Origin of the sequence: Paenibacillus sp. RC84 (assembly GCF_041260495.1) — a bacterium.
Classification (GTDB): Bacteria; Bacillota; Bacilli; order Paenibacillales; family NBRC-103111; genus Paenibacillus_F.
Genome location: NZ_JBGBYL010000018.1, coordinates 1 through 55,009, shown reverse-complemented (window position 1 = coordinate 55,009; position 55,009 = coordinate 1). Strand labels below are relative to the sequence as shown.

Annotated in this window: 72 protein-coding genes and 1 other annotated feature (1 of these 73 cut by a window edge); of the genes, 69 read left to right on the top strand and 3 right to left on the bottom strand. The window is 49.2% G+C overall.

Going from position 1 to position 55,009, the window contains the following annotated elements; translation table 11 throughout:
- From clpC to pssA, 4 genes are all read left to right on the top strand, one after another.
- Positions 1-21 carry the end of an ATP-dependent protease ATP-binding subunit ClpC gene (gene clpC / locus ABH899_RS28075; RefSeq protein WP_009674508.1) on the top strand. 2,427 nt of this gene lie to the left of the window's left edge, so only the last 21 of its 2,448 coding nucleotides appear in the window; its start codon lies off the left edge, out of view; it ends in the stop codon at positions 19-21.
- Positions 22-178: 157 nt separating this feature from the next.
- Complete coding sequence (gene radA, locus ABH899_RS28070; protein WP_370002113.1) at positions 179-1,546, top strand: DNA repair protein RadA; 1,368 nt, start codon at positions 179-181, stop codon at positions 1,544-1,546.
- Between the two features lie 113 nt (positions 1,547-1,659).
- Entirely contained in the window at positions 1,660-2,739 is a 1,080-nt protein-coding gene (gene disA, locus ABH899_RS28065) for a DNA integrity scanning diadenylate cyclase DisA (RefSeq protein ID WP_009674485.1), read from the top strand.
- Positions 2,740-2,825: 86 nt separating this feature from the next.
- The gene (pssA, locus tag ABH899_RS28060; RefSeq protein WP_218231799.1) at positions 2,826-3,572 is read left to right on the top strand and encodes a CDP-diacylglycerol--serine O-phosphatidyltransferase; all 747 of its coding nucleotides are present in this window, start codon (positions 2,826-2,828) and stop codon (positions 3,570-3,572) included.
- Between the two features lie 126 nt (positions 3,573-3,698).
- Here the strand turns inward: pssA and ABH899_RS28055 are convergent, their stop codons facing one another.
- Entirely contained in the window at positions 3,699-4,094 is a 396-nt protein-coding gene (locus tag ABH899_RS28055; protein ID WP_009674494.1) for a hypothetical protein, read from the bottom strand.
- Between the two features lie 162 nt (positions 4,095-4,256).
- Here ABH899_RS28055 and ABH899_RS28050 point away from each other — a divergent pair, with 162 nt between their 5' ends.
- From ABH899_RS28050 to ABH899_RS27740, 63 genes are all read left to right on the top strand, one after another.
- Complete coding sequence (locus tag ABH899_RS28050) at positions 4,257-5,303, top strand: PIN/TRAM domain-containing protein (RefSeq protein ID WP_370002110.1); 1,047 nt, start codon at positions 4,257-4,259, stop codon at positions 5,301-5,303.
- Positions 5,304-5,402: 99 nt separating this feature from the next.
- On the top strand, positions 5,403-6,104 hold the full coding sequence (gene ispD / locus ABH899_RS28045) for a 2-C-methyl-D-erythritol 4-phosphate cytidylyltransferase (RefSeq protein ID WP_370002107.1): 702 nt from the start codon (positions 5,403-5,405) through the stop codon (positions 6,102-6,104).
- Positions 6,105-6,108: 4 nt separating this feature from the next.
- Positions 6,109-6,594, top strand: a complete 486-nt coding sequence (gene ispF / locus ABH899_RS28040) for a 2-C-methyl-D-erythritol 2,4-cyclodiphosphate synthase (protein WP_103998026.1) — start codon at positions 6,109-6,111, stop codon at positions 6,592-6,594.
- 51 nt (positions 6,595-6,645) lie between these two features.
- Complete coding sequence (gene gltX, locus ABH899_RS28035; RefSeq protein WP_370002104.1) at positions 6,646-8,100, top strand: glutamate--tRNA ligase; 1,455 nt, start codon at positions 6,646-6,648, stop codon at positions 8,098-8,100.
- A 373-nt stretch (positions 8,101-8,473) separates the two neighbouring features.
- Complete coding sequence (cysE, locus tag ABH899_RS28030; RefSeq protein WP_009674501.1) at positions 8,474-9,145, top strand: serine O-acetyltransferase; 672 nt, start codon at positions 8,474-8,476, stop codon at positions 9,143-9,145.
- Positions 9,126-10,523 (top strand): cysteine--tRNA ligase, encoded by a 1,398-nt coding sequence (cysS, locus tag ABH899_RS28025; protein WP_009674497.1) that lies wholly within the window; start codon positions 9,126-9,128, stop codon positions 10,521-10,523. Before cysE ends, cysS begins: the two co-directional genes overlap by 20 nt.
- On the top strand, positions 10,520-11,101 hold the full coding sequence (locus tag ABH899_RS28020; protein WP_370002101.1) for a Mini-ribonuclease 3: 582 nt from the start codon (positions 10,520-10,522) through the stop codon (positions 11,099-11,101). The genes cysS and ABH899_RS28020 overlap by 4 nt, the downstream gene beginning before the upstream one ends.
- Positions 11,102-11,127: 26 nt before the next feature.
- Entirely contained in the window at positions 11,128-11,865 is a 738-nt protein-coding gene (gene rlmB, locus ABH899_RS28015; protein WP_009674512.1) for a 23S rRNA (guanosine(2251)-2'-O)-methyltransferase RlmB, read from the top strand.
- Positions 11,866-11,871: 6 nt separating this feature from the next.
- Positions 11,872-12,384 (top strand): NYN domain-containing protein, encoded by a 513-nt coding sequence (locus ABH899_RS28010; protein ID WP_009674489.1) that lies wholly within the window; start codon positions 11,872-11,874, stop codon positions 12,382-12,384.
- Between the two features lie 129 nt (positions 12,385-12,513).
- Positions 12,514-13,158, top strand: coding sequence for an RNA polymerase sporulation sigma factor SigH (gene sigH / locus ABH899_RS28005; RefSeq protein WP_009674492.1), 645 nt, complete (start codon positions 12,514-12,516; stop codon positions 13,156-13,158).
- Between the two features lie 256 nt (positions 13,159-13,414).
- Positions 13,415-13,564, top strand: a complete 150-nt coding sequence (gene rpmG / locus ABH899_RS28000; protein ID WP_082211310.1) for a 50S ribosomal protein L33 — start codon at positions 13,415-13,417, stop codon at positions 13,562-13,564.
- A gap of 18 nt (positions 13,565-13,582) precedes the next feature.
- Positions 13,583-13,795: a preprotein translocase subunit SecE gene (secE, locus tag ABH899_RS27995; RefSeq protein ID WP_009674493.1), complete on the top strand. Its 213-nt coding sequence runs from the start codon at positions 13,583-13,585 to the stop codon at positions 13,793-13,795.
- A 22-nt stretch (positions 13,796-13,817) separates the two neighbouring features.
- Entirely contained in the window at positions 13,818-14,351 is a 534-nt protein-coding gene (gene nusG / locus ABH899_RS27990; RefSeq protein WP_009674510.1) for a transcription termination/antitermination protein NusG, read from the top strand.
- A 179-nt stretch (positions 14,352-14,530) separates the two neighbouring features.
- The gene (gene rplK, locus ABH899_RS27985) at positions 14,531-14,956 is read left to right on the top strand and encodes a 50S ribosomal protein L11 (RefSeq protein WP_009674499.1); all 426 of its coding nucleotides are present in this window, start codon (positions 14,531-14,533) and stop codon (positions 14,954-14,956) included.
- A gap of 77 nt (positions 14,957-15,033) precedes the next feature.
- Positions 15,034-15,726: a 50S ribosomal protein L1 gene (gene rplA, locus ABH899_RS27980; RefSeq protein ID WP_009674490.1), complete on the top strand. Its 693-nt coding sequence runs from the start codon at positions 15,034-15,036 to the stop codon at positions 15,724-15,726.
- A gap of 58 nt (positions 15,727-15,784) precedes the next feature.
- Positions 15,785-15,934: a sequence feature (ribosomal protein L10 leader region), on the top strand.
- A 62-nt stretch (positions 15,935-15,996) separates the two neighbouring features.
- A complete protein-coding gene (gene rplJ, locus ABH899_RS27975; protein WP_009674491.1) occupies positions 15,997-16,506 on the top strand; it encodes a 50S ribosomal protein L10 in 510 nt (169 codons plus the stop codon).
- A gap of 45 nt (positions 16,507-16,551) precedes the next feature.
- On the top strand, positions 16,552-16,917 hold the full coding sequence (gene rplL / locus ABH899_RS27970) for a 50S ribosomal protein L7/L12 (RefSeq protein WP_009674515.1): 366 nt from the start codon (positions 16,552-16,554) through the stop codon (positions 16,915-16,917).
- 150 nt (positions 16,918-17,067) lie between these two features.
- Positions 17,068-17,667: a class I SAM-dependent methyltransferase gene (locus ABH899_RS27965; protein WP_370002094.1), complete on the top strand. Its 600-nt coding sequence runs from the start codon at positions 17,068-17,070 to the stop codon at positions 17,665-17,667.
- A 419-nt stretch (positions 17,668-18,086) separates the two neighbouring features.
- The gene (gene rpoB / locus ABH899_RS27960) at positions 18,087-21,623 is read left to right on the top strand and encodes a DNA-directed RNA polymerase subunit beta (protein WP_082211309.1); all 3,537 of its coding nucleotides are present in this window, start codon (positions 18,087-18,089) and stop codon (positions 21,621-21,623) included.
- Between the two features lie 78 nt (positions 21,624-21,701).
- Positions 21,702-25,322, top strand: a complete 3,621-nt coding sequence (rpoC, locus tag ABH899_RS27955) for a DNA-directed RNA polymerase subunit beta' (RefSeq protein WP_370002091.1) — start codon at positions 21,702-21,704, stop codon at positions 25,320-25,322.
- 158 nt (positions 25,323-25,480) lie between these two features.
- Positions 25,481-25,732: a ribosomal L7Ae/L30e/S12e/Gadd45 family protein gene (locus ABH899_RS27950; protein WP_009674511.1), complete on the top strand. Its 252-nt coding sequence runs from the start codon at positions 25,481-25,483 to the stop codon at positions 25,730-25,732.
- Positions 25,733-25,890: 158 nt separating this feature from the next.
- Entirely contained in the window at positions 25,891-26,310 is a 420-nt protein-coding gene (gene rpsL, locus ABH899_RS27945) for a 30S ribosomal protein S12 (RefSeq protein ID WP_009674503.1), read from the top strand.
- A gap of 42 nt (positions 26,311-26,352) precedes the next feature.
- Complete coding sequence (gene rpsG / locus ABH899_RS27940; RefSeq protein WP_042235507.1) at positions 26,353-26,823, top strand: 30S ribosomal protein S7; 471 nt, start codon at positions 26,353-26,355, stop codon at positions 26,821-26,823.
- A 35-nt stretch (positions 26,824-26,858) separates the two neighbouring features.
- A complete protein-coding gene (fusA, locus tag ABH899_RS27935; RefSeq protein WP_016423664.1) occupies positions 26,859-28,934 on the top strand; it encodes an elongation factor G in 2,076 nt (691 codons plus the stop codon).
- A gap of 45 nt (positions 28,935-28,979) precedes the next feature.
- On the top strand, positions 28,980-30,170 hold the full coding sequence (gene tuf / locus ABH899_RS27930) for an elongation factor Tu (protein WP_370002087.1): 1,191 nt from the start codon (positions 28,980-28,982) through the stop codon (positions 30,168-30,170).
- A gap of 432 nt (positions 30,171-30,602) precedes the next feature.
- Positions 30,603-30,911: a 30S ribosomal protein S10 gene (rpsJ, locus tag ABH899_RS27925; RefSeq protein ID WP_009676797.1), complete on the top strand. Its 309-nt coding sequence runs from the start codon at positions 30,603-30,605 to the stop codon at positions 30,909-30,911.
- Positions 30,912-30,956: 45 nt separating this feature from the next.
- On the top strand, positions 30,957-31,580 hold the full coding sequence (gene rplC, locus ABH899_RS27920) for a 50S ribosomal protein L3 (protein WP_009676828.1): 624 nt from the start codon (positions 30,957-30,959) through the stop codon (positions 31,578-31,580).
- Positions 31,581-31,596: 16 nt separating this feature from the next.
- Complete coding sequence (gene rplD / locus ABH899_RS27915; protein WP_009676814.1) at positions 31,597-32,223, top strand: 50S ribosomal protein L4; 627 nt, start codon at positions 31,597-31,599, stop codon at positions 32,221-32,223.
- Positions 32,220-32,510: a 50S ribosomal protein L23 gene (gene rplW, locus ABH899_RS27910; RefSeq protein ID WP_009676809.1), complete on the top strand. Its 291-nt coding sequence runs from the start codon at positions 32,220-32,222 to the stop codon at positions 32,508-32,510. The genes rplD and rplW overlap by 4 nt, the downstream gene beginning before the upstream one ends.
- A gap of 30 nt (positions 32,511-32,540) precedes the next feature.
- On the top strand, positions 32,541-33,371 hold the full coding sequence (gene rplB / locus ABH899_RS27905; protein WP_009676817.1) for a 50S ribosomal protein L2: 831 nt from the start codon (positions 32,541-32,543) through the stop codon (positions 33,369-33,371).
- Between the two features lie 48 nt (positions 33,372-33,419).
- On the top strand, positions 33,420-33,698 hold the full coding sequence (gene rpsS, locus ABH899_RS27900) for a 30S ribosomal protein S19 (RefSeq protein WP_009676795.1): 279 nt from the start codon (positions 33,420-33,422) through the stop codon (positions 33,696-33,698).
- A gap of 30 nt (positions 33,699-33,728) precedes the next feature.
- Positions 33,729-34,061, top strand: a complete 333-nt coding sequence (gene rplV / locus ABH899_RS27895) for a 50S ribosomal protein L22 (RefSeq protein WP_016423663.1) — start codon at positions 33,729-33,731, stop codon at positions 34,059-34,061.
- A 13-nt stretch (positions 34,062-34,074) separates the two neighbouring features.
- Positions 34,075-34,737 (top strand): 30S ribosomal protein S3, encoded by a 663-nt coding sequence (gene rpsC, locus ABH899_RS27890; protein WP_009676810.1) that lies wholly within the window; start codon positions 34,075-34,077, stop codon positions 34,735-34,737.
- Between the two features lie 2 nt (positions 34,738-34,739).
- Positions 34,740-35,174 (top strand): 50S ribosomal protein L16, encoded by a 435-nt coding sequence (gene rplP / locus ABH899_RS27885; protein WP_009676823.1) that lies wholly within the window; start codon positions 34,740-34,742, stop codon positions 35,172-35,174.
- Positions 35,164-35,361, top strand: coding sequence for a 50S ribosomal protein L29 (gene rpmC, locus ABH899_RS27880; RefSeq protein ID WP_009676819.1), 198 nt, complete (start codon positions 35,164-35,166; stop codon positions 35,359-35,361). Before rplP ends, rpmC begins: the two co-directional genes overlap by 11 nt.
- A 26-nt stretch (positions 35,362-35,387) precedes the next feature.
- Positions 35,388-35,651, top strand: coding sequence for a 30S ribosomal protein S17 (rpsQ, locus tag ABH899_RS27875; RefSeq protein WP_009676813.1), 264 nt, complete (start codon positions 35,388-35,390; stop codon positions 35,649-35,651).
- A gap of 32 nt (positions 35,652-35,683) precedes the next feature.
- The gene (gene rplN, locus ABH899_RS27870; RefSeq protein ID WP_103998005.1) at positions 35,684-36,052 is read left to right on the top strand and encodes a 50S ribosomal protein L14; all 369 of its coding nucleotides are present in this window, start codon (positions 35,684-35,686) and stop codon (positions 36,050-36,052) included.
- A 101-nt stretch (positions 36,053-36,153) separates the two neighbouring features.
- Complete coding sequence (gene rplX, locus ABH899_RS27865; protein ID WP_009676802.1) at positions 36,154-36,507, top strand: 50S ribosomal protein L24; 354 nt, start codon at positions 36,154-36,156, stop codon at positions 36,505-36,507.
- Between the two features lie 29 nt (positions 36,508-36,536).
- Positions 36,537-37,079 carry a 50S ribosomal protein L5 gene (gene rplE / locus ABH899_RS27860; RefSeq protein ID WP_042235534.1) on the top strand — a complete coding sequence of 181 codons (543 nt, stop codon included), beginning with the start codon at positions 36,537-36,539 and terminating at the stop codon, positions 37,077-37,079.
- Between the two features lie 93 nt (positions 37,080-37,172).
- Positions 37,173-37,358 carry a type Z 30S ribosomal protein S14 gene (locus tag ABH899_RS27855; RefSeq protein ID WP_040953112.1) on the top strand — a complete coding sequence of 62 codons (186 nt, stop codon included), beginning with the start codon at positions 37,173-37,175 and terminating at the stop codon, positions 37,356-37,358.
- Positions 37,359-37,390: 32 nt separating this feature from the next.
- Positions 37,391-37,789: a 30S ribosomal protein S8 gene (rpsH, locus tag ABH899_RS27850; protein ID WP_009676818.1), complete on the top strand. Its 399-nt coding sequence runs from the start codon at positions 37,391-37,393 to the stop codon at positions 37,787-37,789.
- A gap of 29 nt (positions 37,790-37,818) precedes the next feature.
- A complete protein-coding gene (gene rplF / locus ABH899_RS27845) occupies positions 37,819-38,361 on the top strand; it encodes a 50S ribosomal protein L6 (protein WP_370002076.1) in 543 nt (180 codons plus the stop codon).
- Between the two features lie 52 nt (positions 38,362-38,413).
- Entirely contained in the window at positions 38,414-38,779 is a 366-nt protein-coding gene (rplR, locus tag ABH899_RS27840; RefSeq protein ID WP_009676825.1) for a 50S ribosomal protein L18, read from the top strand.
- Positions 38,780-38,807: 28 nt separating this feature from the next.
- Positions 38,808-39,305 (top strand): 30S ribosomal protein S5, encoded by a 498-nt coding sequence (gene rpsE / locus ABH899_RS27835; RefSeq protein ID WP_370002074.1) that lies wholly within the window; start codon positions 38,808-38,810, stop codon positions 39,303-39,305.
- A gap of 11 nt (positions 39,306-39,316) precedes the next feature.
- Complete coding sequence (rpmD, locus tag ABH899_RS27830) at positions 39,317-39,502, top strand: 50S ribosomal protein L30 (RefSeq protein WP_009676811.1); 186 nt, start codon at positions 39,317-39,319, stop codon at positions 39,500-39,502.
- Positions 39,503-39,533: 31 nt separating this feature from the next.
- Positions 39,534-39,974, top strand: coding sequence for a 50S ribosomal protein L15 (gene rplO, locus ABH899_RS27825; protein ID WP_009676816.1), 441 nt, complete (start codon positions 39,534-39,536; stop codon positions 39,972-39,974).
- Positions 39,974-41,281, top strand: a complete 1,308-nt coding sequence (gene secY / locus ABH899_RS27820; RefSeq protein WP_009676812.1) for a preprotein translocase subunit SecY — start codon at positions 39,974-39,976, stop codon at positions 41,279-41,281. The genes rplO and secY overlap by 1 nt, the downstream gene beginning before the upstream one ends.
- Before the next feature lie 85 nt (positions 41,282-41,366).
- Positions 41,367-42,020 carry an adenylate kinase gene (locus ABH899_RS27815; RefSeq protein WP_370002071.1) on the top strand — a complete coding sequence of 218 codons (654 nt, stop codon included), beginning with the start codon at positions 41,367-41,369 and terminating at the stop codon, positions 42,018-42,020.
- Positions 42,017-42,769 (top strand): type I methionyl aminopeptidase, encoded by a 753-nt coding sequence (map, locus tag ABH899_RS27810; RefSeq protein ID WP_370002069.1) that lies wholly within the window; start codon positions 42,017-42,019, stop codon positions 42,767-42,769. Before ABH899_RS27815 ends, map begins: the two co-directional genes overlap by 4 nt.
- A gap of 9 nt (positions 42,770-42,778) precedes the next feature.
- Positions 42,779-43,090, top strand: coding sequence for a KOW domain-containing RNA-binding protein (locus ABH899_RS27805; RefSeq protein ID WP_009676822.1), 312 nt, complete (start codon positions 42,779-42,781; stop codon positions 43,088-43,090).
- Between the two features lie 3 nt (positions 43,091-43,093).
- Positions 43,094-43,312 (top strand): translation initiation factor IF-1, encoded by a 219-nt coding sequence (gene infA / locus ABH899_RS27800; protein WP_009676800.1) that lies wholly within the window; start codon positions 43,094-43,096, stop codon positions 43,310-43,312.
- Between the two features lie 88 nt (positions 43,313-43,400).
- Entirely contained in the window at positions 43,401-43,514 is a 114-nt protein-coding gene (gene rpmJ / locus ABH899_RS27795; RefSeq protein WP_003333770.1) for a 50S ribosomal protein L36, read from the top strand.
- Between the two features lie 20 nt (positions 43,515-43,534).
- Entirely contained in the window at positions 43,535-43,903 is a 369-nt protein-coding gene (gene rpsM / locus ABH899_RS27790; RefSeq protein WP_016423661.1) for a 30S ribosomal protein S13, read from the top strand.
- 21 nt (positions 43,904-43,924) lie between these two features.
- Positions 43,925-44,320 carry a 30S ribosomal protein S11 gene (gene rpsK / locus ABH899_RS27785; protein WP_016423660.1) on the top strand — a complete coding sequence of 132 codons (396 nt, stop codon included), beginning with the start codon at positions 43,925-43,927 and terminating at the stop codon, positions 44,318-44,320.
- Between the two features lie 122 nt (positions 44,321-44,442).
- Positions 44,443-45,387, top strand: coding sequence for a DNA-directed RNA polymerase subunit alpha (locus ABH899_RS27780; protein ID WP_009676831.1), 945 nt, complete (start codon positions 44,443-44,445; stop codon positions 45,385-45,387).
- 24 nt (positions 45,388-45,411) lie between these two features.
- A complete protein-coding gene (rplQ, locus tag ABH899_RS27775; RefSeq protein WP_009676799.1) occupies positions 45,412-45,774 on the top strand; it encodes a 50S ribosomal protein L17 in 363 nt (120 codons plus the stop codon).
- Between the two features lie 123 nt (positions 45,775-45,897).
- Positions 45,898-46,668: a tRNA pseudouridine(38-40) synthase TruA gene (gene truA / locus ABH899_RS27770; RefSeq protein WP_009676806.1), complete on the top strand. Its 771-nt coding sequence runs from the start codon at positions 45,898-45,900 to the stop codon at positions 46,666-46,668.
- 174 nt (positions 46,669-46,842) lie between these two features.
- The gene (rplM, locus tag ABH899_RS27765) at positions 46,843-47,280 is read left to right on the top strand and encodes a 50S ribosomal protein L13 (RefSeq protein WP_042235549.1); all 438 of its coding nucleotides are present in this window, start codon (positions 46,843-46,845) and stop codon (positions 47,278-47,280) included.
- A 20-nt stretch (positions 47,281-47,300) separates the two neighbouring features.
- Positions 47,301-47,693 carry a 30S ribosomal protein S9 gene (rpsI, locus tag ABH899_RS27760; RefSeq protein WP_009676832.1) on the top strand — a complete coding sequence of 131 codons (393 nt, stop codon included), beginning with the start codon at positions 47,301-47,303 and terminating at the stop codon, positions 47,691-47,693.
- A gap of 269 nt (positions 47,694-47,962) precedes the next feature.
- The gene (locus ABH899_RS27755) at positions 47,963-48,655 is read left to right on the top strand and encodes a phosphoadenylyl-sulfate reductase (RefSeq protein ID WP_370002064.1); all 693 of its coding nucleotides are present in this window, start codon (positions 47,963-47,965) and stop codon (positions 48,653-48,655) included.
- Between the two features lie 42 nt (positions 48,656-48,697).
- A complete protein-coding gene (gene sat / locus ABH899_RS27750; RefSeq protein ID WP_370002062.1) occupies positions 48,698-49,879 on the top strand; it encodes a sulfate adenylyltransferase in 1,182 nt (393 codons plus the stop codon).
- Positions 49,880-49,945: 66 nt separating this feature from the next.
- Positions 49,946-50,704, top strand: coding sequence for an N-acetylmuramoyl-L-alanine amidase CwlD (gene cwlD / locus ABH899_RS27745; RefSeq protein WP_009676805.1), 759 nt, complete (start codon positions 49,946-49,948; stop codon positions 50,702-50,704).
- A gap of 51 nt (positions 50,705-50,755) precedes the next feature.
- A complete protein-coding gene (locus tag ABH899_RS27740) occupies positions 50,756-51,865 on the top strand; it encodes an Mrp/NBP35 family ATP-binding protein (RefSeq protein ID WP_370002060.1) in 1,110 nt (369 codons plus the stop codon).
- A gap of 22 nt (positions 51,866-51,887) precedes the next feature.
- Here ABH899_RS27740 and gerD read toward each other — a convergent pair whose 3' ends face one another.
- Both gerD and pdaB read right to left on the bottom strand, forming a co-directional pair.
- Positions 51,888-52,712 (bottom strand): spore germination lipoprotein GerD, encoded by an 825-nt coding sequence (gerD, locus tag ABH899_RS27735; RefSeq protein ID WP_009676827.1) that lies wholly within the window; start codon positions 52,710-52,712, stop codon positions 51,888-51,890.
- 147 nt (positions 52,713-52,859) lie between these two features.
- Positions 52,860-53,642 carry a polysaccharide deacetylase family sporulation protein PdaB gene (pdaB, locus tag ABH899_RS27730; protein ID WP_218231793.1) on the bottom strand — a complete coding sequence of 261 codons (783 nt, stop codon included), beginning with the start codon at positions 53,640-53,642 and terminating at the stop codon, positions 52,860-52,862.
- Between the two features lie 100 nt (positions 53,643-53,742).
- Between pdaB and ABH899_RS27725 the strand changes: the two genes are divergently transcribed.
- Both ABH899_RS27725 and ABH899_RS27720 read left to right on the top strand, forming a co-directional pair.
- Positions 53,743-54,354, top strand: a complete 612-nt coding sequence (locus ABH899_RS27725; protein ID WP_009676815.1) for a stage II sporulation protein M — start codon at positions 53,743-53,745, stop codon at positions 54,352-54,354.
- 152 nt (positions 54,355-54,506) lie between these two features.
- Complete coding sequence (locus ABH899_RS27720) at positions 54,507-54,737, top strand: hypothetical protein (RefSeq protein ID WP_009676794.1); 231 nt, start codon at positions 54,507-54,509, stop codon at positions 54,735-54,737.
- The last annotated feature ends 272 nt before the right edge of the window (positions 54,738-55,009 follow it).

Sequence of the window (55,009 nt, the reverse complement as noted above, 5' to 3'; positions counted from 1 at the left end):
GCGATGACGCAGACCAAGTAAGGTATAAAATCAAGCATTTTGCGGTGCGCAGCTGTACCGCAAAATGCTTTTTCTTTTGCCAAGTACTTTCATAGCATTCGCAAAAATGGTAAACTTTGAATGACGCTGGAACGGTTTGCCCGTTTTACGCGTAGAAACAGAAGGGGAACTTCGCGCCATGAGTAAAATAAAAACGAAATTCATCTGCCAGCAGTGCGGGTATGAAACCCCGAAGTGGCTCGGCAAATGTCCCGGCTGCGGAGCGTGGAACAGTTTTGCCGAAGAAGTAGAGACGGTTGTCAAGACGCAGGGAATGAATTCTTCTTTTCTGCGGACGAAAGAAAAACCGACTCCGATCATAAACATAGAAAGCAGCGTAGAGCAGCGTGTGCTTACGGATAATGGCGAGCTCAACCGCGTTTTGGGCGGCGGGTTCGTCCCCGGTTCGCTCATACTGGTCGGGGGAGATCCCGGTATAGGGAAATCAACGCTGCTCCTGCAAACCTCGCACTCGCTGACCAAAGAGGGGCGGAAGGTTCTGTACATCTCAGGCGAGGAATCGATTCGTCAGACGAAGCTTCGCGCGGATCGGCTGGATGCCGTTTCGCCGAATCTATACGTGCTCTGCGAAACGAATATGGAAGTGGTTGAAGAGGCGATTCAGGAAGTCCAGCCGGATTTTCTGGTCATCGACTCCATTCAGACCGTCTACCATCCAAGCGTATCCTCCGCCCCGGGAACCGTTTCCCAAGTACGTGAATGCACAAGCCATTTCATGCGCATAGCTAAGCTTAAGAATATAGCGACGGTTCTTGTCGGCCATGTAACCAAGGAAGGCGCCATTGCAGGACCGCGCCTGCTTGAACACATGGTGGACTGTGTGCTTTATTTTGAAGGGGAACGGCATCACACCTACCGCGTTTTGCGTGCGGTTAAAAACCGGTTCGGTTCAACGAACGAAATCGGCATCTTCGAAATGCGGGAAACCGGGCTGGCCGAAGTGAGCAATCCGTCGGAGCTTTTCCTGTCCGAGCGCCCGCTTGGCGTAGCCGGGTCTACAGTCGTCGCCAGTATGGAAGGAACGAGACCGGTCCTGGTTGAGATACAGGCGCTTGTCTCGTCAACCAATTTCCCGTCTCCGCGAAGGATGGCTACGGGAATCGACCATAACCGGCTATCGCTCATTATGGCGGTCTTGGAGAAACGGGTCGGCCTGTTCCTTCAGAGTCAGGACGCTTACTTGAACGTAGCCGGCGGAGTCAAACTCGATGAGCCGGCCGTCGATTTGGCCGTGGCGATAAGCATCGCCTCCAGCTTCAAAGAGCAGCCGACGCAGGCTTACGACGCCGTGTTCGGCGAGATCGGGCTCACGGGAGAGGTCCGCGGCGTATCGCGTATCGACCAGCGGGTCAAGGAAGCGCAGAAGCTCGGTTTCCGGCGCGTCATCATGCCTGAGAAAAGCCTCAAGGGCTGGACGCCTCCAAAGGGCATCGAAGTGGTCGGCGTAAGTACGGTGTCCGAAGCTTTAAAAGCGGCATTGGACTAGTCTAAAAGTCTGTGGGGCCTGACTAGTTCGGCCCTGCAAGACGGATCTATTGAAAACAAGGCATAGCGGAACACGCTCGGCTAACAGAACGGAAATGCTTCAGGAGGATTAACATGAGCAAAGAAGAAACTAAACGAGACGTCATGAGCCAACTGCTCCAGCTGGTCGCTCCGGGTACGCCTTTCCGCGATGGGCTCGAGAACGTGCTTCGTGCCAAGACGGGAGCCCTGATTGTCGTCGGATGTACTCCGGAAGTCATGGAAATCGTGGACGGCGGATTTTCCATCGACTGCGATTTTACGCCAAACTATTTGTATGAATTGGCCAAAATGGACGGAGCCATTATTCTAAATGAAGATGCCAAGAAAATTTTATATGCGAATACCCAACTCATTCCGAACTCTTCGATTCCATCGACCGAGACGGGAATCCGGCATCGTACCGCCGAGCGAGTTGCCAAGCAGACGAATAAACTGGTTGTGTCTATTTCCCAGCGGCGGAATATTATTACCTTGTATCAAGGAAACCTGCGATATTCCCTCAAAGATATCGGGGTCATTCTGACCAAGGCGAATCAGGCGATTCAGACGATGGAACGATACAAGACGGAACTGGATCAGTCCTTGATCAATCTGGGCGCTTCCGAGTTCGAAGAGCTTGTGACTCTGCATGATGTCACCAATGCTATTCAGCGGGTAGAAATGGTGCTGCGTATTAAGAACGAGCTCAACAGATACATCACGGAGCTTGGAACCGAAGGACGCCTGATTTCCATGCAGCTAGAAGAACTGGTCGGTAATACGGAGCTGGAAGTGCGTCTGCTTCTGAAGGATTATGTCCGGGAGCTCAGCGAAGAGAAGATCAAAGATATTTTGCTGGGGCTCAAGCGTCTCTCTTCCGAAGAATTGCTCGATCCGCATCACATTATCCGGTTGCTCGGCTATCCGCACACCAACGCCGTATCGGAAGAACTTGTTTCTCCGAGAGGGTTCCGGGTACTCAATAAAATTCCGCGGCTTCCTTCCATCATTATCAGTAATTTGGTGGAAAAATTCGGTCGCTTGCCTCACATCACGGTGGCGACAATCGAAGAGCTGGATGAGGTAGACGGAATCGGAGAGGTCCGGGCGAGAGCGATCAAAGAAGGACTGCGCAGAATTCAGGAGCAAGTATTAATTGACAGGCATATTTAAATTGCATACAATCATAAAGTATAAATATGGGTTGGATCACGTTGTTTTAATGGGGTACAGTATATTTAGAGGTGGACTAAACTAATATGATAACCAAATCGCTTCCTAGCTTGTTTACTGTTGGGAATCTGTTTTTAGGCGTTCTGGCCATTATTCTCGTGTTTAACGAAAGACCGGATACGGCGGCCGTACTTGTCATTGTGGCTATGCTGCTCGACGGTCTGGATGGACGAGTTGCTCGTGCGCTCAACGCACAGAGTGAGTTTGGTAAAGAACTGGATTCGTTGTCGGATGTCATTTCGTTCGGTGTAGCACCGGCATTCATTATGTACGTTGTCGCATTCGGCGATATCCGCCCTGCCGCGGCAGCTTGGGTCGTAACGGCAATATTCCCGATTTGCGGCGCTCTTCGATTGGCACGGTTTAATGTGGTGGCAGGTACACCGGGTTACTTTATCGGCTTACCTATTCCGGCGGCAGGCGGCATACTTGCAACGCTGGCATTGTTCCACACCGAGCTTAATGTCTATGTTCTACTGGTCAGCACAGTGCTGCTTTCCTATCTGATGGTGAGTAACGTCAAATATCCGAACTTTAAGAAAACGGGCATTCCCAAGGCCGCTATCTGGATTACACCGATCATTGTGATCATCGCCGTTATTATCGGAATCAGCAAACCATCGTTCATTTCCAAAATGATTTTCATACCGCTTGTGATCTATGCGCTCTATGGCTTAAAAAAAAACGTTGATCGCCTCTTCGTTCTTCGCCGCAGAAAGCGTAAAGGCATGGAAACGTCCGAAGATCTGGCGAATTCAAAAACTCATCTATAAAAAAGAGCAGGGAGCCTAAGCTTCCTGTTCCTTTTTTTTGCCGCTAATCAGTATCGCAGTGAACAAAAAAAGCATCTATTTTCATCCGGGCTGCGGAGGAGAATACATGCTTTTTTTTCTTCTATACTAAGACATATTGAAAAATCCGAGTGTCGAGCATTTTTTCGATTCGTCTTCGAGCACTTTTTCCAAGTTCACATCAAGAAGATTGCTCAGAGCGGAAAGATAAAAAAGGTGCTTGCCGATTTCAGTGGAAATCGCCTCCATGCAGTGTTCGCACAATTGGCCTTCCAAGTGGGTTTGCAGCTCGATTTTAGCCTGATCCAATGTCATTTCGGGAGAATACTCCTGTTTCTTGGCATTGACTTCAACGCAGCCGCATTCGGTAATCGATTTGATGACAGAGCGGTTCACACCGGCATTGGATTGTTGGAATTTGGACAATACATCAAGCAGGCTGCGGTGGCGAAGCAGCAGCTCGCCAACTTGTTCCTGGAAATCTTTCAGGGACAGGGCATTCATCTCATGCACCTCATTTTAGTTTCGTCTCCATCTCATTATATAGAAATTAGGTTAGCGAGGCAATCTGACACCTCCTATGTGTTTATACATCCAACATTTGGAACATACTTGTAACAGGGGAGAGGATCCTCTTACTTTGGATGATGGAGGTGAATCCGTAAGATGAAATGGATTCAATGGATTATTGCCGTCTTAGGTGGTGCGCTCGGTTACGGGTGGAGTGATGCCATTATTCAATTATCGGGAATCAACGGTGGAGCGGTTGCGGATTACACGGCAGCTGGAGCGGGATTTGTCGGGATGTTTATCGTGTCATGGATAGGCATGGGCCTTATTTTAAGACTGGTGCAGCGCGGAGAAAACAGCTTATCGCAAATGCCCGCTTCCGATCTTCTTCCGGCCGCATTCGGTACGATCATGGGGCTGCTTGCAGCCGTGCTGGTATTCCCGGCGCTTGAACGGGTTCATGTGGTATTGGCGGGCATGGCTACCGTTCTTCTGGCCGTCATGGGCGGCCGGATCGGCTATGGTAAGAGCGAGGAAATTTTCGAACTTCTGAGCAGCCGAAAAGACGGCGGAAGCGGCAAAGGAAAAATGCCGGAGGAGCATAAGATTCTCGATACGAGCGTGATCATAGACGGACGGATTGCGGACATTTGCAAAACCGGATTTATTGAAGGGACGCTGGTTATTCCGGAATTTGTCCTAGAGGAGCTTCAGCATATCGCGGATTCTTCCGATTTGCTCAAACGTAATCGCGGCAGGCGCGGATTGGATATTTTAAATAAGATTCAGAAGGAACTTGACGTGAAAGTTCTTATCTATGAAGGCGACTTCGAGGAAATTTCCGAGGTGGACAGCAAGCTTATCCGGCTCGCCAAAGTGCTTCAAGGTAAAGTGATCACCAACGATTATAACTTGAACAAGGTTTGTGAGCTCCAGGGCGTGTCCGTTCTGAACATCAATGATCTGGCGAATGCCGTAAAACCGGTTGTCCTCCCCGGCGAAGAGATTCTGGTTCAGGTCATCAAGGACGGTAAAGAGCATGGACAAGGGGTAGCGTATCTGGATGACGGAACCATGATCGTCGTGGAAGGCGGACGGGACTTTATCGGTTCCCTGCTTGAGGTAATGGTTACAAGTGTCCTTCAAACGTCAGCGGGAAGAATGATCTTCGCGAAGCCGAAGCTCTTGGAAAAAGCGCAATAAAGGGTTATCATAGGGAGAGTATTTCGCTGGGGCTGCAGCTTGGCGCGTTAAAGCAGAAGAAGAAAGCTGCAGCAGAAAAACCCGGTGGTAACCGGAGGTATGCAGGTGAATAAAGTCGGCGTCATCGTCGTTGCGGCAGGCAGAGGTTCACGAATGCGGACGGCGGAAAGTAAACAATATCTGGAGCTGGCGGGCAAGCCGATTTTGGTACATACGCTGGAACTCTTCGAGAAGATTGCCCGCATCGACTCCGTCGTGCTGGTGACCGGGGAAGAGGACGTCCCGCGCTGCGAATCGTATGCCGCTCGCTACGGGCTGCATAAAGTCAGCCGGGTTATAGCCGGCGGGGCAGAACGGCAGGACTCCGTCCGGTCCGGACTGGAGGCGCTCGGCGCGGACACGCAGTGGGTGCTTGTCCATGACGGCGTCCGCCCGCTCGTTACCGAGGAGCAGGTAGGCGCCTGTCTGGACAAAGCCATAGATACGGGTGCGGCCGTGCTGGCCGTTCCCGTTAAAGACACGATCAAGGTCGTGAGTGAGGATGGCCAGATCATGTCCACACCCGACCGCAAAAGCTTGTGGGCGATCCAAACGCCGCAGGCTTTTCGGTTTTCTCTTTTAAAAGAAGCGCATGAGGAGGCAGTCCGCGACGGATTCCTTGGCACAGACGATGCCATGCTTGTCGAACGGGCTGGGCATACGGTGCATGTCGTAGAAGGGGGTTATGCCAATATCAAAATCACCACCCCCGAAGATCTGCCATGGGCGGAATGGTTGTTAGGCAACAGGAGAGGAGAATAGACGGATGATTCGAGTGGGACAAGGATTTGATGTGCATCAGTTGGCGGAGGGCCGCCCATGTATTATCGGAGGCGTTACGATTCCGTATGAAAAGGGATTGTTGGGGCATTCGGATGCGGATGTACTGCTTCATGCCATTACCGACGCCATACTGGGGGCGCTGGGTTTGGGCGATATCGGCAAGCATTTCCCGGATACGGCTGCCGAATTCAAGGATGCGGACAGCCTGGTACTGTTGAAGCGAGTCTGGTCCCTGGCCAGAGAACGTGGTTACCGGCTCGGCAACGTCGATTCCACGATTATCGCGCAGAAGCCTAAGATGGCTCCGTATATTCCGCAAATGGCGGAAATTATTGCCCGGGCGCTGGATGCGGAGCTGGAGCAGGTGAACGTGAAAGCGACCACTACGGAGCAGCTCGGCTTTACCGGAAGAGGCGAAGGAATCGCGGCGCAGTCGGTTGTTTGTTTGATAAAAGGTGTGCTATCATAAATTATTATTTCAAAGGATCCCGTAAGGGAAAACGGAAGAGAGGCTAATACCATGAGTACCCCACTCCGCGTACGTTACGCACCGAGTCCGACCGGACATCTTCATATCGGTGGAGCCCGTACCGCTTTATTCGATTATTTGCTTGCTCGTAAAAACGGCGGCCAATTCGTGGTCCGCTTCGAAGATACAGACCAGACCCGCCATGTCGAGTCCGGCGTACAGAATCAGCTCGACGGCTTAAGCTGGCTGGGGCTGAAGTGGGACGAATCCGTCGACATCGGGGGTCCGTACGCTCCTTACCGTCAGATGGAACGTCTGGGCCTGTACCAGCCGTTTATCGATCAACTGCTGAACGAGCGGAACGCGTATCACTGCTACTGCACCGAGCAGGAGCTCGAGCGCGAACGGGAAGAGCAGGAAGCGCGCGGAGAAACTCCGCAGTATTCGGGAAGATGCCGCCACCTGACCGCCGAACAGAAGGCGGAGTTCGAAGCGGAAGGACGTAAGCCTTCTATCCGGTTCCACGTACCGAAGGATAAGATTATCGCATTTAAAGATAAAGTGCGCGAAGAGGTCGAATTCGAAACGAACGGAATCGGCGACTTTATCATCGTCCGTCCCGACGGAATTCCGACCTACAACTTTGCCGTTGTACTGGACGACCACCTGATGAAAATCTCCCTCGTCATTCGGGGCGAGGAGCATCTGACGAATACACCGCGCCAGATCATGCTGTATGAGGCGCTCGGCCTGCCGGTACCGGATTTTGTGCATCTTTCGCTGATCCTCAACCCGGACCGCAAAAAAATGAGCAAGCGCGACGAATCCATCATTCAATTCGTACAGCAGTACAGCGAATTGGGTTACCTGCCGGAAGCGGTCGTGAATTTCATCGCTTTGCTGGGCTGGTCTCCAGGAGGGGAAGTGGAGATGTTCACGCTGGAAGAGCTTGTAGAGCAATTCGATCTGGACCGTGTTTCCAAAAGCCCGGCCGTCTTCGATATGGACAAGCTCAACTGGATGAACAATCATTACATCAAACAAGCGCCGCTTGAAAGAATCGCCGGACTGGCTGTTCCTCACCTTCAAAAGGCGGGGCTTATACCGGCGGAACTCTCGGAGGACCAGCAGCGCTGGGCGACCGAACTCGTCGGCTTGTATCAGGAACAGCTTCGTTACGCTGCGGAGATCGTAGATCTTGCCGAGCTGTTTTTCCGGGAAAAGCTGGCTTTCGACGATGAAGCGGCCGCGCTGCTTGCCGAAGAGCATGTGCCGGTCGTGGTGCAAAGCTTCTTGAAACAGGTGGAAGCGGCCGACAGCCTGGCGCCGGAAAATGTGCAGAAGCTGCTTAAAGCCGTGCAGGCGGAAACCGGTTATAAGGGCAAACAGCTCTTTATGTCCATCCGCGTAGCTTTGACAGGACAGATGCACGGAAGAGACCTGAACATGACCATCCATCTGTTAGGCCGCGAAAAAGTACAGGAACGGCTTCGCGCCTTATTGTAAAGCTGTCTCTTTTGAGCTATACTGATACCAACTTTATACGATTATGAACAGCGCCGAACAGGAGAGTACCCATAAGACGGAATCTCCAGAGAGGATAACCGAGCGGCAACCCCGCTGGGCTGAAAGTTATCCGATCCCTTTATGAGGAAATGCACCTGTGAGCTGCTGCGCCGAATGATGGTTGTCCATCTGTAGGTTCAGCCGGGTCGTACCCGTTAACAACGCAGAGTTGGGAGACTTCACAGTCACCAAGCAGAGTGGAACCGCGATTATACGCCTCTGCAGCCTTAAGGCTGCGGAGGCTTTTTAATTTTTGCCAGGAGCAGTTGGTAGGAGCTAAGCATCCCAGAAACGAATAAGAAGGTGATGAACCTTGTGGAAAACCATACGTTCTGATATAAAAGCCGTCTTCGACAATGATCCTGCCGCCCGAAGCTGGTTCGAGGTTGTGTTTACTTATTCCGGGCTCCATGCCATTTGGGCGCATCGGATTGCTCACTGGTTGTATACCCGCAAGCTGTTTGCGGCGGCACGTATCATTTCGCAGTTCAGCCGTTTTATGACTGGCATAGAAATCCACCCGGGAGCGACAATCGGCGAAAGGTTGTTTATTGATCACGGGATGGGGGTAGTGATTGGCGAAACGTGTGAAATCGGCAATGACGTTATTCTTTATCAGGGAGTCACCCTCGGCGGAACGGGTAAAGAGAAAGGCAAGCGGCATCCGACGATCGGCAGCAAGGTGGTTATCTCCTCGGGGGCCAAGATACTGGGCTCCTTCAAAGTGGGAGACAATGCGATGATCGGGGCCAATGCGGTCGTGCTTAAGGAAGTTCCCGCAAACTCTACGGTAGTGGGCATTCCCGGAAAGATTGTAAAAAGGGACGGAATCCGGGTCAACCGGCTGGATCACGGCAACGTGCCCGATCCGGTACTTGATCTTTGCCGCACTTTACAGGTGCAAATCGACGAATTAAGGGAACAATTAGAAGAAGAGAAGATCAAGAATGGAGGCGTTAGGGAGCATGACACTCAGAATGTTTAATACGATGACAAGAGAAAAAGAAGAATTCAAACCTCTTGAACCGGGCAAGGTGAAAATGTACGTGTGCGGCCCGACCGTATATAACTATATTCATATCGGCAACGGACGCCCGGCGATTTTCTTCGATGTCGTCCGCCGCTATTTAACCTATGTCGGTTACGAAGTGACCTATGTAGTGAACTTTACGGACGTGGACGATAAGCTGATCCGCAAAGCGGAAGAAACGGGAGAGACCGTCCAGGAGCTGGCCGACCGTTTTATCGCCGCCTATATGGAAGATATGAAAACCCTCCGCATCGAGCCGGCCACGATTCATCCCCGGGTAACGGACAACATGGAGATCATTATCACCTTCATTAATTCGCTGGTGCAGCAGGGCTTCGCTTACGAGAATGGCGGAGACGTGTACTACCGGACCTCCCGTTTCAAAGAATACGGAAAACTGTCTCATCAGAATCTGGATGAGCTTCAATACGGTATTCGCATCGAAGTGGATGAGCGCAAGGAAAATCCGCAGGATTTCGTCCTTTGGAAAGCGGCGAAACCGGGCGAAGTGTTCTGGTCCAGTCCGTGGGGCAACGGGCGTCCGGGCTGGCACATCGAATGCTCCGCTCTCGTACACAAGTACCTGGGAGAGTCGATCGATATTCACGGCGGCGGCGTAGACCTCACGTTCCCGCACCATGAGTGCGAAATTGCCCAGACGGAAGCCATTACGGGCAAGCCGATGGCGAAATACTGGCTCCACAACGAATTCCTCAATATCGATAACGAAAAAATGTCCAAATCCCTCGGCAACGGGGTGCTGATTAGAGAGATCGCCAAAAAGATCAAGCCGGAGACGCTCCGCTTTTTCATGCTGTCCTCCCATTACCGGAATCCGCTTAATTTCAGCGAAGACGGGTTAACGCAAGCCGGTAACGGATTGGACCGTATCCAGAATTGTGTGACCAACCTGAAGCACCGTCTCGGCATCGCTCAAGAAGATGCGCTGGACGATCAGGTAGAGGCGCGCGTGAAAGAAATCGAAGCCCAGTTTATTTCGAAAATGGACGACGATTTCAATACTCCCGATGCGATAACCGCTGTTTTCGATCTCGTCACGGAGGCCAACCGTGTGCTGCAGCAGGAGCGGGTATCGGCAGCTACGCTCAGACTGATTATGGGACGCTTCCGCAATTTCGATTCCGTACTCGGCATCTTGGCAAGAGAAGAGGAAGAGCTGCTGGATGAGGAAATCGAGGGACTGATTGAAGAACGCAATGAAGCGAGACGGGCGAAAAACTGGGCGCGCGCCGATGAAATCCGCGACCTGCTTACCGAGAAGGGCATCTATCTCGAAGATACACCGCAGGGTATCCGTTGGCGCCGGAAATGAATCTTTCCGATAAGATGAACCCGCAGCTGTTCCGGTACCCGCCTTCCCAAAAGCCCGAACTGCTCAACCCGCTGGTCCTTGCTTACGTCGGGGATGCCGTATATGAAATGTTTATCCGCCAGTACGTCATCTCCATGCCCAGCCAGCGGCCGAATCATCTGCACCGCGCGGCTACGCGCTACGTATCGGCCAAAGCGCAATCGAAAGCGCTGCAGGCGCTGATGCCTCTCCTTACGGAGGAAGAAACGGGCATCGTCAAACGCGGGCGCAACGCCAAATCCGGCTCGACGGCCAAAAATGCGGATGTGCTGGAATACCGGCACAGCACCGCATTCGAATCCCTGATCGGCTATTTGTACTATAAGCAGGCGTACGAACGCCTGAACTATATCATGGAAGCCTCGCTGGCGCCGGAGAAAATTGCGGCTTTGACGGCTTCGGAGTCAGCAGCGGGCACAGCTTCGAATCAACCCGGCGGTACGGACGCCGGCGCCGGAAGGGTTCAATCCGACGTATCCGGAGGGCCGGATGCAGCCGGAGCAGATCCGGAAGCGCCGTCCGATGCACACAAACTTTAAACAGAATCATTATAGGAGGCACGACCATGGAAGAATACATCGGCGGTAAACACTCGGTGCTTGAAGCGCTGCGCTCCGGCCGCACCATTCATAAAATATGGCTGAGCGAGTCGGCCCAGAAGCAGTTGGCCCAGCCCGTTGCCGCGGAAGCCAAGAAGCTTGGCGTCATCGTGCAGACAGCCGACAAGCGCAAGCTCGATCAGCTTGCTCCGGATTTGCAGCACCAAGGCGTCGTTGCCCAGGTGGCGGCATACGATTACGCCAGTGTGGATGACATCCTGGCGCGCGCCGAGCGCAAAGGAGAGGATCCGTTCATTCTGATCCTCGACGAGATCGAAGATCCGCATAATCTCGGATCCATTCTCCGTACAGCGGATTGCACCGGCGTGCACGGCGTCATCATCCCCAAGCGGCGTTCCGTCGGCTTAACCGCAACCGTCTCGAAGACATCGGCGGGAGCGGTGGAGTATGTGCCCGTAGCTCGCGTGACGAATATTTCCCAGACCATCGCCGATCTGAAAGAACGCGGTGTCTGGGTAGCGGGCACGGACGTGACTGCGGCCGACGACGTATACCGCAGCAATTTTAAAATGCCGCTGGCTCTGGTCATCGGCAACGAAGGCCGCGGAGTCGGTCGCCTCATCAAGGAATCGTGCGATTTTCTCGTGAAGCTGCCGATGCATGGACGGGTGAATTCGCTCAATGCATCCGTAGCCGCGGGAGTATTGATGTACGAGGTAGTCAGACAACGTACTACGGGATAACCTCGTATGAAAGAATTCCTGATTGTGGACGGCTACAATATTATCGGGGCCTGGCCCGAGCTGAAGCAGCTGCGTGACCGCAGTCTGGAAGAGGCGAGAGACAGGCTCATCACCATATTGGCGGAATACCAGTCTTTCTCCGGTGTAAAGGTTTATCTGGTTTTTGACGCGTACCAGGTCCCGGGACTGGGCAAAACGTACGTGCAGAGCAGGCTCAGCGTTCTGTATACGAAAGAGAAGGAAACGGCCGACGAACTGATCGAGCGTCTCGTTACTCAACTGACCGGCCGGCGTCGTCAGATTTACGTGGCGACCTCCGATATGACCGAGCAGCATGTGATATTCGGCAAAGGTGCGCTCCGTCTCCCGGCTTCCGAACTTTTCGTCAAAATTAAACAGAGCCGCACGGAGGTCCGCAAACGTATCCGGGAAGAGGCCGAGAGCGGCCGAAATACCTTTGACAGCAAGCTGAATGAGGAAATGCGGGAGATCTTCGAGAAATGGCGGCGGGGGAAGTAACATCAGACACTTTTGAAAAAGTCTGGAAAAAGAATGTCCGTTTGCATTGACGATGTAAGATTACATAATGTATACTTATCCTATCCTTTTTAGCAAACTTGGTAGTTTTGCAGGCCGGAGGGATTGTTGGTGAGTGTCGACCTCAAAGAGCTTAGAATGACCGATTACGATCTCAAGACTGACGAAGACATCGTCGACGCTGTCCATTGCGGCAACAGCGACGCGCTGGAGTATCTGATCAACAAGTATCGCAATTTTGTTCGCGCTAAAGCCCGTTCGTATTTTCTCATCGGCGCTGACCGCGAAGATATCGTGCAAGAAGGCATGATCGGTTTATATAAATCGATTCGTGATTTCCGTGGAGACAAGCTATCGTCATTCAAAGCGTTTGCAGAGTTGTGCATTACGCGGCAGATCATTACGGCTATTAAAACGGCGACCCGCCAGAAGCATATCCCGCTTAACTCTTACGTTTCGCTGGACAAGCCTATCTACGACGAGGATTCGGACCGCACGCTGCTGGACGTTATTTGCGGCTCGAAGGTTACGGACCCTGAAGAACTGATTATCAATCAGGAAGAATTCAGCGGACTCGAGGACAAGATGGGTGAGATTCTGAGCGATCTGGAACGCCGTGTGCTTATGCTCTATTTGGATGGAAGATCTTATCAGGAAATTGCGGTGGATCTGGACCGTCACGTGAAGTCGATTGACAACGCGCTGCAGCGGGTCAAACGTAAGTTGGAGCGTTACTTGGAAGTACGCGATTTATAGATGAGGCACCCTTTCGGTGAATGGGTGTTTTTATTTTTGTCGCCGGCGGATACTGGAAAATAAAGCACGTTTAAGGGAATGTCGGCTGGTCGATAATGAGAAGAGAACCCGGGTCGAGAAAGGGTTTTTTGCTGTGCGCGGGGCAGGATGTTATCCTTGACACCCCATACCGGTTATGTTAAAGTATTGCAGGTAGCCCTATCGCTTTTTTTTTGTGCGCAAAAAAGGGTATATCCTGATACGGGAGGTGTAACACATGCGAGTTGTTATGACGCTAGCTTGCACGAACTGCAAGCAACGGAACTATACTTCCAACAAGAACAAGCGTAACCATCCAGACCGTATGGAGTTCAAGAAATTCTGCAAATATTGCAATGAACATACCGCTCATCGCGAAACCAGATAGTCTGTGGAGGTGTAGTGCGTGGCTTTCTTAGCTAAAATGAAGCAGGGTTTCGGCTCCTCGTTCTCGTTTTTTGGTGAAAGCTGGAGCGAACTGAAGAAGGTCAAGTGGCCAACACGCAAGGAAATGATCAGCTATACGACCGTTACCCTTGTGACGGTGGCTTTCGTGACTGTCTATTTTTTCTTGCTCGACCTGGGGATCTCTGAGTTGCTGCGGCTTGTCTTCAAATAAATTCAGGAACTAGGTGGCAAATATGGAAAAAAGATGGTATGTCGTTCATACCTATTCAGGTTACGAGAACAAAGTCAAAGCCAATTTGGAGAAGCGCGTTGAATCTATGGATATGGCGGACAAGATCTTCCGCGTACTCGTACCCATGGAGGAAGAGCTGGTAAACAAAGACGGCAAGAAGAAAACCGTCATGCGTAAAGTTTATCCCGGATACGTGCTCGTAGAGATGATTCAAACCGACGATTCCTGGTATGTTGTTCGCAACACTCCTGGCGTAACCGGCTTTGTAGGCTCGACGGGTTCCGGCTCTAAACCGACTCCGTTGCTTCCGGAAGAAGTCGAATCTATTCTGAAGCATATGGGAATGGAAGAACCGAAACCGAAGATCGATTTCGATCTGAAGGAAACGGTTCGCGTGAAGGTAGGTCCTTTTGCGAATTTCGTCGGCACTGTCGAAGAAATTATTGCAGACAAGAGCAAGCTCAAGGTTCATGTCAACATGTTTGGTCGAGAGACTCCGCTGGAGCTTGAATTCCATCAGGTGGAGAAACTGTAGACTACATCGATTCAAATCCCTCTATTGAGGAAGTTTCTCTTGCGGAATCAGGTTGCTGATTCTGGCTGGTTCCTTAAGAAAAGCTTAGCCAGATCTGTTTCTTTCGCGGATGGGCTTTTGCTGGTGGGAGGGAAATGATCCCGTCGAACCACACTACGTGCAAGGAGGTGTCATCACACATGGCAAAAAAGGTAATTAAAATGGTGAAACTGCAGGTTCCTGCAGGGAAAGCGAATCCTGCTCCGCCAATCGGTCCTGCTTTGGGTCAAGCTGGCGTGAACATCATGGCTTTCTGTAAGGAGTTCAATGCTAAGACTGCTGATCAAGCAGGTCTGATCATTCCGGTTGTTATCACTGTATTCGAGGACCGTTCGTTCACATTCGAAACGAAAACGCCTCCGGCAGCCGTACTTCTTCGTATCGCAGCTGGCGTCGAAAAAGGTTCCGGCGAACCGAACAAGAAGAAAGTTGCAACGGTTAAGCGTGCGAAAGTTCGCGAAATCGCTGAAACGAAAATGCCTGACCTTAACGCTGCAACCGTAGAGGCTGCAATGCTTATGGTTGAAGGTACTGCTCGCAGCATGGGCATCACGATCGAAGACTAATTCGATTCGTAGGCTTCTCCTGGAAGCCGCAAAACAGTGGGAGGGCAATCCGTTACGACCACAGAGGAGGAATACAAATGGCTAAACACGGTAAGAAATATAACGAAGTGGCTAAGCAGGTTACTGCCGATGCACTTTATGAGCCGGCTGAAGCGATTGAGCTTGTTAAGAAAACAGCTCCGGCGAAATTTGATGAAACAGTTGATATTGCTGTTCGTCTTGGCGTTGACCCAAGAAAACAGGACCAGGCTGTCCGCGGCGTAGTTGTACTTCCGCACGGTACTGGTAAAACTAAGCGCGTCCTCGTATTCGCGAAAGGCGACAAAGCTAAAGAAGCAGAAGCAGCTGGCGCTGATTTTGTAGGCGATCAGGATATGATCAACAAAATCCAGCAAGGTTGGTTCGAATTCGATGTTTGCGTAGCTACTCCTGACATGATGAGTGAAGTTGGTAAGCTCGGACGTCTGCTCGGTGGTAAAGGCCTTATGCCTAACCCTAAAGCAGGTACCGTAACTTTCGACGTTACCAAAGCTGTTCAAGAGATCAAAGCTGGTAAAATCGAATACCGCCTGGATAAAGCAGGACAAATTCATGCTCCACTCGGCAAAGTATCTTTCGACGCTGACAAGCTCTCCGAGAACTTCAAAGCGCTGATCGACGCACTGCTCAGAGCGAAACCTGCCGCTGCTAAAGGTGTATACCTGAAAAGCGTTGCAATTTCCTCCACAATGGGCCCGAGCGTTCGCGTGAACCTTCAATCCTTCAGATAAGTTATTCTACGGTTGACATCTTATGTCGAACGTGATAACATTACTGAGTCGTTAGTTTAACAAACGAATATATAGACCGTAGACAGCAGGTGCCGATGGGAGCATCCCAAACAGCTTAATGTCCTGCCGAGGTGTTATGATATAAGTTCGGGTTATACCGGAAGTGTCATGCCTTCGTAGAGTCTACGAAGGCATTTCTTATGCTTAGGCTGCGGAAATGCTTGTAATAGATTCGGTGAAAACCAGATTGACAAGAAGTGAGGTGTACCTATGGCAAACGCAAAGATTTTAGCAGAAAAAGAGCAGATCGTATCCGACTTGTCGGAAAAACTACGTGCAAGCTCCTGTACAATCGTAACCGACTATCGTGGACTTAACGTTGCGCAAGTAACGGAACTTCGTAAGCAGCTACGTGAAGCAGGCGTAGAATTCCAAGTTCTTAAGAACTCGATGGTAAGACGTGCAACTGCTACCGCTGAGCTGACGGAACTGGATGCACATCTGACAGGACCGACTGCTATCGCGTTCAGCAAAGACGACGTTGTCGCTGCAGCTAAAATCCTTAACAACTTTGCTAAGAAAAACGAAAGCCTGAGCATTAAAGCGGGCGTTGTTGAAGGTAAAGTTGTGGATGTAGCTCAAATCAAAGCGCTGGCAGATCTGCCTTCCCGCGAAGGTCTTCTGTCCATGCTCCTCAGCGTGCTTCAAGCACCTGTGCGCAACTTCGCTCTTGCGGTTAAAGCTGTGGCTGAAAAGCAAGAAAGCGGAGCGGAAGCTTAATTTTTACCCAAAAATCATTCAAATGAATATAATGGAGGTTTAACCATGAGTAACGAGCAAATCTTGGAAGCCATTAAAGGCATGACAGTTCTTGAACTGAACGATCTGGTTAAAGCAATTGAAGAAGAATTTGGCGTCACTGCTGCAGCTCCAGTTGCAGTAATGGGCGGCGCTGCTGGCGGTGCTGAAGCTGCTGAGCAATCCGAGTTCGACGTAATCCTGAACAACGCTGGTGCTTCCAAAATCAACGTTATCAAAGTCGTTCGCGAAATCACTGGTCTTGGTCTGAAAGAAGCAAAAGACCTGGTTGACAACGCACCGAAGCCTATCAAAGAAAAAGTAGGCAAAGAAGAAGCAGAAGCAGTAAAAGCAAAACTCGAAGAAGCTGGCGCTTCCATCGAAGTGAAATAATTTTGCTTTACACGAGAAACCTCTTGAAGCCTGGCTTCAAGAGGTTTCTTTTGAATTTATGGAGCTTTTTGCATGCAGTTCATGTAGAGCTCGATAATTCCGGGTATTCTAGGATAGGAATAGCGACTTGAATACAAAGGAGCGATGGCGGTGGCGGATCACTACTATACGCAAAAACCGACAGTGAAACACGATGTGCGGGAAATAGAGTTTCAAGTGGGGGAACGCAAGCTCCGATTGGCGACGGACGCCGGGGTTTTTTCCAAGAACGAGGTTGATTTTGGCAGCCGTCTGCTAATTGAAGCCATGGCGCTGCCGGCTAAGGCCCGTGTTCTGGATGTGGGCTGCGGATATGGACCGATCGGGTTAAGTGCAGCATATAAATATCCGGCTGGTCATGTGACGATGATAGATATCAACGAACGGGCTGTGGAACTGTCACGGCAAAACGCGGAACGCAACGGAATCCGGAATGTTACCGTACTTCAAAGCGATAAGCTGGAGGCGGTAAAGACGGAGAAGTTCGACGTCGTATTGACAAATCCGCCGATACGGGCAGGCAAACAAACCGTGCATGCCATTTTTGAAGAGGCTTGCGAGTGCCTGAATCCGGGAGGCGCTTTATGGGTGGTTATCCAGAAGAAACAAGGGTCGCCGTCGGCATTCGCTAAGATGGAAGAGCTTTTCGGAGAGGCTGAAGAGGTTACAAAAGACAAAGGCTACCGTATATTACGGGCCTTTAAGAAATAGTCAAGTGGTTGAGAAAAAAGTTTGACTTGACAATCCTGATATGGTATCATTAAAAAATGTCAGTATTAAGATGGGCTTGATGTCTTTCGTTAAAGAAAATGTCAAGCATTTTTTTTGGAGAGAAATGAATAAAATTTCAAACGTTGAGTATAATGTTGAAATTTTAGGAAATTCTAACAAAATAGTAGTACTAGTCATAACGATGCGGATCAACAAGAAAAACCTCCATCCATTGCAGTCGCTTCTTCGGACGGGCTCTCTGACAAGATCGGAGATGTCCAACCTTAGCGTGCGCCCGGCTTAGACGCCCTTCCTTAAGGGGGTGCCACCATACAAGACGGCGCCGCCTGAAGTGTACGTCGATAGAAGTTTTTCTTATTTATTTTTATGAACTGAGTAGACTTAAGGGGTGAATGAAGTTGGCGGGACATCTTGTTCAATTTGGACGACGCAAACGCAGGACTTATGCTCGAATTAATGAGGTGCTGGACATCCCCAACCTGATTGAAATTCAACAAAAATCATACGAATGGTTTTTGGATGAAGGATTGCGGGAGATGTTTTTAGATATCTCACCGATTCAGGATTTTACGGGGAATCTAGTGCTTGAGTTTATTGACTACAGCTTAGGAGAGCCTAAGTATTCCGTGGACGAATCCAAAGAGCGGGACGTAACCTACGCTGCACCGCTTCGGGTGAAGGTACGTCTGATCAATAAGGAAACCGGAGAAGTAAAGGAACAGGAAGTGTTCATGGGCGATTTCCCGATCATGACCGAAACCGGAACCTTTATTATTAACGGTGCTGAACGTGTAATTGTCTCCCAGCTCGTTCGTTCTCCTAGCGTCTATTATAGCACTAAAGTGGATAAGAACGGTAAAAAGACTTACACGGCTACGGTTATTCCTAACCGGGGAGCCTGGCTGGAATTAGAGACGGACGCGAAAGATATCATTTATGTGAGAATCGACCGCACACGTAAAATTCCGGTTACCGTTCTTCTGCGCGCACTTGGATTCGGAACCGATGCCGAGATTCTTGATCTTCTTGGCGACAATGAATATATACGCAACACACTCGACAAAGACAACACCGATTCGACGGATAAAGCGCTGATTGAAATTTACGAGCGTCTTCGTCCGGGCGAGCCGCCGACCTTGGATAACGCAAGAAGCTTGCTTGTAGCGCGTTTCTTCGATCCGAAGCGTTATGACCTCGCTAACGTAGGTCGGTACAAAATCAACAAGAAGCTTCATATCAAGAACCGTTTGTTCAACCAACGTCTTGCCGAAACTCTTGCGGATCCGGAAACGGGCGAAATCGTAGCCGAAGCCGGTCAACTGCTTGACCGCCGTCTGCTTGACGAAGTGCTGCCTTTCCTGGAGAAGAAGATCGGGTTTAAAGATTATTCCGTTCCTAACGGAGTTGCCGGAGAAGAGATCATTCCGGTTCAAACCATCGATGTGTACTCCCCGATCGAAGACGGAAAAGTAGTTAAGGTAATTTCTAACGCTGTCATTGACAAGTCCGTTAAGAACATTACACCGGCCGATATCATTTCGTCCATTAACTACTTTATAAACCTTCTTCACGGAATCGGAAACACGGATGATATCGACCATCTCGGTAACCGTCGTCTCCGCTCGGTTGGCGAACTGCTTCAGAACCAGTTCCGTATCGGTTTGTCCCGTATGGAGCGTGTCGTTCGCGAGCGTATGTCCATTCAGGATGCGAACGTTATTACACCACAGGCTCTGATCAACATACGTCCGGTTATTGCCGCGATTAAAGAGTTCTTCGGAAGCTCCCAACTCTCGCAGTTTATGGACCAGACGAATCCGTTGGCTGAGCTGACGCACAAACGCCGTCTGTCCGCATTGGGTCCCGGTGGTTTGACGCGTGAGCGCGCGGGCTTTGAAGTCCGTGACGTCCATCACTCCCACTATGGCCGGATGTGTCCGATTGAAACGCCGGAGGGTCCGAACATCGGGTTGATCAACTCCTTGTCCACCTTCGCGCGGATCAACGAGTACGGCTTTATCGAGGCTCCTTACCGCCACGTAGATCCGAAGACCGGTGTGGTCACGGAAGAAATCGTGTATATGACAGCGGATGAAGAGGATAACTACGTCGTTGCTCAAGCGAATGCTGAACTTTCGGAAGAAGGAACATTCGTTAATGACAGTGTTATCGTTCGTTATAAAGATGATATCTTGACTCTGCCTAAAGAACGCGTCGACTACATGGACGTATCTCCTAAGCAGGTCGTATCGGTTGCGACAGCATTGATTCCGTTTTTGGAAAACGATGACTCCAACCGTGCCCTCATGGGATCCAACATGCAGCGTCAAGCCGTTCCGCTTCTTATTCCTAAGGCGCCGCTCGTCGGTACGGGAATGGAACATAAGTCCGCTAAAGACTCCGGTGTTTGTATTGTTGCCAAACATGACGGAATTATTGAAAAAGTTGCCGGTAATGAAATTTGGCTGCGCCGCCAGGAACTGGTGGACGGTAAATTGGTCAACGGCAATCTCATCAAGCATAAGCTTCACAAGTTTATGCGTTCCAACCAAGGTACGTGTATCAACCAGCGTCCGATCGTTCAAAAGGGCCAGCTTGTTAAAGCGGGCGACATCCTTGCCGACGGTCCTTCGACGGAACAGGGCGAACTGGCTCTGGGCCGTAACGTAGTCGTTGCTTTCATGACATGGGAAGGTTACAACTATGAGGATGCGATCCTTCTGAGCGAAAGACTTGTAAAAGAAGATGTGTATACATCCATTCACATCGAGGAATACGAGTCCGAAGCCCGGGATACGAAGCTCGGTCCGGAAGAGATCACTCGCGACATTCCGAATGTCGGCGAAGATGCTCTGAAGAACCTCGACGAGCGCGGAATTATCCGCGTCGGTGCCGAAATCGGCGCGGGCGACATTCTCGTCGGCAAAGTAACGCCGAAGGGCGTAACGGAACTGACGGCAGAAGAGCGTCTCCTGCATGCGATCTTCGGTGAGAAGGCGCGTGAAGTGAGAGACACCTCCCTGCGTGTTCCTCACGGAACCGACGGTATCGTCGTAGACGTGAAAGTATTTACGCGCGAGAACGGCGACGAATTGCCTCCGGGCGTTAACCAGCTCGTTCGTGTCTACATTGCCCAGAAGCGTAAAATCTCCGAGGGCGATAAAATGGCCGGACGTCACGGTAACAAAGGGGTTATCGCGCGTATCCTCCCTGAGGAAGATATGCCGTTCATGCCGGACGGAACGCCTGTAGAAGTCGTACTGAACCCGCTGGGCGTACCTTCGCGTATGAACATCGGTCAAGTACTGGAAGTTCATTTGGGTATGGCCTCCAGAGCGCTCGGTATCCACGTGGCCACGCCGGTATTCGACGGAGCGCGCGAGTACGACGTGTTCGATACGATGGAAGAAGCCGGCATGCAGCGCAACGGTAAAACCAAGCTCTATGACGGCCGCACAGGCGACGCTTTTGAACGCGAAGTTACCGTTGGCGTCATGTACATGATTAAACTGGCGCACATGGTCGATGATAAAATCCACGCCCGTTCCACAGGTCCGTACTCTCTCGTTACACAGCAGCCTCTGGGCGGTAAAGCCCAGTTCGGCGGACAGCGTTTCGGGGAGATGGAAGTGTGGGCCCTAGAGGCCTACGGCGCGGCTTACACGCTGCAGGAAATCCTGACCGTGAAGTCCGATGACGTGGTTGGTCGTGTTAAAACGTACGAATCCATCGTCAAAGGCGAGAACGTGCCGGAGCCGGGTGTTCCGGAATCGTTTAAAGTATTGATCAAGGAGCTTCAAAGCTTGGGGATGGACGTTAAAATCCTGTCCGGCGACGAAGAGGAAATCGAGATGAAAGAACTCGATGATGAGGAAGATACGACCAGTGACAAGCTTAATCTGAACCTTGAAGGGGCAGAAATTGGAGTCGAATAGCTGCAACTGATAGAGGAAAGGCGGACATAGCAGTCCGCCTCCTTCCCATAACTAGCACATTCTAAGGAGGGTTGCTCCTTGTTGGACGTAAACAACTTCGAATTTATGAAAATTGGATTGGCCTCACCTGAGAAGATCCGTTCGTGGTCCCGTGGGGAAGTTAAAAAGCCGGAAACCATCAACTACAGAACTCTGAAACCGGAGAAAGAAGGTTTGTTCTGCGAGAAGATTTTCGGACCGACGAAAGACTGGGAGTGTCACTGCGGTAAATACAAGCGTGTGCGTTACAAAGGTGTCGTTTGTGACCGTTGCGGCGTTGAAGTAACACGTCAGAAGGTTCGCCGCGAACGTATGGGACACATTGAGCTTGCCGCTCCCGTATCCCACATCTGGTATTTCAAAGGTATTCCTAGCCGCATGGGCCTTGCTTTGGATATGTCTCCTCGTTCCCTTGAAGAGATTATCTACTTTGCATCCTATGTAGTAACGGACCCTGGAGATACGCCTCTTGAGAAGAAGCAGCTTCTTTCCGAAAAAGAATACCGCAGCTACCGCGAGAAATACGGCTATGCTTTCCAAGCTGGTATGGGTGCCGAGGCGGTTAAGAAACTTCTGCAGGATATCGACATCGATAAAGATGTGGAATCCTTGAAAGAAGAACTCAAAACCGCTCAAGGCCAACGCCGCAACCGGGCGATCAAACGTCTGGAAGTTATGGAAGCTTTCCGTAATTCCAAAAACCGTCCGGACTGGATGGTTCTTGATGTGCTGCCGGTTATTCCTCCGGAACTTCGTCCGATGGTTCAACTGGACGGCGGACGTTTTGCGACTTCCGACCTTAACGATCTGTATCGTCGCGTTATTAACCGTAACAACCGTCTGAAGCGTCTTCTCGATCTGGGCGCCCCGGATATTATCGTTCAGAACGAGAAGCGTATGCTTCAAGAAGCCGTTGACGCTCTGATCGATAACGGCCGTCGCGGCCGTCCGGTAACGGGCCCCGGTAACCGTCCGCTTAAATCTCTCAGCCACATGCTGAAAGGTAAGCAGGGCCGTTTCCGCCAGAACTTGCTCGGTAAACGTGTTGACTACTCCGGACGTTCCGTTATCGTTGTAGGTCCTAGCCTCAAAATGTACCAGTGCGGTCTGCCTAAAGAAATGGCATTGGAACTTTTCAAGCCTTTCGTTATGAAAGAGCTCGTAAACAAAGGTCTTGCCCATAACATCAAAAGCGCGAAACGCAAAGTAGAGCGCGTTAGCCCCGAAGTATGGGACGTCCTTGAAGAAGTCATTAAGGAGCACCCGGTTCTTCTGAACCGTGCCCCCACACTGCATAGATTGGGTATCCAGGCGTTCGAGCCGATTCTGGTCGAAGGACGCGCCATCAAGCTGCATCCGCTCGTATGTACGGCCTATAACGCCGACTTCGACGGTGACCAAATGGCCGTTCACGTGCCGCTTTCCGCTGAAGCGCAGGCTGAAGCACGGCTTCTCATGCTTGCGGCAGGCAACATTCTTAACCCGAAAGACGGCAAGCCGGTTGTAACTCCATCGCAGGATATGGTTCTGGGAAGCTTCTATCTGACTACGGACAACAAGTATGGCCGCGGTGCGAACCTGATCTTCCGTTCCGTAAACGAAGCTGTTTCCGCTTATCAGAACGGGACTGCCGAGCTTCATGCCCGCGTAGCAATCCCTGCTAAGGTTTTGAACAAGAAGAACTTTACGGAAGCCCAACAGAACGCTTATCTGATTACGACCATCGGTAAAATCATCTTTAACGAGATTTTCCCGGATGACTTCCCGTACATCAATGATGCGACTAAAGCGAATCTGCTTAACGGCCCGTCCGATGACTATTTCGTATTTGAAAAAGGCTCCAACATCCGTGCCATAATGGAAGAGCTGCCGGAAGCGAAAGCGGTCGGTAAAGACTATCTCGGTTCGATTATTGCCGAGTGCTTCCGTAATTACCATACAACTAGAACTTCGGTCATTCTCGACAAGATCAAAGAACTCGGCTTCACATACTCCACTAAAGCCGGTATTACGGTTGCCGTGGCGGATGTCGTGGTGCCTAACGAGAAGAAGAAGATCCTTGAAGATTCCGAAGAGAAGGTACGCACGGTAACGAACCAATACCGCCGCGGTCTTATTACCGACGACGAGCGTTACGACCGTGTTATCGCGATCTGGAGTAAAACGAAGGATGAAATCACGGATATCCTGATGAGATCCCTCGACAAATACAACTCCATCAACATGATGGTGGAATCCAAAGCGCGGGGTAACAAATCGCAAATCACTCAACTGGGCGGTATGCGTGGTCTGATGGCCAACCCGTCCGGTAAAATCATCGAGTTGCCGATTAAATCGAACTTCCGTGAAGGCCTCACCGTCTTGGAATACTTTATTTCCACGCACGGTGCCCGTAAAGGTCTTGCCGATACGGCCCTTCGTACGGCGGATTCGGGTTACCTGACTCGTCGTCTCGTTGACGTAGCCCAAGACGTTATCGTCCGTGAAGATGATTGCGGTACGGATAAAGGATTTATCGTCAGCAAAATTCAAGACGGCAAAGAGGTTATCGAAGACCTGTTTGACCGTATTGAAGGTCGCTATGCGTTTGAAACGATTCGTCACCCGGAGACGGGCGAAGTTATCGTAAACCGCAATGAGCTGATCGAAGCCAATATTGCGAATGCGATCATTGATGCGAATATCGAACGCCTTCAAATTCGTTCCGTTCTCAGCTGTCGGTCCCGTCACGGGGTCTGCAAGAAGTGCTACGGGCGTAACTTGGCGACTGGCCAGCACGTTGAAATCGGGGAAGCTGTCGGTATTATCGCGGCTCAATCCATCGGTGAGCCGGGAACCCAGCTTACCATGCGTACGTTCCATACCGGGGGCGTAGCCGGAGACGATATCACGCAAGGTCTTCCGCGTATTCAGGAGCTTTTCGAAGCTCGGAATCCGAAAGGTCAAGCGATTATCTCTGAAATCGACGGACTTGTTAAAGAGATCCGTGAAGCCAAGGATCGCCGTGAAATTGAAGTTCAGGGCGAAGCCGAGTCCCGTGTATACGCGGTACCGTACGGTTCCCGCGTAAGAGCGATTGTCGGGCAGACGATCGAAGCCGGGGATGAGCTGACCGAAGGTTCGATCGATCCGAAGGAAATGCTTCGTATCAAAGGTATCCGCGGGGTTCAAAACTACATCCTTCAAGAGGTTCAACGCGTTTACCGGAACCAGGGTGTAGAAATTAACGATAAACACGTCGAAGTTATGATTCGTCAAATGCTTCGCAAGATTCGTATCGTTGACGCCGGAGACACGACGCTTCTGCCAGGTTCCTTCGTAGACATGCACGAATATGAAGAAGCGAACAAAGTAGCTTTGTTTGCGGATAAAGAGCCTGCCGTAGCCAAACCGATCCTTCTCGGGATTACGAAAGCATCGCTGGAGACGGATTCCTTCCTCTCCGCGGCATCGTTCCAGGAGACGACTCGCGTATTGACGGATGCCGCGATTAAAGGCAAAGTCGATCAGTTGCTCGGTCTCAAAGAGAATGTTATCATCGGTAAGCTAATTCCTGCAGGTACGGGTATGACCCGCTACCGGAACATTCGGGTCGTAGATCCGAACCAGGAACCGTCTGAAGAAGAAAACACAGAAAAAGAAGCGGTATCCGTTGAATAAACGGAGCTGATTCGGCAATAAAGTGCCCGTCTCCCGAGAGTTTGTAAAAAAAATCAAAGGAGACGGGTAATATTCTTGACACTACCTCGCCGAGGTGCTAAGATATCGTAGTGTGCCTAAATTAATATTCTTTCCTGTTCTTTGGAGGATATGGGATTATGACATATGACAAAGTAAAACAGGCTTCGAAATTAAGTGTCGGCACAAAGCAAGCAACGAAAAGCGTCGAGCTTGGTCAGGCATTAGAAGTTATTGTTGCCAAAGATGCAGATCCGCGATTGACTACTAAGATTGTTAATCTCTGCAGCAAGTCAGGAGTAGAGGTTACTTACGTAGATTCTATGAAGCTGCTTGGAAAAGCATGTGGAATTGAAGTGGGAGCCGCTGTGGCTGCGATCGTCGATAAATAGTAAGGCCGAGTGTTTTTGTTTCTAGATTTCATGTGAGAATAACCAGCTTATTTTTGCTGAGTCTAAAAACAAAAACTTTCCTTTGCTTTTTTACGACTCGCCTGGATCTGTGGGCTTGCAATAAAGGAAGTAACAATTGCTAGAGAGGAGGTGGCGGCATGCCAACAATTAACCAGCTAGTTCGTAAAGGACGTCAAGCTAAAGTCGTTAAATCGAAATCCCCAGCTCTCCAAAGAGGTTTCAACGCCCTGAAAAGAGAGTCTACGGAAATTAGCGCTCCACAAAAACGTGGTGTTTGTACTCGTGTAGGTACAATGACTCCGAAGAAACCGAACTCCGCACTTCGTAAATACGCTCGTGTGCGTTTGACGAACCGTGTAGAGGTTACAGCATACATTCCGGGTATCGGACACAACCTGCAAGAGCATAGTGTTGTTCTGATTCGCGGCGGAAGGGTTAAAGACCTTCCAGGGGTACGTTACCACATCGTTCGCGGTGCACTGGATACGTCCGGTGTTAACAATCGTATGCAAGCTCGTTCCAAATACGGTACGAAGCGTCCGAAAGCGAAGAAGTAATAATTTTTAAAGCAATTATTTTTTGGGGAAAGGGGGATCACTATGCCTCGTAAAGGTCCAGTAACACGCAGAGACGTATTGCCAGATCCGATTTACAACAGCAAATTGGTTACTCGTCTGATCAACCGCATCATGATCGACGGTAAAAGAGGGGTAGCACAATCGATTCTATACAACGCATTTGAACTCGTGCAAGAGCGTACCGGTAAGGAGCCGATGGAAGTTTTCGAACAAGCCATCAAGAACATTATGCCGGTGCTGGAAGTTAAATCTCGCCGTGTCGGCGGTGCTAACTACCAAGTTCCAATCGAAGTTAAACCTGAGCGTCGTACGACTCTAGGTTTGCGTTGGCTCGTAAACTACTCTCGTCTTCGTGGTGAGAAAACCATGGAAGAGAGACTGGCTTTCGAAATTATCGATGCTAGCAACAACACGGGTTCTTCCGTTAAGAAACGTGAAGATATACACAAGATGGCGGAAGCGAACAAAGCGTTTGCTCACTACCGTTGGTAGGATTCAGATCCTCGAATTAGGAAGGAGACAAAATCATGGCAAGAGAGTTCTCCTTAAAAGATACACGTAATATCGGGATCATGGCGCATATCGATGCGGGTAAAACGACTACAACCGAGCGGATCCTGTACTACACAGGCCGTACCCACAAAATCGGCGAGGTGCACGAAGGTGCAGCTACGATGGACTGGATGGAGCAGGAGCAGGAGCGCGGAATCACGATTACTTCCGCCGCTACCACTGCTGCATGGAGAGGTCACCGCATCAATATCATTGATACCCCGGGACACGTTGACTTCACAGTAGAAGTTGAACGTTCCCTGCGTGTATTGGATGGAGCTGTTGGCGTATTCAGTGCCAAGGAAGGCGTAGAGCCTCAGTCTGAAACCGTTTGGAGACAGGCTGATAAATACAGCGTTCCTCGTATTGCTTACGTAAACAAAATGGACATCATCGGCGCTGACTTCTTAGGAGTAGTTGATTCGATGCGTGACAAGTTGGGTGCCAATGCGGTAGCTATTCAGCTTCCGATCGGTGCTGAGAACGACTTTGTCGGCATCATCGACATCGTCGAAGAAAAAGCTATCCTTTACAAGGATGACCTTGGTAAAGAAGTAGAAGACATCGAGATTCCTGCGGAGTACAAAGACAAAGTCGCTGAACTTCGTATGGAGCTTGTTGAGAAAGTTGCCGAGCTTGACGAAGAACTTACAATGAAATACCTGGAAGGCGAAGAGATCACGGTTGCTGAGCTGAAAGCGGCTCTCCGCAAAGGCGTAGTATCCGTTAAAATCTTCCCGGTTATCTGTGGTTCTTCTTACCGTAACAAAGGGGTTCAGCCTATGCTGGACGCTGTTATCGATTATTTGCCGGCTCCAATTGACGTACCGGACATTCAAGGCGTTCTTGAAGATGGTACCGAAACGACTCGCAAATCTTCCGATAGCGAACCTTTTGCTGCGCTTGCATTCAAAATCATGACCGACCCTTACGTTGGTAAACTCACGTTCTTCCGTGTGTACTCCGGCGTTCTGCAGTCCGGTTCCTATGTTCTGAATGCTACTAAAGGCAAGCGTGAGCGCGTTGGCCGTATTCTTCAAATGCACGCGAACAGCCGTCAAGAAATCTCCGAAGTTTACTCAGGGGATATCGCGGCAGCTGTAGGTTTGAAAGATACTGGCACAGGCGACACCCTCTGTGACGAGAAAAACGCGGTTATCTTGGAGTCCATGAACTTCCCTGAACCGGTTATCGAAATCGCAGTTGAGCCTAAAACGAAAGCCGACCAAGACAAAATGGGCGTTGCGCTTTCCAAGCTTACTGAGGAAGATCCTACATTGCGCGCTAGTACCAACGAGGAAACCGGTCAAACGATTCTCGCGGGTATGGGTGAGCTTCACTTGGAAATCATCGTTGACCGCATGCGTCGCGAATTCAAAGTGGACACCAACGTAGGTAAACCGCAGGTTGCTTATCGCGAAACATTCAAGTCTGGTGCCAAGGTTGAAGGTAAGTTTGTTCGTCAATCCGGTGGCCGTGGTCAATACGGACATTGTTGGGTTGAGTTCCAACCGCTTGAACCAGGCAGCGGCTTCGTATTCGAAAGCAAAATCGTCGGTGGTTCTATTCCTAGAGAATACATCGCTCCGATCCAAGCTGGTATCGAAGAATCCATGAAGAACGGTGTAATCGCCGGTTTCCCTGTTGTGGACATCAAAGCAACTGTCGTCGACGGTTCTTACCATGATGTTGACTCCAACGAAATGGCGTTTAAAATCGCTGGTTCCATGGCTCTTAAAGCAGCTAAGGAAAAATGTAACCCGGCCCTGCTTGAGCCGATCATGAAAGTAGAAGTAACGGTTCCGGAAGAGTACATGGGCGACGTAATGGGCGACCTGAACTCCCGCCGCGGACGCATTGAGGGTATGGATAGCCGTTCGGGTGCGCAAGTCATCCGTGCTAAGGTGCCTCTCTCCGAAATGTTCGGTTACTCCACGACACTTCGTTCCAGAACGCAAGGTCGCGGTGTTTACTCTATGGAAATCTCGCATTATGAAGAAGTGCCTAGAACTATCGCAGAAGAAATCATTGCAAAGAACAAAGGCGCTTAATATAAAATTGAGCTTAAACTTTATCCCGAGGAGGAATTGTTTAACATGGCAAAGGCTAAATTCGAACGTAATAAACCGCACGTTAATATCGGTACTATTGGTCACGTCGACCACGGTAAAACAACTCTGACAGCTGCGATCACTAACGTACTGTCCAAAAGATATGGTGGAGCTGCAGTAGCATTCGACCAAATCGACAAAGCACCAGAAGAGCGCGAGCGTGGTATCACTATCTCCACAGCACACGTTGAGTACGAGACTCCTAACCGTCACTACGCTCACGTAGACTGCCCGGGTCACGCCGACTATGTTAAAAACATGATCACTGGCGCGGCTCAAATGGACGGAGCGATCCTGGTTGTATCCGCAGCTGACGGCCCTATGCCGCAAACTCGCGAACACATCCTTCTTTCCCGTCAAGTAGGCGTTCCTTACATCGTCGTATTCATGAACAAATGCGACATGGTTGAAGACGAAGAACTTCTTGAACTGGTTGAAATGGAGATCCGTGATCTTCTTTCCGAGTATGAGTTCCCAGGCGACGACACTCCGATCATTCGTGGTTCCGCTCGTGAAGCTCTGCAAAACCCAGACGGCGAATGGGCCGACAAAATCATTGAGCTCTTCGAACAAGTTGATACTTACATCCCAACTCCAGAGCGCGAAACCGACAAGCCTTTCCTTATGCCTGTCGAGGACGTATTCTCCATCACAGGTCGTGGTACAGTTGCTACAGGCCGTGTAGAGCGTGGTACTGTTAAAGTACAAGACGAAGTTGAAATCGTTGGTATCGCTGAAGAAACTCGCAAATGCGTAGTTACAGGCGTGGAAATGTTCCGTAAACTTCTTGATTCCGCTCAAGCTGGTGACAACATCGGCGCACTGCTTCGTGGTGTAGACCGTAAAGACATCGAGCGCGGACAAGTTCTTTCGAAACCAGGTTCCGTTAAACCGCACACTAACTTTTCTGCACAAATCTACGTTCTGACTAAAGAAGAGGGTGGCCGTCACAAGCCTTTCTTCACAGGTTACCGTCCTCAGTTCTACTTCCGTACAACTGACGTAACGGGTATCATCGCCCTGCCAGAAGGAACTGAAATGGTTATGCCTGGTGATAACATCACTGTAACGGTAGAACTGATCAACCCAATCGCTATCGAGCAAGGTACTAAGTTCGCGATCCGTGAAGGCGGCCGTACTGTTGGTGCCGGCGCAGTAGCAACAATCAGCAAATAATATCGTCTAACGACGGTCTTCATAAGCAACACGTACTGTAACGAGACCCCTGTACTGTAACGAAGTAAGACGAAGGCCCTGCCCTTGGTGGTGGGGCCTTTTTATATGAAAGCTTATCAATCTGCCAATCAAGTTCGGCCAGACACATCAGATGTCAAAGACGATAACAAGCATCGCTATCGATAAAGAAAAACGAACGATTATGCACATGAAAGCGACATTTTCGGAGACCTTATCGTTTCTAGATATTTGTCGTATAAAAATGTTGCATTTATCTTTGGGATTCGATATAATAGTGAGCGTTGGTCTGTGACGTTGCGATGATGTGAGAGGTTGCTGGCACACCCGGCCCCTTTGCCATGGGAGTGGTTGTCAGGAGATTTTCACGGAGTATGTCCGATACTAAATTGGGCGATAGAAGGAGGGACTTATATGGCAAAGCAAAAAATTCGTATCCGTTTGAAAGCTTATGATCACAGAGTGATCGATCAATCGGCTGAGAAAATCGTTGAGACTGCCAAGCGTTCCGGAGCAAGTGTTTCCGGTCCGATTCCGCTTCCAACTGAGAAGCAAATTATCACGATTCTTCGTGCGGTACACAAATACAAAGATTCTCGTGAGCAATTCGAGCAGCGTACACACAAGCGTCTGATCGATATCGTGAATCCTACACCACAAACTGTGGATGCTTTGATGAGACTGGACTTACCGTCCGGCGTAGATATTGAAATTAAACTGTAAAGCTTCTATATATAGAAGAAACAAAAAGGAAAAGAGGTGTCAACGATGAAAGGTATCTTAGGTAAAAAACTTGGAATGACTCAAGTGTTTACACCGGAAGGAAACGTAGTACCTGTCACTGTTATCCAAGCTGGACCTTGCGTGGTTCTGCAGAAGAAAGATGTGGATAACGACGGATACGAATCGATCCAAATCGGTTTCGCGGACAAGAAAGAAAAAAATGCAATTAAGCCTGAAATTGGTCATGCCAAAAAGGCTAACACTGCTCCTAAGCGCTACGTTAAAGAATTTCGTGGAGTGGCACTGGGTGAGTACGAAGTTGGCCAAGAGCTGAAAGCTGATCTGTTCAGCGAAGGTGAATTTGTTGACGTATCCGGAACTTCCAAAGGTAAAGGGTTCCAAGGCGTTATCAAAAGACACAACCAGCATACGGGTCCAATGTCTCACGGCTCCCGATATCATCGTGGACCGGGTTCGATGGGTTCCATCTCAGCTAACCGTGTAATGAAAGGCAAGAAATTGCCAGGACATATGGGTAGCGAAACCGTAACCCTGCAAAACTTGCAAGTTATTAAAGTTGATGCGGAACGCAACGTAATTCTTGTTAAAGGCTCCATTCCTGGTCCTAGAAACAGCTACGTAAGCGTGAAATCCGCGGTGAAAAAGTAAGAAAGGAGGAAGACTGATGCCAAAAGTAGCTCTTTATAATGTATCCGGTACACAAGTCGGCGAAGTAGAACTGTCTGATGTAGTGTTCGGTATCGAACCTCACGTACACGCTCTGCATGAAGCTGTTTTGCTCCAGCAAGCATCCGTTCGTCAAGGAACCCACAAGGTTAAAGGACGTTCTGAAGTACGCGGCGGCGGACGTAAGCCGTGGAAGCAAAAAGGTACTGGCCGTGCTCGTCAAGGTAGTATTCGTGCTCCACAATGGAAGGGTGGCGGTGTCGTATTCGGACCGACTCCTCGCAGCTATGGTTACAAACTGCCTAAGAAGGTTCGTCGTCTTGCAATCAAGTCGGCTCTGTCCTCGAAGGTAATCGATAACGACATTATCGTTCTGGATCAGCTTCAAATGAATGCTCCGAAAACGAAAGAATTCGTAGCTATTTTGAAAAACCTCAACGTAGAGCGCAAAGCTCTCGTGGTTGCTGCTTCTTACGAAGATAATGTTGCTCTCTCCGCTCGTAACATTCCGGGAGTTAAATTCGTTGTTGCTGATGGAATCAACGTGCTCGACGTAATGGTTCATGACAAATTGATCATTACGAAGGATGCGGTTCAGAAGGTAGAGGAGGTGCTTGCGCAATGAAGAACCCACGCGATATTATCAAGCGCCCGGTCATCACGGAACGTTCTACGGAAATGATGGCTGACAAAAAATATGTGTTCGAAGTTGAAATCCGCGCTAACAAAACGGAAATCAAGCAAGCGATCGAACAAATTTTCAAAGTAAAAGTATCGAGCGTGAACACACTCAGAATGCCAGCGAAGCCGAAACGTCAAGGACGTCACTCCGGTTACACTTCCGAATGGAAGAAAGCCATCGTGACACTTAGCGCAGACAGCAAAGAGCTGGAATTCTTTGAAACGGTATAACAATATCTCTAAAGTAAGGAGGTAACACAGGTGCCAATTAAAAAGTATAAACCGACCTCTCCAGCAAGACGTGCCATGTCGGTATCTTCTTTCGAAGAAATCACGACATCCATACCGGAGAAATCCCTGCTTGCTCCTCTGAGCAAACAAGCCGGTCGTAACAACCAAGGTAAAATCACTACTCGTCACCAAGGTGGCGGACATAAGCGTAAATACCGCATTATCGACTTCAAACGCAATAAGGACGGCATTCCGGGTCGCGTTGCTACGATCGAATACGATCCAAACCGTTCCGCTAACATCGCTCTGATCCACTATGCAGACGGTGAGAAGAGATACATCATCGCTCCTAAAGGTCTGAAAGTCGACGATCAAATCCAATCCGGATTGGGTTCTGACATTAAAGTAGGTAACGCACTGGCTCTGGAAAACATTCCAGTCGGTACAGTTATCCACAATATTGAGCTGAAGCCAGGCAAAGGCGGACAATTGGTTCGTGCTGCCGGTACGGAAGCTCAACTTCTCGGTAAAGAAGATGTGTACGTGACAATTCGTCTTTCCTCGGGCGAAGTTCGCAAAGTGCTTAAGGGCTGCCGCGCGACAATCGGTTCTGTAGGTAACGGGGATCACGAACTCGTGAAAATCGGTAAAGCAGGACGTAATCGTTGGCTCGGCAAGAGACCAGAAGTCCGCGGGGTAGTAATGAACCCGAACGATCACCCACACGGTGGTGGTGAAGGCCGCGCTCCAATCGGACGTAAGTCTCCGTTGTCCCCATGGGGCAAACCGACACTCGGTTATAAAACTCGTAAAAAAGGCAAAGCTTCTGACAAGTACATTGTACGTCGTCGCACGAAGTAATTTATACACATCTGAATATCTTATGGTTCAGAGAAGGGAGGGGCTTCAATGGGTCGCAGCTTGAAAAAAGGTCCTTTTATCGACGGACATCTGATGAAAAAGGTCGAAGAACTGAATGAGTCGAGCAAGAAAACGGTAATTAAAACTTGGTCTCGTCGTTCTACGATTTTCCCGCAATTCGTGGGCCACACAATCGCGGTGTATGACGGAAGAAAACACGTGCCTGTATACGTAACGGAAGATATGGTCGGACACAAACTCGGTGAGTTTGCACCAACTCGTACGTACAAAGGTCACGATGACGACAAGAAAACAGGCAAGCGCTAATCGTTATTTTTACTGAGAGGAGGTACTACTATGCAAGCTAAAGCTGCTGCTAAATTCGTTCGGATCGCTCCTCGCAAAGTGCAGCTGGTAATTGACTTGATTCGCGGCAAACAAGTAGGCGATGCGGTTGCAATCCTTCGCCATACTCCAAAGTCAGCTTCTCCGATCGTGGAGAAAGTGCTGAACTCCGCAATTGCCAACGCTGAGCACAACTATTCGATGGATCCTAACAAACTTGTTATTAGTGAAGTTTATGTGAACCACGGTCCAATCATGAAAAGATTCCGCCCTCGTGCGATGGGTCGTGCAAGCCGTATCAATAAACGTACCAGCCACATCACTGTTGTGGTATCTGAGAAATAAGGAGGGATAACGTGTGGGTCAAAAAGTAAGCCCGGTGGGTCTTAGAATTGGTATTATTCGCGATTGGGAATCCAAGTGGTATGCTGAGAAAGATTTCGGCGACCTGCTGATGGAAGACGTTAAAATTCGTGAATATCTGAAGAACAAGCTGAAAGATTCTGCAGTGTCCCATATCGATATCGAGCGCGCGGCTAATCGCGTTAACGTGACGATTCATACAGCTAAGCCTGGTATGGTTATCGGTAAAGGTGGAGCGGAAGTTGAAAACATCCGTAACTACATTGCCAACATGACAGGTAAGAAAGTACACATCAACATTGCTGAAGTGAAAAACCCTGAGCTCGACGCTGTCCTCGTTGCAGAAAGCATTGCACAACAGCTTGAGCGCCGCGTATCTTTCCGTCGTGCTATGAAACAAGCGATGCAAAGAACGCAAAGAGCGGGAGCTAAAGGAATTAAAGTTTCGACCAGCGGTCGTCTGGGCGGAGCGGAGATTGCCCGTACGGAAGGATACAGCGAAGGAACAGTTCCACTCCACACGCTTCGTGCGGATATCGATTATGGTACAGCTGAAGCGCACACGACCTACGGACGGATCGGCGTGAAAGTATGGATCTATCGTGGAGAGGTACTTCCGACAGCTAAGAAAAAGGCTCAATCGGAAGGAGGCAACTAATCATGTTAGTACCTAAACGTGTAAAACACCGTAAAGAACACCGCGGTAAAATGAGAGGTCGCGCTAAAGGCGGCACTGAAGTTGTGTTCGGCGAATACGGTCTCCAGGCTCTCGAGCCTGCGTGGATCACAAACCGTCAGATCGAAGCAGCACGTATTGCCATGACTCGTTACATCAAGCGTGGCGGTAAAGTGTGGATCAAAATCTTCCCTTCGAAGCCAATCACCCAAAAGCCTCTTGAAGTTCGGATGGGTAGCGGTAAAGGTAACGTTGAGAAATGGGTTAGCGTAGTAAAACCAGGTAAAGTTATGTTCGAACTTGCCGGTGTTAGCGAAGAAGTTGCTCGCGAAGCTATGCGTCTTGCTATGCACAAGCTTCCCGTTAAATGTAAGTTCGTGAAGAAAGAAGAAGTGGGTGGTGAAGCACATGAAGGCTAGTGAATTCCGCAACTTAACCACTGCTGAGATTGAACAAAGAATTAACGGTTTCAAGGAAGAACTTTTTAACCTCCGTTTTCAACTAGCTACCGGACAACTGGATAACCCGGTTCAAATTCAGAAGCTGCGCAAAGAAATCGCCCGTGCGAAAACAGTTTTGCGTGAAAGAGAACTCGGGATTGGTTAAGCAAATTCAGAAGGGAGGGCTCGTATATGGCAGAGCGTAACGAACGTAAAGTCCAAACCGGTAAAGTGGTCAGCGACAAAATGGATAAAACCATCGTTGTTGCCGTGGAAACTTACAAAAAACACGACTTGTACCACAAGCGGATTAAATATACGAAGAAGTTTAAAGCTCACGATGAGAACAATGAAGCGCAAATTGGCGACACCGTGAAAATCATGGAAACTCGCCCATTGTCTAAAGACAAGCGTTTCCGTCTCGTTGAGATCGTTGAAAAAGCAGTTATTGTTTAACCAACAGGTATAATCCGAAAGGAGGGACTAACATGATTCAACCATTATCTCGTTTGAAGGTTGCGGACAACTCCGGTGCGAAACAGCTGATGTGCATTCGTGTGCTTGGCGGTACTGGTCGTCGTGTAGGCAATATCGGTGATTTGATCATCTGCTCTGTGAAAGAAGCAACACCAGGGGGCGTTGTCAAAAAAGGTGATGTAGTCAAAGCGGTAATCGTTCGTACGAAGAGCGGAGCTCGTCGTAAAGACGGATCTTACATCACATTTGATGAGAACGCGGCAGTTATCGTAAAAGATGATAAGAGCCCTCGTGGAACTCGTATTTTCGGACCAGTTGCTCGTGAACTTCGTGATAGAGACTTCATGAAGATCGTTTCTCTTGCTCCTGAGGTTATCTAACACAGGCAGCTCAATTAAATTGCGGCGCGGCTTTCTTCTGGAAAGTCCGGCAGCTCTTACGAAGTTAGCTTTCTTACGAAAGCTTAGGAGGTGTAATCAACATGCCAAGAACGAAAAAGAGACTTGAGTCTCATAACCATAAACTGCATGTAAAGAAAGACGACACAGTTTTTGTTATCTCCGGCAAAGACAAAGGTAAGAAAGGTCGCGTTCTCGCAGCTTACCCGCGTGAAAATCGTGTTCTGGTCGAAGGCGTGAACATGATCAAGAAACATGCGAAACCTTCCCAACAGAATCCTCAAGGCGGAATCATTACTCAAGAAGCTGCAATTCACGCTTCCAACGTAATGCTCGTGGATCCTAAGAGCGGTAAACCGACTCGTGTAGGTTACAAGGTCCTTGAGAACGGAACTAAAGTACGTATTGCGAAAAAATCCGGCGAAGCTATCGATTAATCGACTAAGTGCGGAAAGGAGGCACCAGAATGGCAGCAAGAATGAAAGATCGTTTCTTGAATGAAATCACTCCTGCTCTGATGCAGAAGTTTAACTACACTACTGTTATGCAAGTTCCTAAGATCGAGAAAGTTGTCATCAACATGGGGGTTGGTGAGGCTGTATCGAACTCCAAGGTGCTCGACAGTGCCGTAGAGGATCTGCAAAAAATCGCGGGTCAAAAACCGGTAATCACTCGTGCGAAGAAATCCATCGCGGGTTTCAAACTTCGTGAGAACATGCCGATCGGCGTTAAAGTAACACTGCGCGGCCAACGCATGTATCAATTCCTGGACAAATTGTTCAACGTATCGCTTCCGCGCGTACGTGACTTCCGTGGAGTTTCCTCCAAAGCGTTCGACGGACGCGGTAACTACACGCTTGGTCTTAAAGAGCAATTGATCTTCCCAGAGATCGAATACGATCAAATTGATAAAGTTCGTGGTATGGATATCGTAATCGTAACGACTGCGAATACGGACGAAGAAGCTCGTGAACTGCTTACCCAACTCGGAATGCCGTTTGTGAAGTAAGAACAAATCATCACGGAGCTTTCGGAAGGAAGCCCCTGCCGATAATGATCGGAGAGAGTTTTCAGGCGAAAACTTGTAGGAGGTGTAATTTAAGTGGCAAAAACTTCGATGAAAATCAAGCAACAACGTCCCCCTAAGTTCAAAGTGCAGGCGTATACTCGCTGCGAACGTTGCGGCCGCCCGCATTCCGTTCTCCGCAAATTTAAAATTTGCAGAATTTGTTTCCGTGAACTAGCATATAAAGGCCAGATTCCAGGTGTGCGTAAAGCAAGCTGGTAATCCACTTATTTTCGGGAAGGAGGTTCACATCCATGGTTATGTCTGATCCAATTGCAGATATGCTTACACGCATTCGTAATGCAAACATTGTTCGTCACGAGACGGTAGAAATTCCGGCCTCCAAGATCAAGAAAGAGATTGCTGAAATCCTCAAAAATGAAGGTTTCATCCGTGACGCTGAATTCGTAGAAGATAACAAGCAGGGCATCATCCGCTTGTTCCTGAAATACGGTCCGAATAACGAGCGCGTAATCACCGGTTTGAAACGTATCAGCAAACCTGGTCTGCGCGTATACACAAAATCCCAAGAGATCCCTCGGGTACTTGGCGGTCTGGGTATCGCTATCATCTCCACTTCCGGTGGCGTGATGACGGACAAAGACGCTCGTCAAGCAAAATCCGGCGGAGAGGTTCTCTGCTACGTTTGGTAATTTAGACTCGATTGAATGGAGGTGCAAACATGTCTCGTATTGGTCGCAAACCAATCACTGTTCCAAGTGGCGTTGACGTAAAGCTTGAGAACACGACAATCACGGTAAAAGGACCGAAAGGAACCCTTTCCCGCGAACTTCACAAAGATATGAAGGTATCCGTACAAGACAATGTCATTACGGTTGAAAGACCTTCTGATCATAAACTGCATCGTTCCCTGCACGGCACGACTCGCAGCGTATTGAACAACATGGTTACAGGAGTAACGCAAGGTTTCGAGAAGAATCTGGAGCTTGTTGGCGTAGGTTACCGTGCTAACAAAACCGGAAACAAACTCGTCCTGAACGTAGGTTACTCTCACCCGGTTGAAATCAACCCTGAAGGCGGAATCGAATTCGACGTACCAAGCAACACGAAAGTGATTGTTAAAGGTATCGATAAAGAACTCGTTGGCGCTACTGCTGCCCAAATCCGTGCCGTTCGTGAACCTGAACCGTATAAAGGTAAAGGTATTAAGTACGAAGGCGAACGCATTATCCGCAAAGAAGGTAAAGCTGGTAAGAAGAAGTAAGGCGGCCTAAGGCCGGCCTGACATCGGAATATAGATGAAAGGAGTGCAACCCATGATTACTAAAGGCGATAAGAATAAAGCACGTCTGAAAAGACATCTGCGTGTTCGTAAGAAAATTCAAGGGACGACAGCACGTCCTCGCTTGAACATTTTCCGCTCTGAAAAGCACATGTATGCGCAAATCATTGACGATGTGAACGGAGTAACAGTGGCATCGGCATCCACTCAGGACAAAGAGCTTAAAGAGGTTAGCAACGGCGGTAACGTCGAAGCTGCTCGTAAAGTCGGCGAACTGGTTGCGAATCGTGCGAAAGAAAAAGGCGTGAGCCAAGTAGTATTTGACCGCGGCGGATATCTCTATCACGGACGTGTTCAGGCTCTGGCCGAAGCAGCTCGTGAAGCTGGTCTAGAATTCTAAGAAAACATCTCATAAGGAGGTAAACGACTTGCGTGTAGATCCTAACACTTTAGAGCTGACTGAAAAAGTTGTTCATATTAATCGCGTTGCTAAAGTTGTAAAGGGCGGACGTCGCTTTAGCTTTAGCGCTCTTGTCGTAGTAGGCGATGGTAACGGCTATGTCGGCGCTGGTATCGGTAAAGCTTCCGAAGTTCCTGATGCAATCCGCAAAGGAATCGAAGATGCTAAGAAGAACCTCGTCCACGTTCCTATCGTTGGAACTACGATTCCTCACCTTGTAACTGGTCATTTCGGCGCTGGACGTGTGCTGCTGAAACCAGCATCTGAAGGTACCGGTGTTATTGCTGGCGGCCCTGTTCGTGCAGTACTCGAACTTGCCGGCGTTGGCGACATTTTAACAAAATCCCTGGGTTCTTCGAACTCCATGAACATGGTGAACGCTACTTTAGAAGGTCTTTCCCGTCTGAAGAGAGCGGAAGAAGTAGCCAAACTTCGCGGCAAAACCGTTGAAGAGTTGATGGGTTAAGGAGGATAAACATGTCTAAACTTCAAATTACCCTTAAGCGTAGTCTGATCGGACGTCCAGAAACACAGAAGAAGACGGTTCAGGCTCTTGGTCTCAGAAAGCTGAACCATTCTGTTGTTCAAAGCGACAATGAAGCAATCCGTGGTATGATTAATCAAGTCAGCCACCTTATCGAAGTTAAAGAAATTCAAGCATAAGTAACACATTCAATCTGGAGGAGGTGCAACTATGAAATTACATGAGCTGAGCTCTGCAGAAGGCGCACGCCACACTCGCAAGCGTCTCGGTCGCGGTGTAGGTAGCGGACTCGGAAAAACTTCCGGACGCGGTCACAAAGGTCAGAACGCCCGTTCCGGCGGTGGTGTTCGTCCAGGCTTTGAAGGTGGACAAAACCCACTTTACCGTCGTCTCCCTAAGCGTGGTTTCGTGAACCCAACGCGTAAGGAATTTGCTATCGTTAACCTGGAAGACCTGAATAAGTTCGAAGCTGGTACGGAAGTAACTCCTGAGCTTCTGATGGAAACGGGTGTTGTAAAATCACCTAAAGATGGAATTAAGATTCTTGGAAACGGCGAACTCACTGTAAAGCTTACAGTTAAGGCGAACAAGTTTTCCCAATCTGCGGTAGATAAAATCCAGGCTGCCGGCGGTCAATCCGAGGTGATTTAATGTTCCGGACCCTGTCCAACATCTTTAAAGTAGAGGATTTGCGTAAGAGAATCATTTTCACGCTTCTCGTGTTAATCATCTACAGAATCGGCGCCTTCATTCCGGTTCCCAATATCAATGCAGAGCTTCTGAAGCTGCAGGATCAGGCCAACCAGAATAGCGTGTTCGGGCTGCTGAATACTTTCTCCGGCGGAGCGCTTTTCCAGTTCTCCATCTTCTCGATGTCGATCTTTCCGTACATTACGGCTTCGATTATCGTTCAACTACTGTCCATGGACGTTGTTCCAAGGCTTACACAGTGGGCGAAAGAGGGAGAAGTGGGGAGAAAGAAATCGGCCCAGCTTACTCGCTACTTAACGGTTGTGCTTGGCGTGATTCAAGCTTATGGATATGCGATCATGTTTAACAACTCCTTCCAGGGGCTTGTGATCAATCCTAGCTTTGCTACCTATTCTCTGATAGCGATTGTCTTGACGGCAGGAACGATGTTCCTGATGTGGTTAGGTGAGCAGATCACTGAAAAAGGGATCGGAAACGGGATTTCGATTATTATCTTCGCGGGAATCGTAGCTGCTATTCCGACAGGAATCAGTCAGATTTACCAGACGCAGTTTGCGAATGCAGGAGATGCCCTGTTCCTGAACATCTTGAAAATCGTCCTCATTCTGATCGTAGTAGTAGCCATCATCGTGGGCGTTATCTACGTTCAGCAGGGAGTTCGGAAGATACCCGTACAATACGCTAAACGTGTTGTAGGGAGGAAAATGTACGGCGGACAGAGCACGCACATTCCCATGAAAGTGAATGCTGCAGGAGTAATTCCGGTCATCTTTGCCGTATCACTGCTTCAATTCCCGACGATTATTGCAGGTTTCTGGGCGGGGAATCCATTTGCGGATTGGATTATCCGCAATCTAAGCATTAACAATTCGGCGCCGATTGCGCTTGCTCTATATGTACTACTGATTGTCGGCTTCACCTATTTCTACACGTTTGTACAGATTAATCCGGTGCAAATGGCTGATCAAATGAAGAAGAACGGCGGTTATATTCCAGGCGTTCGTCCCGGAAAACCAACTTCCAGCTACCTGACAAGAGTAATGTCTAGAATTACTTTGTCCGGCGCCTTCTTCCTGGCTTTCATCTCGATTCTCCCAATGATCTTCGGGGCTCTGGCAGGTTTGCCAACTTCGGTTCGGATCGGCGGAACTTCACTTCTCATCCTTGTGGGTGTGGCATTGGAGACGTTGAAAACAGTAGAAAGCCAACTGATCAAACGTCATTACAAAGGATTTATCAACAAATAGCAATAGGTTCTGATGTAGGCACTTTGTTGCGGCATCGGCACCTATTGTGCTGTTCGTACTACTAAGTGCCGAAGGAGGGAAAAACGTGAACGTTTTATTTATGGGTCCTCCGGGTGCGGGTAAAGGTACTCAGGCGGAGAAAATTGTCAGCGAATTTCAGATTCCTCACATTTCAACCGGCGATGCCTTTAGATTGGCAATGAGTCAAGGGACGCCGCTCGGCATAGAAGCTAAATCCTATGTCGATCAAGGCAAACTTGTTCCAGACGAAATCACTAACGGTATTGTTCGTGAACGTCTGCAGCAGCCGGATTGCGACAAGGGATTTCTTCTCGATGGTTTTCCGCGTACGATTGCTCAAGCGGAAGCTTTGGATGAGATCCTGCAATCTCTGGGTAAGCGAATCGATCACGTCATTAATTTGAAAGTGGATCGCAGCTTCCTGCTGGCCAGACTGACCGGTCGCCGTATCTGCAAATCCTGCGGCGCCACGTATCACGTGATTTTCAATCCTCCGAAGCAGGAAGGCGTATGCGACAAATGCTCCGGCGAATTGTATCAGAGATCCGATGATACGGAAGAGAAAGTCGGTACCCGCTTGGACGAATACACGTCGAAGACAGCACCGCTTCTTGAGTACTACCAGAAACGTAACGTATTGCGCGAGGTTGATGGGGAGCAGGAAATCGAGGATGTAACTTCCCAAATCAGTTCATTGCTGCGAGGTCATTCTGAATGATCATTTGTAAGTCCGAAGTAGAGTTGGAACTTATGCGTGAGGCAGGTCGAATCGTAGCCGAGACCCACAAGTTGATGGCTGAATCGGTTCGTCCGGGCATTACGACTAAGGACCTGGATAAAATCGCTGAGGAATACATTCGCAGTCAAGGTGCCGTACCCTCTTTCAAAGGCTACAACGGTTTCTCTGGCAGCATCTGCACTTCAGTTAATGAAGAATTGGTGCACGGCATTCCCGGCAGCCGCAACTTAGTCGAAGGCGACGTTATCAGCATTGATATCGGGGCACAATATAAAGGATATCATGGTGATTCGGCCTGGACTTATGGCGTCGGTGAAATTTCTGAAACCGCAAAGAAACTTCTGGAAGTAACTGAACGTTCGCTGTTTGCCGGATTGGCGGAAGCCAAACCGGACGCTCGGCTGTATACGATCTCACACGCCATACAGCAAGTGATCGAAGACGCGGGTTTCTCGGTTGTTCGTGAATATGTCGGTCACGGGATCGGCACGGAGCTTCACGAAGATCCGCAGATTCCCAACTATGGGATTCGGGACAAAGGCCCCCGGCTTAAACCCGGTATGGTACTTGCAATCGAGCCTATGGTGAACGTCGGACAGCGATTCGTAAAGACACTCGAGGATGATTGGACCGTAGTTACCGTAGATAATTCCTTATGTGCACATTTCGAACATACCATTGCCATTACGGCAGACGGTTATGAAATATTAACCCAGCTGAAGGCATAGGTGACCGAATTGGTAGATCAGGAACAGCTGCCGCAGCCCGGTCAAATCGTAAAAATTCTCCGAGGCAAAGATCAAGGTCAATATGCGATTATCATCCGAGCGGAGGATTCCAGATTCGTTTGGATCGCCGATGGTGATAAACGCAGATTCGACCAGCCGAAGAAGAAGAATGTTCAGCATCTTCAGCTTCAGTCCAAGATCAGCGGAGAAGTTTCCAGAAGTTTAACGGAAAGCAGCCGTGTTACGAATGCCAAGTTAAGACATGCGGTGAAGAAGTTTATCGACAGTCTACAATCTGAGGCAGATGAGAAAGGAGAATAATCGGTGGCTAAAGAAGATGTAATTGAAGTGGAAGGTACAGTAATCGAACCTCTTCCGAACGCAATGTTTAAGGTAGAGCTTGAGAACGGACATAAAATCTTGGCCCATGTTTCCGGAAAGATCAGAATGCACTTCATTCGGATTTTACCTGGCGACAAGGTTACTGTAGAATTATCCCCATATGACTTGACGAGAGGTCGTATAACCTATCGGTTCAAATAAATAGCTGCAACGCCGCAGTCTTAGCCGACATAGCGGCCAACCCTTACGAAGCAAGTTTGCGGTGGCAAACTCTCAGGAGGTAATAAACATGAAGGTAAGACCGTCGGTCAAGCCGATCTGCGAAAAATGCAAAGTCATTCGTCGCAAAGGCAATGTCATGGTAATTTGTGAAAACCCGAAACATAAACAAAAACAAGGTTAAAAGGAGGTGCACGTTCAACAATGGCACGTATTGCTGGTGTAGACTTACCGCGTGACAAGCGCGTTGAAATCGCATTGACGTACATTTTTGGTATCGGTAAAACGACTTCTCAGAAAGTTCTGAGCCAAACTGGCGTTGACGCATCCACTCGTGTTCGCGATCTTACGGAAGAAGAAGTAAGCAAAATTCGTGAAGTTATCGACAAAACGATCAAAGTGGAAGGCGACCTTCGTCGCGAAATCGCTCTGAACATCAAACGTCTGGTTGAAATCGGATGCTACCGTGGTATCCGTCATCGTCGTGGCCTGCCTGTTCGTGGTCAACGCACGAAAACCAATGCTCGTACACGTAAAGGTCCTCGTCGGACTGTAGCTAACAAGAAGAAATAATAAAGGGGGTTAGAGTGAACAATGGCTAAACCTAAAAAAGTCGTCCGTACGAAACGTCGTGACCGTAAAAATATTGAATCCGGTGTGGCACACATCCGTTCCACATTCAACAATACAATCGTAACGATCACGGATCCTCATGGAAACGCGCTTTCCTGGGCAAGTGCCGGTAACCTGGGCTTCAAAGGATCCCGTAAAAGCACTCCGTTTGCTGCGCAAATGGCTGCTGAATCTGCAGCTAGAGCCGCTATGGAACATGGTCTGAAAGTTGTTGAAGTCATGGTTAAAGGCCCTGGTGCCGGCCGTGAAGCAGCAATTCGTTCTTTGCAGGCTGCTGGTCTCGAAGTCAACCTGATTAAGGACGTAACACCAATTCCGCATAACGGTTGCCGTCCTCCAAAACGTCGTCGCGTGTAATTTCAAGTCGGCATGTGGTATAAATATTCTAAACATGTGAATAATGATGTTGAAGGATAGGCATACTACATCGTTTATGGAAATGTTCCAGGGTAACGACGTTTTGAAGGAGGGTTAATTTCATGATCGAAATCGAAAAGCCAAAAATAGAGACCGTATCTTTAAGCGAAGACGGAGCTTACGGCAAATTCGTCGTAGAACCGCTGGAACGCGGATACGGGACCACATTAGGTAACTCACTACGTCGTATCTTACTGTCTTCACTACCGGGTGCTGCGGTTAGCTCCGTACAAATCGACGGAGTTCTCCATGAATTCTCGACTATTCCGGGAGTTATGGAGGACGTAACGGAGATTATTCTGAATCTGAAAGGTCTTTCTTTGAAAATCCATTCAGACGAAGAAAAAGTATTGGAGATCGACGCCGAAGGAGAAGGTAGAATCACAGCTGCTGATATTCGCGGAGATAGTGATGTGGAGATCTTGAACCCGGATCTTCATATCGCGACTCTATCGTCTGACTCTCGTCTTCATATGAGAATTCATGCGAACAGAGGCCGCGGTTATGTGCCGGCTGATAAGAACAAACGGGATGAGCAGCTTATTGGCGTCATTCCGGTTGACTCGATCTACACTCCGATCACGCGTGTGAACTACACGGTAGAGAACACTCGTGTCGGCCAAGTGACGAACTACGACAAACTAACCCTCGAAGTGTGGTCGGACGGAAGTATTCGCCCTGAGGAAGCAGTAAGTCTTGGTGCGAAGATTCTGACGGAACACCTAATGCTCTTTGTTGGATTAACCGATGAAGCTAAAGATGCGGAGATCATGGTAGAGAAAGAAGAAGATAAGAAAGAGAAAGTTCTCGAGATGACGATCGAGGAACTGGATCTTTCCGTTCGTTCTTACAACTGCCTGAAGCGTGCCGGTATCAATACCGTGCAAGAGCTGATCACCAAAACCGAAGAAGATATGATGAAAGTGCGTAACCTTGGCCGTAAATCCCTTGAAGAAGTTCAAGAGAAGCTCGAAGAGCTGGGTCTTGGCCTGCGTACGGAAGAATAATCACCTCAGAAGGAGGGTTAAGACATGGCATATCAAAAGTTAGGCCGTGACTCCAGTGCGCGGAAAGCATTGTTCCGCGACCTCGTAACGGACCTTTTCATTAACGAGCGCATTCAAACAACTGAAGCGAAAGCGAAAGAAGTTCGCTCTATCGCCGAGAAGCTCATTACATTAGCGAAACGTGGAGATCTGCATGCTCGTCGTCAAGTAGCTGCATTTGTTCGTCGTGAAACCGCAGGAGACCAGGATGCAATCCAGAAGTTGTTCTCCGAGCTGGCAACTCGCTATGCTGAGCGTCCAGGTGGATACACACGTATCCTGAAACTGGGACCTCGTCGTGGAGATGCTGCTCCTATGGTATATCTGGAACTGGTAGACCGGGCGTAACGAAGGGTGGGAAAGGGTGGACAGAATCTTTGGATTCTGCTGAAGCCCTTTTTTTGCAATCTGACCGGATTGTGCTCACCTCCCGATCAACCTGTCCGTTCGGTATACGGAGGGTATGGTTTCGTGAGAAATATAAGAATAACGGTAAGTTATGACGGCACCTCGTACTCGGGTTTTCAGACGCAGCCTCATGGCAATACGGTCCAGGATTATCTGGAACGGGCCATCCGGATGCTGTCCGGGGAGACGGTGAAGATCACCTCATCGGGGCGGACGGACGCTGGCGTTCACGCCCGCGCTCAGGTGATCAACTTCACCACAGCCTCCCAGATCCCCGCAGAACGCTGGTGCCTTGCTCTTAATTCCAGGCTTCCGAAAGATATCGTTGCGCTTCGTGCGGATGAAGTGCCCTTATCTTTTCATGCCCGCAAGTCGGCAAAAAGAAAAACCTATTCCTATACGATCCGTACTGCGCGGATACCGGATACTTTTCAACGCCGATACCAATTCCACCATCCCAACCCTTTGGATGTGGATGCCATGAGAGACGCTCTAGCGGCGATCCTAGGCACGCACGACTTCTCCTCGTTCTGTTCGGTCAAAACCGTAGCCGAATCGCGTATTCGTACGATTTATGACGCTTGGATCGTTGAAGAAACGGATCAAATGTCTGTCGAGCCCAACCAGCCGGGGCAGCTTCGCTTTTATTTCACCGGTAGCGGTTTTCTCTACAACATGGTCCGGATTCTCGTGGGAACATTGATACAAATCGGGGAAGGCAAACGCCCAGCCGAAGAAATGGCTGCGATTTTGAGGGGACGTAACCGGGCGCTTGCGGGCCCGACAGCCGAAGCCCACGGGCTGATGCTGTGGAATGTAGAATACGCGGAATAATGTAATTTAATTCTTGCTATTCCCTGGACTATGCTGTAAAATATGTGATGGTGTTTCTTGAAGGGCTACCCCACGGCCCCGACTTCAAAAACACCCGAAGATTCAAGACGTATTTTAACCTATGACTATGTTTGTTAATAAAGTTCGGAGATATATTTTTAGGAGGATCAGAGCATGCGTACCACATATATGGCTAAGCCGAATGAAGTTGAACGCAAATGGTACATCATTGATGCTACCGGCAAGACGCTCGGACGTCTGGCTAGTGAAGCTGCAAGCATTATCCGCGGCAAACACAAACCGCAATTCACCCCGCACGTGGATTCCGGAGATTTCGTAATCATTATCAACGCTGAGAAGATTCATCTGACCGGCAACAAACTGCAAGACAAGAAATACTACCGTCACTCGATGCACCCAGGTGGTCTGAAAGTTACGACAGCTCAAGATATGCTGAACAAAAAGCCTGAGCGTGTACTGGAACTTGCTATTCATGGCATGCTGCCTAAGACACGTCTTGGCAACAGCATGAAGCTGAAGCTGAAAGTATATGCAGGCGCGGAACATCCACACCAAGCACAACAACCAGAAGTTTGGGAACTTCGGGGTTAATTGAAAGGGAGGACTGACTTGTGGCACAAGTTCAATACTACGGAACCGGTCGTCGTAAGCATTCGGTAGCACGTGTACGTCTAGTACCGGGCGAAGGACGCATCATCATCAACAAACGTGACCTTAACGAATACTTCGGCCTGGAAACGCTGAAACTAATCGTGAAACAACCTCTGACGCTGACCGAAACAATCGGCAAGTACGATGTACTCGTACTGGCTAACGGCGGCGGAATGAGCGGACAAGCCGGCGCAATCCGCCATGGCATCTCCCGCGCACTGCTTAAAGCAGATCCTGAATTCCGCGGTTCTCTGAAACGCGCTGGATTCTTGACTCGTGATCCACGTATGAAAGAACGTAAGAAGTACGGCTTGAAAGCAGCTCGTCGTGCACCTCAGTTCTCGAAACGTTAAGATCGGTTATACAAAGCAAACCCTTCTGGGTACAGAAATGTACCGGAAGGGTTTTTTTGTGTTCTTTTGACCGTTCCGGATAAATGATCCTTTTCTCGTTCGTTATAACACTCTATAATTCCGACATAACGCACGAACTTATCGGCCTTTTGTTCAATATGATAAAAAGATCGTCTTTAGGCTATTGACAACACTAAGTTGTGATTTATAATGAAATAAAATAACAAAACAGATTAGGATACTCGGAATTAAAATAGGAGGGTACAAATATGAATTTGTTCGAAAAGGAAGCGTTAGTGAACAAAGCCGCTGAGGAATTCGAGAACCAGTCACCCGAAGAACTTATTCGTTGGGCGGTTAACACATTCCCTAGCATTACGCTCGCTTGCAGCTTTGGTGCGGAAGATGTAGTCTTGGTGGATATGCTGCACAAAGTGAGCCCGGAAACTGACATTTTCTATCTGGACACTAATGTGCATTTTCAGGAGACGTACAATACAAGAGATCGTTTAGAGGATCACTATCAAAAATCTTTTATTCAAGTTCTCCCTAAGCTAACACTGGAAGAGCAAGCGGCTCAGTACGGCGCCGAACTGTGGTTGTCCGCTCCGAACGAATGCTGCAACATCCGCAAGGTGGATCCCTTAACGGACATTTTAAAAAATTACGACGCATGGATTACGGGAATCCGCAGGGATCAAGCACCGACCCGGGCAAATGCCAAAAAGGTTGAATATGATGTAAAATTCGGGCTTGTTAAATTTAACCCACTTGCTGGCTGGACATCGGACGATGTTTGGGAGTACATTCGTTCCAACGGTATTATTTATAACGCTCTGCATGATCAGAACTTCCCTAGTATCGGGTGCAGCCACTGCACGAATCCGGTCGCTCCGGGTGAAGACCCGCGTGCGGGCCGCTGGGCAGGCAATGATAAAACGGAATGCGGACTTCATAAGTAAGCGAGTAACCGACATTATTAGAAGACTAAAGGAGAGACATCCATGCCATCTTCAATCGCGCCTCACGGCGGCACTTTAATTAATCGCCTGATTACGGGAAGCGAACGCGAAAAACTTCTTGCAGCGGCGGGAGACCTGCCTCAAATCCGCATAAACAATTGGGCCATTTCCGACCTTGATCTTATTGGAGTAGGAGCATTTTCCCCGCTAACCGGTTTTCTGAATGAAGAAGATTACCATTCGGTTGTCGAACGCATGCGTTTGGCCGATGGCACCGTATGGAGCATACCTGTGACCCTGGCGGTTGAAGAGGCTGCTGCGGAGGAGCTCGCTGTCGGTACGCAAGCGGCTTTGGTGGGAGAAGAGGACGGCGTCGTATACGGTCTTATAGACGTGGCGAGCATTTACAAGGCCGATCAGCAGCTCGAAGCCCGTCAAGTCTTTAAAACGGACGATAAGGAGCATCCTGGGGTACAGAAGCTGTTATCGAGGTCGTCTACCTATATCGGGGGCCCTGTGCAGGTGTTGAATAGACCGAAGCCGGCCAAGTTCGAAGATTTTTACTACGATCCGGCCGAGACTCGTCGAATTTTTGCCGAGAAGAACTGGCGGACTATCGTAGGATTCCAAACCCGTAATCCGGTCCACCGGGCGCATGAATATATTCAAAAATCGGCTATGGAAATCGTCGATGCCCTGTTTCTGAATCCGTTGGTTGGCGAAACCAAGTCCGATGATATTTCCGCAGATGTCCGGATGAAAAGCTACTTCGTTCTCCTTGAAAATTATTATCCTTCGGATCGTGCTTTTCTCGGTGTTTTTCCGGCTGCCATGCGCTACGCGGGTCCGCGGGAAGCGATTTTCCATGCTTTGGTCCGCAAAAACTACGGCTGTACCCATTTTATCGTAGGCCGCGACCATGCGGGTGTAGGCGATTACTACGGTACTTATGAAGCCCAGGAAATCTTCAGTAACTTTACACCGGAAGAAATCGGCATTACGCCTCTTTTCTTCGAGCATAGCTTTTACTGCACGAAGTGCGGGAATATGGCATCGAGCAAAACTTGCCCGCACGACAAAGCTGACCACCTGCACCTGTCGGGCACGAAAGTACGCGCCTTGCTGCGTGACGGCCAATGTCCGCCCCAGGAGTTCACACGCCCGGAAGTGGCGAAAGTGCTCATAGACGGCATGTCAGAGCCTGTAGGCATGTCCGCGCAGTAGGTATAATTGTCCACCCTGTCCCATATAGATGAATGGAGTCTATTGGGGAACAGAGGTGGATTTTTCATGCGGAGACCAAGAAAAAGGTTTGTCGTATGGCTGACCTGGGACAGCGGCATCAAGATCATCATGGCAGCCCTGCTGGTTATGCTGATGGCCTTTATGTACACCTACGAGCTGCCCTCGACACGAACATGGAGCGAATGGTCCATGCCTCTTTCAGGGAAGACGATTGCTCTGGATGCCGGGCACGGAGGACCTGACGGAGGGGCGATCAGCCAATCCGGCGTAATAGAGAAGGATATCAACCTCGCGATCACTTTGTATTTGCGTGATTATTTGCAGCAGGCCGGCGCTATGGTGGTGATGACAAGGGAAACGGATACGGATTTGGCCCAAGAGGGAACGAAGGGACTCAGCCGCCGGAAAACAGAAGATTTGTTAAGCCGCGCCGAATTCATAAACGGCAAGAAAGCCGACTTGTTTATCAGCGTCCACTTGAACAGCATTCCGTCCGATAAGTGGAGGGGCGCACAAACGTTCTACTATCCGAACCATCCGGACAACGCAACCTTGTCCACACTCATTCAGAACGAACTCAAAAAAAATCTGGAAAATACGGAGCGTGTCGCCAAAAAGGCCGATACCGGCGTTTATTTGCTGAAAACCTTGAAAATGCCGAGTGCGCTCGTCGAAGTCGGGTTTTTATCCAATCCGGAGGAATCGAGGCTGCTGGCCGACGATAAGTATCAAAAGAAAGTTGCCGCGTCCGTTTATCAAGCGATTCTGCGTTATTTCTCCGGGGAGAAAGTGCGTTCGTCCTAATCGGTATGTTATAATGATCTGAACAGAAATAAGCCTACCGAGGTGGAACAGATGGTGACCAAAGAGCTTATCCGGCAATCGCTTCAGCCTATAACAGATCCGACTTACGGAGCTTCTATCGTAGAACTGAACTTCGTTAAAGACGTGGTCATTAAAGAGAACCGTGTTTCTCTTACGTGTGTTTTGTCCGTTACGGATGAAAGCTACAAAGCAAGTATAAAAGAACGCATTGAATCCGCTTTGTCCCAAATCGGAGCCGAAGGGGTTCATATTCGTTTTCGTGAAATAACGGATTATGAGAAAAACCAGCTCTCCGCTTATGAGGGTGCATCTGAGACGGGAAGCTTTGAGACTGCCGACACCAATGCCGGAACGGGACAAGAAGCGGCTCCTTTGCTGAAACCCGATTCCCTCGTCAATTTTATTGCCGTCGCAAGCGGTAAGGGCGGCGTAGGGAAGTCTACCGTAACGGCGAATCTCGCTGTTGCTTTGGCGCGTCTCGGTAAGAGAGTGGGAATTATGGATGCGGACATCTACGGCTTCAGTATTCCGGATATGATGGGAATAGAGGAACAGCCTCAGCTTGTTAATAACCGGATTATCCCCGTAGAAAAATTCGGCGTTAAAGTTATCTCCATGGGTTTCTTTGTGGAGGATAATTCGCCGGTGATCTGGCGGGGACCTATGCTGGGCAAGATGCTCCATAACTTCTTCCACGAAGTGGACTGGGGAGAACTGGACTACCTGCTGCTCGATCTGCCTCCCGGTACGGGCGACATCGCGCTGGATATTCATCAGCTTCTGCCGCAAAGCAAAGAGATCCTAGTTACGACCCCTCATGCTACTGCCGCATTTGTAGCAGCCAGAGCGGGTGCCATGGCCGTGCATACCAAACATGAGATTATCGGTGTGGTGGAGAACATGGCTTACTACGAGTGCTCCAAATGCGGGGAGAAGGACTACGTCTTCGGCCGCGGCGGCGGGGGCATGCTGGCGGAACAGCTGCATACCCGATTGCTTGCTCAAATTCCATTGGGCGCACCGGACAATCATATTTCCGAGCCGGATTATTCCCCGTCGGTTTACAAAGAAGATTCCACCACCGGCCAACTTTATCTGGAGCTGGCACGGAGTGTCGTTCAACAGACTCAAAAGGACTGATGCGCAAGCATCAGTCCTTTTTTTAATATTCGGAGTCCTGATCCTTCTTACCCTTTTTGTTCGGGGATTCCTTCTCATCCTGGCCTTGATCTCCTTGATCGCCTTCCTGGCCTTGATCTTGTTTGCTTTTTTGGTCCCCCTGGCCCTGTTGACCGCCTTCGCCTCCGGATCCTTGTCCGCCCTTACCGCCTTGTCCTCCGCCCTGTCCACCTTTTCCCCCTTGGCCACCCTGGCTTTGGCCGCCGGCACCTTTAGGTACGATGCCCTCTTCCATGACTTTTCTCATAATGGTGAGCATCTGAGCTTGGAACAAGGGGCTCTGGAATGATTCCTGAATGACATTCATCATCTGTTGGCGGTATTGGGTCGTCCGGGTCAGTTCCATCATGAGCTGCTGGTATTCCGGATTTTTCATGACTTGCAGGAGCTGTTTCTGATACTCCGGATCTTTCATGAGATCCTTGTGGAGCTGCTTATTCTGCGTACTCACTGCCTTGGCGAAATCACCGGCGAAACGAGGGTCTTTCATCATATCCCTTACGAATTTACTGCTTTCCGTGCTGGTCAGAACATCCTTAACCGCCGTTTGCATCTGCAATTTTTGACCGTCGGTCAACATGCTGACAGAGGAATTGCCCGAACCTGCCGAAGATAAGCCGGAGCGGGCCGCTTTATCGATCGCCGCGCGGCCCTCGTCCGACTTTAGAATGTCAAGCACCATGGATTTGGTTTCTTTATAATTGCCCTGGGACGATGAAGACCCCTGTGAAGAATTATCGGAACTGCAGGAAGCCAAGAGAATAACTGCAACTAAGGCAGGAACATAACGCACTGTTTTCCGATTCATTGTGCACACAAGCTCCTTTCCCCTAAATTAGTACCGTTAGTATGTGTGGGGGGGAGCCTTTTCATAAACGGATGAAATGGTTGATTGCTGAGAAAGTTGGGCGGATTTGGCCGTTTCAAGAAAATGTATGTACAGGAACCGGGGGAGTTAATAAACCTGTTTAAACGACTGTTCTTCCACGGCTTTATTTTCAGTCTGCGCCTGTTTCATCAGCTCCGTGACCGTCACGAATTCATACCCCTTGCTCTTAAGCTGGTCAATAATGGCGGGAAGGGCTTCATGGGTTTGTTTACAGGAGTCGCTGGCATGGAGCAGAACGATATCGCCGGGATGCGCTTTACTTACAACGCGGTTGATAATGGTATCCACTCCGGGATTTTTCCAATCCAGTGAATCCGTATCCCATTGAATAACTTTATATCCCAGCTGGTCCGCAATACCGAGAACCCGTTTGTCGAAATCGCCGTTGGGCATACGAATCAGATTCGGACTTTTGCCGGTAAACTCCTTTAGGACTCCGTCAGCGGTCTGAATTTGTTTGCGGATCTCTTCGTCTCCCAGACTGCTGTAGTTTACATGCTTATGGCCGTGACTTCCGATCTCATACCCGTTCTTGATAATTCGGTTTACAATATCGGGGTGGCTTTTGCTCCAGGGCGAGGAAAGAAAGAACGTCGCGTTTTTGATACCTTTTTGCTCCAGCACATCCAGGATCGGATCTGTACGCGTTTCCCCCCACGAGATGTCGAACGTCAACGCAATCTGTTTCTTTTCCGTTTTGACATTGTAAATTGCCGCGGGACCCCCGCTTGAAAAAACGGCCATATTCCCCCGTTCGGAATAGACGATACCTGCGGCGAAAACTACGGCGACACCGATAAAGACGGCTTGTTTTATTTTCTTGCCGTTAAAGACGTAAAAATGGCTCACGATTGCTCTGGCCTCCTTCTCCTTGGGCTTGTATTCCGGCTTAGTAAAATGTATGCTCGTACCATCGAGTTATGCGTTAAAGAGAAAGGAGAACAGGAAATTGAAGTGGAGAGAGCTGTTTAAGCATTTCGGAGAAATGAAGCATTACCTGATTGCTTCCGTTTTGGTTTTCGCAGCCGGTTTAGTACTGGGGACTATGTATCCGGACCGCTTTCAGGCTTTTCTGGACCAGCAGATGAAGGGCCTGGAGAAAATTTCGGAACTGGTTAAAGGCAAAGAAAATCTTAACCTCTGGTTGTTTATCGTTATTTTTCTGAACAATGCGATCAAGTCATTGATGTTCGTATACCTAGGATTGTTTTTCGGTATTCTTCCCTTAATGGTGCTCCTGGTAAACGGGATGCTGTTGGGGTATGTCATTCAATATCAGATGGAAGCGCAGAGCCTTGCTTATGTTCTAAAAGGAATCCTGCCGCATGGAATTCTAGAGATTCCGGCTATTATCGTGGCCTGCGCCTACGGACTTCGACTCGGTATTCTTGTTATCAAAATGATCGGGGGACTCTTCTCTTCCAAAAGAAGCGGGAACGCCGCGGCAGAGTTTAAGCGTGTTATGAGGCTGACCCGACCGTTAATTTTGCTTGTCGTAGGAACGTTGCTCCTTGCGGCTGTCGTGGAAAGCACAGTGACTCTGTGGCTTTTAAAAGGATAACAATTGTAAAAATTTTCTTGAACCCCGTCATAAAAATGACAAAACATGAGCATAACAGTAAAGCGGAACGGTTGCCTGCGTCCGAATGGGGGCAGGAGCCTTCTCGCTGTTGTGGATGCAGAGTCGATTTTGAGGGGAGCTAGAATAAGTTGATGCTTGGATTTCTTTTTAATGACAGGGAATGCAGAGAACTGGACTATGTGCTAAGGAAAGAATTAGACGAAATGCTCTTCGACCTTAACGATAAGAGAATGGACGAGGAGATTAAGAAAGCTATAGAATCCCGATATAAGGTTATCTTCCGGATGTACGCCAGGCTTGCTTCGCCGAGGGAAATATCTAAGTACGCCAGGAACCGGGTCCAGCATCAAAAAAAGTCTTGACTTAAGTTGAACTTTCATGGTAAATTAAATTTCGCTGATTCGACAAAGTTTTCATTTAACAAACCAAGCAAAAAAGAATTTCGAAAAAAAGCTTGCAATGAATAGTCGATCTGTGGTATATTGAGAAAGTCGCCGCTGAAAGTTAGCGGGTTAAGACGAGGTTACAAAACGATAGAAATTGTCCTTTGAAAACTGAACAACGAGTGATTGAAGCGTCTCAAGCAATTGAGACATTAATGAGAAGAAATTCTCGTCAGCAACGAATTTTTGAG

Bases quoted from the DNA above. Each gene is read 5' to 3' on its own strand.
- radA (WP_370002113.1), top strand. From the start codon at position 179: ATGAGTAAAATAAAAACGAAATTCATCTGCCAGCAGTGCGGGTATGAA.
- disA (WP_009674485.1), top strand. From the start codon at position 1,660: ATGAGCAAAGAAGAAACTAAACGAGACGTCATGAGCCAACTGCTCCAG.
- pssA (WP_218231799.1), top strand. From the start codon at position 2,826: ATGATAACCAAATCGCTTCCTAGCTTGTTTACTGTTGGGAATCTGTTT.
- ABH899_RS28055 (WP_009674494.1), bottom strand. From the start codon at position 4,094: ATGAATGCCCTGTCCCTGAAAGATTTCCAGGAACAAGTTGGCGAGCTG.
- ABH899_RS28050 (WP_370002110.1), top strand. From the start codon at position 4,257: ATGAAATGGATTCAATGGATTATTGCCGTCTTAGGTGGTGCGCTCGGT.
- ispD (WP_370002107.1), top strand. From the start codon at position 5,403: ATGCAGGTGAATAAAGTCGGCGTCATCGTCGTTGCGGCAGGCAGAGGT.
- ispF (WP_103998026.1), top strand. From the start codon at position 6,109: ATGATTCGAGTGGGACAAGGATTTGATGTGCATCAGTTGGCGGAGGGC.
- gltX (WP_370002104.1), top strand. From the start codon at position 6,646: ATGAGTACCCCACTCCGCGTACGTTACGCACCGAGTCCGACCGGACAT.
- cysS (WP_009674497.1), top strand. From the start codon at position 9,126: ATGACACTCAGAATGTTTAATACGATGACAAGAGAAAAAGAAGAATTC.
- ABH899_RS28020 (WP_370002101.1), top strand. From the start codon at position 10,520: ATGAATCTTTCCGATAAGATGAACCCGCAGCTGTTCCGGTACCCGCCT.
- rlmB (WP_009674512.1), top strand. From the start codon at position 11,128: ATGGAAGAATACATCGGCGGTAAACACTCGGTGCTTGAAGCGCTGCGC.
- ABH899_RS28010 (WP_009674489.1), top strand. From the start codon at position 11,872: ATGAAAGAATTCCTGATTGTGGACGGCTACAATATTATCGGGGCCTGG.
- rpmG (WP_082211310.1), top strand. From the start codon at position 13,415: ATGCGAGTTGTTATGACGCTAGCTTGCACGAACTGCAAGCAACGGAAC.
- nusG (WP_009674510.1), top strand. From the start codon at position 13,818: ATGGAAAAAAGATGGTATGTCGTTCATACCTATTCAGGTTACGAGAAC.
- rplK (WP_009674499.1), top strand. From the start codon at position 14,531: ATGGCAAAAAAGGTAATTAAAATGGTGAAACTGCAGGTTCCTGCAGGG.
- rplA (WP_009674490.1), top strand. From the start codon at position 15,034: ATGGCTAAACACGGTAAGAAATATAACGAAGTGGCTAAGCAGGTTACT.
- rplJ (WP_009674491.1), top strand. From the start codon at position 15,997: ATGGCAAACGCAAAGATTTTAGCAGAAAAAGAGCAGATCGTATCCGAC.
- rplL (WP_009674515.1), top strand. From the start codon at position 16,552: ATGAGTAACGAGCAAATCTTGGAAGCCATTAAAGGCATGACAGTTCTT.
- ABH899_RS27950 (WP_009674511.1), top strand. From the start codon at position 25,481: ATGACATATGACAAAGTAAAACAGGCTTCGAAATTAAGTGTCGGCACA.
- rpsL (WP_009674503.1), top strand. From the start codon at position 25,891: ATGCCAACAATTAACCAGCTAGTTCGTAAAGGACGTCAAGCTAAAGTC.
- rpsG (WP_042235507.1), top strand. From the start codon at position 26,353: ATGCCTCGTAAAGGTCCAGTAACACGCAGAGACGTATTGCCAGATCCG.
- fusA (WP_016423664.1), top strand. From the start codon at position 26,859: ATGGCAAGAGAGTTCTCCTTAAAAGATACACGTAATATCGGGATCATG.
- tuf (WP_370002087.1), top strand. From the start codon at position 28,980: ATGGCAAAGGCTAAATTCGAACGTAATAAACCGCACGTTAATATCGGT.
- rpsJ (WP_009676797.1), top strand. From the start codon at position 30,603: ATGGCAAAGCAAAAAATTCGTATCCGTTTGAAAGCTTATGATCACAGA.
- rplC (WP_009676828.1), top strand. From the start codon at position 30,957: ATGAAAGGTATCTTAGGTAAAAAACTTGGAATGACTCAAGTGTTTACA.
- rplD (WP_009676814.1), top strand. From the start codon at position 31,597: ATGCCAAAAGTAGCTCTTTATAATGTATCCGGTACACAAGTCGGCGAA.
- rplW (WP_009676809.1), top strand. From the start codon at position 32,220: ATGAAGAACCCACGCGATATTATCAAGCGCCCGGTCATCACGGAACGT.
- rpsS (WP_009676795.1), top strand. From the start codon at position 33,420: ATGGGTCGCAGCTTGAAAAAAGGTCCTTTTATCGACGGACATCTGATG.
- rplV (WP_016423663.1), top strand. From the start codon at position 33,729: ATGCAAGCTAAAGCTGCTGCTAAATTCGTTCGGATCGCTCCTCGCAAA.
- rplP (WP_009676823.1), top strand. From the start codon at position 34,740: ATGTTAGTACCTAAACGTGTAAAACACCGTAAAGAACACCGCGGTAAA.
- rpmC (WP_009676819.1), top strand. From the start codon at position 35,164: ATGAAGGCTAGTGAATTCCGCAACTTAACCACTGCTGAGATTGAACAA.
- rpsQ (WP_009676813.1), top strand. From the start codon at position 35,388: ATGGCAGAGCGTAACGAACGTAAAGTCCAAACCGGTAAAGTGGTCAGC.
- rplN (WP_103998005.1), top strand. From the start codon at position 35,684: ATGATTCAACCATTATCTCGTTTGAAGGTTGCGGACAACTCCGGTGCG.
- rplX (WP_009676802.1), top strand. From the start codon at position 36,154: ATGCCAAGAACGAAAAAGAGACTTGAGTCTCATAACCATAAACTGCAT.
- rplE (WP_042235534.1), top strand. From the start codon at position 36,537: ATGGCAGCAAGAATGAAAGATCGTTTCTTGAATGAAATCACTCCTGCT.
- rpsH (WP_009676818.1), top strand. From the start codon at position 37,391: ATGGTTATGTCTGATCCAATTGCAGATATGCTTACACGCATTCGTAAT.
- rplF (WP_370002076.1), top strand. From the start codon at position 37,819: ATGTCTCGTATTGGTCGCAAACCAATCACTGTTCCAAGTGGCGTTGAC.
- rplR (WP_009676825.1), top strand. From the start codon at position 38,414: ATGATTACTAAAGGCGATAAGAATAAAGCACGTCTGAAAAGACATCTG.
- rpmD (WP_009676811.1), top strand. From the start codon at position 39,317: ATGTCTAAACTTCAAATTACCCTTAAGCGTAGTCTGATCGGACGTCCA.
- rplO (WP_009676816.1), top strand. From the start codon at position 39,534: ATGAAATTACATGAGCTGAGCTCTGCAGAAGGCGCACGCCACACTCGC.
- secY (WP_009676812.1), top strand. From the start codon at position 39,974: ATGTTCCGGACCCTGTCCAACATCTTTAAAGTAGAGGATTTGCGTAAG.
- map (WP_370002069.1), top strand. From the start codon at position 42,017: ATGATCATTTGTAAGTCCGAAGTAGAGTTGGAACTTATGCGTGAGGCA.
- rpmJ (WP_003333770.1), top strand. From the start codon at position 43,401: ATGAAGGTAAGACCGTCGGTCAAGCCGATCTGCGAAAAATGCAAAGTC.
- rpsM (WP_016423661.1), top strand. From the start codon at position 43,535: ATGGCACGTATTGCTGGTGTAGACTTACCGCGTGACAAGCGCGTTGAA.
- rpsK (WP_016423660.1), top strand. From the start codon at position 43,925: ATGGCTAAACCTAAAAAAGTCGTCCGTACGAAACGTCGTGACCGTAAA.
- ABH899_RS27780 (WP_009676831.1), top strand. From the start codon at position 44,443: ATGATCGAAATCGAAAAGCCAAAAATAGAGACCGTATCTTTAAGCGAA.
- rplQ (WP_009676799.1), top strand. From the start codon at position 45,412: ATGGCATATCAAAAGTTAGGCCGTGACTCCAGTGCGCGGAAAGCATTG.
- rplM (WP_042235549.1), top strand. From the start codon at position 46,843: ATGCGTACCACATATATGGCTAAGCCGAATGAAGTTGAACGCAAATGG.
- ABH899_RS27755 (WP_370002064.1), top strand. From the start codon at position 47,963: ATGAATTTGTTCGAAAAGGAAGCGTTAGTGAACAAAGCCGCTGAGGAA.
- sat (WP_370002062.1), top strand. From the start codon at position 48,698: ATGCCATCTTCAATCGCGCCTCACGGCGGCACTTTAATTAATCGCCTG.
- cwlD (WP_009676805.1), top strand. From the start codon at position 49,946: ATGCGGAGACCAAGAAAAAGGTTTGTCGTATGGCTGACCTGGGACAGC.
- ABH899_RS27740 (WP_370002060.1), top strand. From the start codon at position 50,756: ATGGTGACCAAAGAGCTTATCCGGCAATCGCTTCAGCCTATAACAGAT.
- gerD (WP_009676827.1), bottom strand. From the start codon at position 52,712: ATGAATCGGAAAACAGTGCGTTATGTTCCTGCCTTAGTTGCAGTTATT.
- ABH899_RS27720 (WP_009676794.1), top strand. From the start codon at position 54,507: ATGCTTGGATTTCTTTTTAATGACAGGGAATGCAGAGAACTGGACTAT.